Genomic DNA, 57,671 nt, shown 5'->3' on the forward strand with positions numbered 1-57,671 from the left:
CTGAGTTTTTGGACTTTGAAAGCTTCGTCAGTCGAAGTGAATTTGAATTTGCTAATCGAGACATCAGTCGTGCCAGCGACGACGATGTTTTCTTTCGCGGTGTCAGCATCGACAGCGATGGTGAGTGAGCCGCCAGTCGAGACAGTGATGAGAGGATTCTGAGTGGCTGCGCCGTTGATTTCAGCCGTGCCAGCCGCAGTGACGGTGTTGCCGTCTTTGTCCTCTGCAGTGATGTCATCGTTAGGATCGATACTCGCTCCGATGTAAGTCGTAGCCGAGACATTCGTCGAGAGGTCACCCTTCACGACGACTTGGACAGTCGAGCCAGCCGGGATGGTGTAGCTCATGTTGTCGAAGGTCGCTTTGTAGTAACCAGTCGCCTGTACGCCGACCAAGGTCAGACCTTCTGGTCCGGCGACTTTCGTGCCACCGATCCAGAGTTCGAGATTATTGACATAGTCACTCGCAGCGAGTTGACCAGCCAAGAAGGTCGTATTGTCATCCGCGCGAACGCGTACCACCAATTCAGTGATCTTCGCTTCGGAAGCAGCACCTGCCGCCATCGTGAGACCGATGAGCGAAACATCTTGTGTGCCTTTCACCGCCGTGTCAGAGACCGGAGTGGAAGACTTGGTGACAGTGAGCGAAGCCGATTTGACCGTCATCGTCTTACCATTGATGTCGGAAGTCGGGACGACGGAAGCACTATTTGTGATGGTCTTGTTGTTGACATCTTTGATTTCGACCGTACCGTCAGAAATATCGATGGTCGCATAAACTGTGTCATCAACGAAGTCTGTGTCTGTGTTGTTCGCGAGATCAGCCGTGATCGCGAGATCGAGGCTCTCACCCGCAGACATCGTAAATTCATCTTGGAATGTGTAGAAACCAGCACCATCAGTGGTCGCACCGATAGCTGTCGAGCCACCCGAAGCTGTGTTCAATACATTGGAGTCAATCGGTCCGAGGACGACTGCACCCGTAGTTTTGTTGATGATCTTGATGTCGGTATAGTTGGAAGTTGTTCCAGCTGTACCTCCGAGGAGACCACCCTGGTCAGCTGCGCTGTCGGCATCATTCGTCGTCAAGGCGATACCAAGTTTCTTGACAGTGATTTCCGAGACAGAAGTGATATTGAAATCCAAAAGGTGGACATCTTTCGCGTTGACCGCGATATCAGCTGCCGTCGGACCACTCGAGGAGAGAGTGACATCACCACCCTGAAGTGTGGATTCTGAATCGTCAGTTCCGCCAGCAGTGACGCCATCATAATCACCCGAAGTGACAGTCATACCGAAACCGTAAGTGCCGCCGGTTGCAGAGAGATCTGTATTTTCGTCGAGATAGATGTGCACTGTGTCGCCACCACGACCCGTGTTGAAGTCAGCTTTGACTTCGAAATTGCGGCTATCGCCTTTGACAATTTCAAACGGAGTCGCGAGTGTGAAGACGAGCAAGTCTTTGCTATTTGTCCCTGTGGTCGAAGCGAGCAAAGTGGTTCCCTGGTAAAGTTTCGCATTTTGAACATCGGTCGGCGATACTGTGCCGTCGACGAGCAAAGCGATTTGTTTGACTGAAGCTGCTTCACCAGCAGTTGTGAGTTTGAATTTCGCGATGGTCGCGTTGTCCTCACCAACTTTCGGATTCGTGATTGAACCATTTTTGGCAATCGTGATCGAACCAGCCGTCACCGAAGTGTCAACTTTTTGTAAGTTGGAAACGATTGGGAAGCTACCCGAGACGCTTTTCGCGTTCGTGGTGATTTTCGCTGCTGCCTCAATCGCGAAGTAACTCTCGCCAGCTGCTGTAGATGCTGTGTCAGCTCTGAGCGTGAGAGTTTTGGTCGTACCAGCCGGCACTGTCACATTGACGCCATTGAAGGTCGCTTCGTGTGAAGTGGAGTTGACTGTTTTGCCTGAAGTCAAGCGATTGTCGCCATCGTACAGGTAAAGTGTCCAACCAGTGTCGAGACCGACACCAGTGCGTTTGATGATGACATTTTGGACGACGATCGCGTCACCAGTGGCTGTGAAGTTGTAAGCCGCGACTGGAGTCGAAGCTGCTCCGACTGGGAAAGTCTGAGCTACTGGGGAGCTTGGCGATTTGACGACAGTCAAAGTGCCATCCGAAGTCGGGACAGTGGTCGAGCCACCATCTTCAGCTGTGACGGAAGAAGCCGCACCAGCGGTGTAAGTCGCACGGCGTTTGCTGCCGTCAGCGGCCTCGATACGCGAAGCTTGCGCGATGACCGCGACTTGCTCACGAGTGATCGGATCGGCTGGGCCGAATTTGCCGTTGTCATAACCATTGAGGATGCCGTGTGCGTAGGCTGTCTCGACATAGTCATAGTACCAAGCCGAAGAAGCTACATCTGGGAAATTAGGCGGAGTGCCAGCGTAAGCTGTTTCGAGTTCGAAAGCATCCACGAGGATTTTCGAACCTTCAGCGCGGTTGAGCACGCCACTCGGGTTGTAGGTCGCGAGACCATTGGAGTCGAGCGCACCACCATTGATGCCGCCGACGACGCCATTGTTGTAAAGAGTTTCAACGAAAGAGTAGTACCAGTCAGCTGGAGCTACATCGTTGAAATGAGGGGCACCAGTGGTGTCCTGGGTCAAACCAGCTGCAAGCATAGCAACTTTTGCCATTTCAGCGCGGTTGAGGTTGCCTTTCGGATCGAAGGATCCGTCTGGACGACCAGCGAGGACTCCGTCATCAGCCAAAGAGGTGATGGAATTGAGAGCCCAATCCGAGATCGCGCTTGCATCGGTGAAAGTTGTTGCCGCTACCGCGACACTGAAAGTGAAGACCGAAGTCGACACGACAGCGAGTGCGGAGATCGCAGCGGTGAATCTTCTAAAATAACTCATTATATTGAGGTTAAAGGGTTGGAAGCAGTCTTGGTCAATCTCGCCTTGCGGTTTAATCGACGCGGAACGCGTTCTCAACGGGGAATTTGGAAACAGGTTGCCCTGTGAATTAAGTCAATTCCGACTCCCAGTAGCGAGAGTGAATCCCGAAATGATAATCGAGAAGCGAGGGTTGAGCCTCCAGAATCTAAATTTAATTGAAAGTTTAGAAATATCTTTAATTTTGTTCGAGTTGTTCGAAATGTTCTAAATGTTGGATGAACAGTTAGAACGAGTTCCGCGTAGCGGAACGATAGAACAATTAGAACTTTATGCATTTCCCACCGAATTTCTCTCTTTGAGAATCAGTTTCGTGGGGCGAGATTTCAAGGGACGAAGTCCCCCCTTTGGGGGGGCGAAGACGCAGTCCGCCGGAGCTTCAGCGAAGGCTGGGCAAGGGCGAATAGGTAATTTTCAGTTGTTTTGTGAGCGTCATGAGACGCAAGTTTAGCTCCGCCATTTACCATTTTTTTGGAGGAGCCTCAGAGCTTTTTTCACTGGAATTTACGGATTTTCGTGGAGTTTATTGGTGCACGCAAGCAGTGTCAAATCTTTGGTTTCGGGATTGCCCACGCACACGACCGATTTTAATCAAATTTTTCACCCTTTTCGCCGACACAAACCTGGTCGCTTTTGCCACTTTTTGGCTTCTAAAAGCGATTGATTGTTTGAGCTGAGCTTTTCCTGGTTCGCTTATTAGAACTCTTTTTCTAATTTTTCGTTTCAAATTTTGACTTGCGAGAATTTAGCTTTTATTTCCTGGCTTCAGCCAAATTTTGTTGCGGCGAAAATTTTAGTTCAGAAAAACCAAAAGTCAAATCCCCCGCCTTGTCCAATCTCGCTTGAATTGCACGAATTATCCTGCATCTGTACAAATTCTTTTTTCACGAATTTTTCTTTGTCTTTCCCGCCACGAAGTGGCCCCTTCGGGGCGAAAGCGGGAATCCAAAACAAACCCCTTGTCATTCCCGGCTTGACCGGGAATCCAGAAAAATCCTCACCTGTTGGAATTCGAGCTGTAGGGAACGGACATGTCCGTTCCTTTTTCTCCTAAACAGCTTAAAATAAGACAAAAATTAGCCAATGTCTTCCTCCTCTTCCTCTAATCGGGGCATAAATGCCGTGGTTAAAAAAATTCTGGTTTTATTCTAATTCTCGAATTCAGAAACGAAGTCGAACATCTCACCTGCTTTATGCTCCGTGCTCCATGTTTTATGCTCCATGCTTCATGAAGTCCCTTTTAAATTCAGCGAATTCCCCTGCTCGAATCGCCGCGCGAATCGCATTCATGAAGTCGTGAATCCAGGTCAAATTGTGCAGCGTGAAAAGTCGCATCCCGAGAATTTCGTTCGAAAGGAAAAGGTGGCGTAAGTATCCGCGGCTGAAGTTTTGGCAAGCTTCGCAACGACAGCCTTGGATTAAAGGCTTTTTATCTGTTTTGAATTTAGCGTTGCGGATATTTCCTCGCCCACCGAAGCGATCGAAAAATGCGCCGTGCCGCGCGAGCCGCGTCGGAATCACGCAATCGAACATGTCGATTCCCCGCTCGACCGCCTCGAGAATATCGCGCGGATCGCCGACGCCCATCAGATAACGCGGCTTATTCGTAGGCAAAAGCGGCGCAACTAGGTCAATGGTTTTGAGGAAATCCGCCTTCGACTCCCCGACCGCGAGCCCACCAATCGCGATTCCCGGCAAAGGCAAATCAGCGCAAAATTCCGCTGATTGCTTACGCAAATCCGGAAAATTGACGCCCTGCACAATTGGAAAAAGTGCTTGCTTGCACGCAGACCCTAAGGGTCGCCCCCGACCCTGAGGGTCGACCGTGTGGAATTTTAATGTTTCCTCCGCCCACTTCATCGTACGCAGCAGCGCGACTTCAGCGACCTGGCGCGAAGCATCACCGGGTGCACATTCGTCGAGTTGCATCGCGATGTCCGAACCCAATTTTTGCTGAATTTGTAGGGCTTTTTTGGGTGTGAGGTAAATTTTGGAACCATCCAGCGGCGAGCGAAATTCGACTCCCCGATCGGAAATCTGGCGCATTTTCGCCAAAGAAAAAACTTGGAATCCGCCCGAGTCGGTCAGGATCGGACCGTCCCAGTGCATGAATTTATGTAGTCCGCCGAATTTTTGGATTAAGTCCTCCCCTGGTCGCAAGTGCAAATGAAAAGTGTTCGCGAGAATTATTTCGCTTCCACAAGCCCGCACGTCCTCCGGAGTCAGGGTTTTAACTGCGCCATAAGTCCCGACCGGCATGAAGACCGGCGTGCGAATCGCCCCGTGCGGCGTGTAAAATGTCGCTGTTCGCGCCGCTGTTTTGCGATCTTTCCGCGAAATTTTAAACTCAAACACCACTGAATTTTATATTGAAAATTGAATATTTAAAATTTTCTTCTTAAAGCTCAGACCAGCACAAATCATAAAACCACTATTTTAAAAGGATAAATTGACCCAATAACCCCCGAACCTAGCAGCCAATAACCCAGTGACCAATGACCCCCGAACCCACTGACCAATAACTCCGAACCTAACGACTCAGCGACTTAACAACTTAAAGACTTAATGACTAAACTCCTCCTCCACTCCTGCTGCGCACCCTGCCTCACTCACCCACTCACAGAGCTGCAGAAAGATTTTGAGGTCGTTTTATTTTTTTACAATCCGAATATTCAACCCCGCGCAGAATACGACATGCGGCTTGCAGAAGCGAAAAAGTATTGCCAGGGTAAGTGCGAAATTTTGGAGGGCGATTACGATCCCGAAGTTTGGTTTGAGAAAATTAAAGGATTCGAAAACGAGCCCGAGCGTGGCGCGCGTTGCCGCATTTGCTACGAAATGCGACTTGCCAAAACAGCCGAGCTTGCGGCAAAATCGGGTTTCCAGTTTTTCGCGACGACGCTCTCGATCTCCCCACACAAAAATGCAGACTGGTTAAATGAGATTGGTCGAGAATTGTCAAGCAAATACGGCGTCGAATTCCTCGAATCCAACTGGAAAAAGTGTGACGGCTTCAAAAAGTCACTCGAACTCTCTGCCGCCGCTGAGCTGAAAAGACAAAATTATTGTGGCTGCGTCTTCAGCCGGAAGATGATCAATGAAAAACCTGGCGAGTAGACAAAAAAATTTGTCCAGTGGACAACTAGTAGACAACCAGTAGACAAATGAGTAGACAAAATCACTCCCCTATCTCGTCGAAAATGTTGGGTGGACAAAAGTTTTTTTGGGCGCGTCCGACTAGACCAGTAGTCGACATTTTTCGTAAGCCTGTGGATAACTTCGAGCGACTTTCTGAAGCTGCCAAAACCCGTAATCGCCAAACCCAAACCACTCTCGCTGGTCCGGCTTTCCAGGTCCTAGGACAAGAGAATACTTGGAGCCTGATTCAGCTTGCCGACGGCGCGTTCGGCTGGCTGCCAAATTCAAGCCTCAAACGCGTAAGAAACTTAAATTATTGGGCAAAAATAAAACCAGCGCCACGCGAAAAGCTAGTCGAAATCAAAGCCTCCGGCAAAGCAAAAGTTCGCAAAATTTTGGCTGAATTCGCAGACATCCCTTACCTCTGGGGCGGCACGACGCGAAGCGGCGTGGATTGCTCAGCTTTTAGTCAAAGATTGTGCTGGCAGCTTGGAAAAATTCTGCTCCCGCGCAACTCCCGCGAACAAAAAAAATGTGGGCGATCTGTCCAGTCGACAAAAATCAAAGATCTCGACCTGCTCTTTTTTGTCCACTCGAAGACTGATCGTCATCATGTCGCTGTCTACTGGGATGGCGAAGTTTGGCACTTCTGTCTAGACAAGCAAGGCCTGACCTCTGAATCACTGGAGTCAATTAAAAAAAGATATAATCATGTCGCCACGCGTCGAATTTTTAAATTCAAACATGCTTGAGCAAATCAAGGCTGCGAGGAACATTCATGTCGTCGGCGTGAGCGGCACCGAGGGCGCTGCGATCGCCGCCTTTTTGCTAAGTCTCAGCGTCAGTTTTGTCGCGCACGACTTCAGCGAAGAAAAATTTTTTTTGCGTAACTTTAATACCAATCATTTTGGCTATTTGGCTTCTAGGAGAGCCAAATTACTTAAGAAAGTCTTGGCAAACCAGCAAGTTTGCTTCCAAAAAAACTACCTCGACGGTATTGAAAAAGCCGATTTGATTTTCGTCTCCCAGAATTGGGAAGCCTACTCCCCCAACCAAAAACTAAAAGCTATTTTCGAAAAAAATCCAAGTATTTTTGCGACCATCACCCAGCTTTATTTTCAACTTTTTCCTGGCAAAATTCTCGCCGTGACCGGTACGAATGGCAAGTCGACAACCACCAAGCTGATTGCTGAAATTATGTTGTCTGGTAGACAATCAAGCAAACGAGTAGACACCAGTAGACAAACAGTAGACAAAAAGTCTGGCAAAATTTACTTCACGGGAAACGATCGGCGCAATATCCAAATTCTGGATCAACTAAGAAATTGGCGCAAAACTGACTGGCTCGTGGTCGAAGTTTCGAACCGCCAACTTAAATTCCCGCTTGGTCGCGCACCGGAAATTGGCGTAATCACGAATGTCAGTCCGAACCATTTGAATGAATATATAGGCGGATTTTCAGCTTACAAAAGCGGTAAGCTCCAATTAATCGCCGAACAGAAAAAAGGGGATATTGCCGTCTTAAATTATGACAATATAGTCACGAAAAGCTTTATTAAGAAAGCGCGAGCACTGGCAAAACCATTCTCGACAAAAACCAAACTGTCTACTGGTGTCTACATCGACGATGCTTGGATTGTCGAAAAGCGCTCTGCTGTCCACCTGCCTACCGGCAGGCAGGCTCGACAAACTAAAATTTGTCCACTCGACAAAATCAAAGTTCTCGGCGAGCACAATTTAGCGAATATCTTGGCAGCGGTCGCTGCGACGCGCTCTGCCGGGGTTAGCGCGAAAGTAATTTGTGCGGCGATTGCCAAATTTCGCGGAATTCCTCAGCGACTTGAAGTCGTACTTAAGAGAAATGGTGTGAAGTTTATCAATGATTCCGCCTCGACCACGCCCGAATCGACCATTGCCGCGCTAGAAAGCTTCCCGAAAGCTAGTGTCCGGCTGATCGCAGGCGGGGAGTCAAAAGGCATGGACTACGCGACATTGGCGCGCGAAATCAAACGCCAAAAAACGCGTGTTGTTTTGCTCGAAAGTCCACTCGCCGAAATTTTAGGACCGAGACTACGCAAGGAGAAAATTTCTTTCACGCTGGTCAAAACCTTGCAGGAAGCCGTCAAGATTTCAGCTCAAAATGCGGTAAAAGGCGACGCTGTGCTGCTTTCTCCCGCCGCGGCTTGGTTTTGCTATTTCACTGGCAAAATCCCACTCGGCGGACGCGGATTCGAGCAATTCGTGAAAACCCTCGCGTAATTATTTTTCTTCATCGACCGGCTCGTACTTGAGCGGATCGAGCGATGTAATCAGTATTTCGCAGCCACAATTTTCGCACTCGACAACCTCGCCAGCTTCGAGAGGTTCGTGCTCAATTTCAGACTCGCAATCGGGACAAATAATCGTTATCATTTGGGAGGATTTTATGAATTTAATTTTGAATGTCAACCAAAATTTTGACGATTTTTGCGACCGCGAGCGACACGATCTTTGGCGCTACGCGAAACTGCTCGGCAAACTGAAAAATACGAGCCAAATTGGCTCGGGACAAACTGAATTCACGCCACTTAAAAAAGTCGGGGAATGGCTTGTTAAACGCGAAGATTGCAGCATAACAGGCTCGCATAAGTTTCGCGCGCTCGCTTTTCAATTGAGCTGTCTGCTCGCTGAAAAAATCGACCGCGCTGTTCTCTCAAGTTCGGGAAATGCCGCGATTGCGGCAGCCAAAATCTTGCCACACTGCGCTAATTTAAAACTTTTTACATTTCTGTCGAGACGAACACCGCCGGAAAAATTAGCTGCGCTCGAATTTTCTGAAAATTTCGTGCCAATTCTCTCCGACCGCCCCCTACGCATGGCTAAATATGCGACAAAACACTTTAAATTAAAAGATTTGCGTCCGTCGCAAGATCGGAATGCCGTCGTCGGCTTCCGCTCGCTTGGCTTCGAAATTTTTGAGCAAAACCCCAAAATCGAGAACATTTTCAGTTTCGCGACCAGCTTCGCAAGTGTGCACGGCATGGCTGAAGCGTTCGATACCTTGGTGAAGCTTGGCGCACTCGCGAAAGCACCGCGAATTTTCGCAGTCGTCTCGAGTGGACAGCTGGCCGGCGAATTGAGTGGACGCATAGTGGACAAGAGTCTTTGTCGAGTCGACAAAAAAATTGTCGAGTGGACACGAGTAGACAACAGTAGACAGCTAGTAGACACCCAAATTTTGACGGGCCTGTCTGCCGGTAGGCAGGTGGACATCTCGGATGAAGAGATTTCGGCAGCTCAGGCAAAATTCAATTCGGTCGAAACATCGAATGAGGGCTTCGCGAGTCTCGCTGCCGCGGAGAAAATAAAACCTGGCGGGCAAACGCTCGTAATTTTGACCGGACGGAAATGGAAAGATGGAAAGGTTGATTTGACGCGTTTTGAAAAAGCTGACAATTTTGCGGAAGTTGATAGAATACTTACTCCACATGGATAACTTTCCCCGCAAAACGATTCTCTTGGTCTCGCCTGATCCTCGCAAAATCGAGGGGCTCGAGCTCGCGTGGCCACACTTCAAAATTTTCGTTTCGAAGATGAGTCCCTCCCTGCGCAAAGCCGAAAGACGGGGAGCCGAAATCGTAAATTTGAAGCTACCAAAAATTAAAAAAACGAGTGATTTGCTGGCAGAAATGGTCGGACGAAACTTGGTCAAGAAGGGGAGTCGTGTCTTGGTTTTCAAAAATTTGGCGAAAATCGAAAAGCTCGCCGCGAAACGCAAATTCGAAATTCTGATGCCAGAGTCGAAATTTCTAATCTTGCTCGAAGATAAAATTAATTTCGTGCAGTTCTGCCACGAATTCGCGCTACCGATTTTGCCGACCAAAGTTCGCGAATTAAATCTCGTGCGTTTCACCGAACCAGTCGTGATTCAGACGCGGCGCGGACACGCCGGTGAATCGACCTATTTTGTCCGATCTCCACGCGAGCTGGAAAACCTGAAACGCAAAATGGGGGACTTCACAGTCAAAGTGACGCCGCTCAAAAAACTGCCGACTTTCTCGCTGGATTTCTGCGTGACACGCAATGGGATCTATTCGACTCAACCCTTTTTCCAAATCACGGGCGACCCGAGACTAAATCCGCTGCCGGGCGGAACTGGCGGAATCGACTTCGACCTCGCTGCGCAACTGTCAGTCGCGACCAAGGAAAGAATCGGCGCGTTGGTCGAAATGGTCGGAGCAGCTTTGAAAAAAATCGGCTATCGCGGCATCGCTGGAATTGATTTTCTCGTCGATGATGTGAACTCGCGGATTTATTTGCTCGAGCTGAATCCCCGGCTGCTCTCAAATCTCGGTTTCGTCACACAGAGACAAGTCGAGGCAGGGGAGCTGCCGCTCGCGACGATTCATTTGCTCGAATTCTTAGGAGAAGATTTCAATAAATTTAAAGCCGAAAGGTTGAGTCAGGTAAATTCTGGTCGCTTCGAAAATCCGCATCCCGACGCAAAAATGGCAATCGAAATCTAGCGCTCGTTAATCGTCTCCTTCACTTTCACGCCGAAGTGGCGACCAGCGTCTTCGACGAAAGCGAGTACCTCATCGCCTTTTTTCAGTTTCGTGATGGAGATCGGTTTGCCGTTCGGCTTGGTCAGACGAATCGTCTCGGCATTTTGCATCACGAGCGAAATCGACTTGGCACCAATCTTGCCGCGCACATGCAGCATCGGGCGTTTTTCGATCTTGGCACGACCGACTGCGAGCGGGAAGGTGTTGCCTTTTTCATCCACGATTAAAACCTGCTTGCCGGCGATGACCTCATTCAAATAACCGGTTTTGTTGTCAGGCAGGCGCACATAGGCATGCACTGCGCCGACATTGACGCGAAATGGTCGCGGATCGCAATAAGGACTTTCGACATTTTCATTGAAGACGAGAAACATCGCCGAGCTAGAATCGCCCGCGAGGATCCCCTGCCCAGGCGCGAGAATCGCCGTCGTGTCGACGCAGACGCGGTCAGCCACGCCGACAGCCTCAGTCGACTCAATCGTCGCGCGCACGAGCTGCAAACGCTCGTTATTCGCTTCACGCACGACTTTGCCCGTCGCGACAATCTCAGGCGCTTTGGTGGTTTCGAGAAGAATGCCGTCCGCACCGACTTCCATCGTCGTCAAAGCCAGCAAGGCTTTTTTCGAATCACCCACGGTTTGAATAATGTTCGAGGTTTTGGAGATTAAATTTTCGAGCGGAATAATCGACCAGTCTTTGTTGCGAATAATTTTGAAAACTTTGGCACCGGCTGCGACGACATCATTCTCGACTGCCTTGGAAGTGATGGTGAATTCTTGGACATCCTTGCCCAATTTCAAATCGCCATCCGTCGCGACCGTCTGAATCAGTCCGAGCTCTTTGGCTTTTTTCGAAAAACCCGTCGGCAAAACGAGCGCGTCCGCACCAGATTCGATCGCTGTCGCGACGAGTTCTTTGTTCCATTTCGGAATCGAAACCCAGAAAAGTTTTTTCATTGGGGAATTTTTAGACCCGTAAATTTTAGCATTTCTTGAAATAAGTGAGGAAGACGCGTAAAATAGCGCGGATGCAAATTTCTTATTTTGGAAATCTCGGATTCGTGCTGAAAGGCAACGACGCCTCGATCGCGCTCGCTCTGCCCGCAGACAAGATCGGCGATGCCGAAATCGTGATTACCGCGACAGCCGACGAGCAGGTCAAAGCTGCGAAAGGTCAAAATGTTTTCGATTGGCCGGGAGAGTATGAATCGCGCGGCGTTAGCGTGGCGCTCATCCCCGTCGGCAAAGAAAAACCTTCGCGTATCGCGAAAATTATCGTCGATGAAATTTCCGTCGTGCATCTCGATGGCGTGACTGAACCGCTCAGCGAAAAAGAGGAAGAGAAAGTCGGTAATGTCGATGTGCTTTTGATCTCGGTCGGGAAAAATGCCGCCCTCGACGCGAAGCAAATTAAAAATACAATTGAGGCGCTGGAGCCGAAGATTGTGATTCCGATGAATTTCGCGGCAGGCGAGGAGCTCGAATTCGCGAAAAGTCTCGGCTTCGCCGATCTCGAACCCGAGAATGAATTGAAAATCAAAGCCGCAAGCCTCCCGGTCGAACGCCTGGAATTGAAAATTCTGAGGCCACGAAAATAGTTTGAGGCAGTTTTGTTGTTTGGAATCTGCCTCGCTCGAGGTGGAAAATTTTCAGTATCTGGTTTTTAAATCTAAAATTAAGTCGGCCCCGTAGTTCAATGGATAGAACAATTCCGTCCTAAGGAAGAAATGCCGGTTCGATTCCTGCCGGGGCCACCAAATCTAATTTGATTACCAAATATCGCTATTTGACATAAAAAAATAAAAATGTAAAATCACTTCTTATGGGTTATTCTCCTGAATCAACAGAACGGATTTTGGGCTGCCTGGGGTATCGATTCGACCCAGCCCAAAAACAAGCCCTAACGAAAATTGCAGCTGAAGCGTGGGACAAACACACTCAAGAAATGAGCGTAGGTGCTTTGGCAATTAGGAGCAAATTTTTAGGATTTTTTAATCAAGTTTCTCCGGACTCGCGTTTGCGCACTAAGTTTTCTTTCAGCCCGAATCAACCACCTACGGCAGCGGCAATCGATCATAAATATTTTAAATCCAAAAGTAAGTTGTGCTCCGTAATTTTTAATACCGCACAGGATGGTGTTTGGTATGAATATGTAGATAGATTTAATAAATTCTTTTTAGCAATGATAAATCGAGCACTTGGTGGCAGCGTCGATGTTCAGTTAGTTAGTGGTGCTAAAAAAAATCCAGCAACAATCGATAGAGAAATCAGAGCCCGCTACGAAAACGCCATTGAGTCCGGAGACAATGATGGCGCAGAAAAAATATATGGAGAAGACATCAAATGGGTAAGGGACACGATTAGGGCACAAGCAATTTGCAGCACGCTTCAAGATGTTGAAAAAGTCATTGAGATTCTATTGAGAAACAATCGAATGGATAAACTACTGGTCGCCGCTATGAACGCATACTCAGAGCTATTTACAAAAAAATCTGCTCCCGAAAATAATCCAAATTATATTAAGCCCTTTATGGCCTGCATGCTTTATTTTGAAGCTACAGCGAATCTTACTTTCGAGCTGCAGGTGATGACCACGCGTTCCAAGATCGTCAATCGACTGACTCATCCCGGCATTGAGAGAAGTCACTCTCTGCAAGAAGATATGAAAGAGTTGATTGAAACATTGGTCTGGGCTGCTAACTGTCTAGACTACCAAGAATATCTAACTAAGAACTAGAATAATATACATTCTATGAGAATCGCGATTATTTCAGATTCGCACGGCGCGCTTGATCGCTTGAACGAAGTTTTGACGAATCTACAAAATGGGGGAATCGCGGAAATCATCCACGCCGGCGACTTCGCGCTCGGAACAATCGCCGAACTTTTGAAAAAATTTCCTGATTTAAATTTCCACATCGCGGTCGGGAATTGCGATGTCAATGCTGAAATACTTGAGCAAATTCGCACCTTGCCCAATGTCGCACTCGCCGAACTTTTGACATTCGAGCTCGGCAGTCGGCAATTCGCAGTCGCGCACCGAATCGAAGATTTGCGAAATAGCACCGCGGAAATTTTGGTCAGCGGTCACACGCACATTCCTTTTGCCAAAAAAATCGAAGGGAAACTTTTTCTAAATCCCGGATCACTCCAAGATGACGGCGGCTATTTTTTATTGAATCCAGAAAATTTAGAAGTTGAGCGCAAACTTTTCACAGAAAAAATTTGAGCTTAAGTCAAAATTAGTGCTCCACAAATTTATTTTTCTGTTCCTTTGTGTAAAGCGATACCAAAAGACACGAAGACCATACCCCATAAAAAAGCTAAAACTGGTCGAATTTCACCACCCGGATTAATGCCAGAAGTGTTGTTGTAAATGATGTTCGCGAAGTTGTAGATAAAATAAACCACACCTATGGCAATCAACCCAAAGGCGACAGTATTGTTTTTTTTAATCGGCAAATCCTGCCCTCTCAATAATTTTAGCGATAGATAGAACGAAAAGGACAGAACCAACAACTGAAAGGTCGATAAAATCCAAAAAGGCAAAAGCACAAGCATGTCCGCGCCCGAACCAATTCCAAACAAGGTACCACCAATGGAAAAAACTATTATCCATAGCAGCAACAATATCGTCGAGACAGCCAACAGTGTTCCTATCAATTTAGGTTTTTTCATAAATTAAGAATTAAGCTGTGTGAAGTTATTCTACTGAATTTTTAAACATCATGTAGATTTTACAAATCTGGAGTTTGCACACCAACCTAATGGAATATGTTTTTGTCCTTTATCAAATCATGTTGAATTTTGGGAATTATAATTGCGCCTTCTTCAAATCTGCTTAGTGCCCAACTACTAAAATTCTAAAAGCTAATTTCTAACAACTAATCTGTTGTGGCGGAGGGAGAGGGATTCGAACCCTCGAGGCGGTTACCCGCCTATCCGCTTTCCAAGCGAACGCACTCGGCCACTATGCGATCCCTCCGTTCAGGCCATTGATAATTTTTAATTTCTCTAGATAACCCTTTGGGTGTTTCAAATAAAATTCTCTCTTATGGGCTTCGCTTTTGGACTCAAAGTTCTCGACATAAATGAGTTCCCAAGGTCGATACGGTTTAGTCGATTTTGTGTTTCCCTTGTTGTGTTCTGCCAATCTTTTCTTAATGTCACTACTCGCACCGATATAAAATCTTTTATGCGCACCGCTTTTTAAAATGTAAACATAATACATCGAATCCATTTTAACCCTCGGCCATCCCAAGGGGACCCCTTCGGGGCTATGCGATCCCTCCGTTCAGATTTTTAGACTTTCAATAATTTTAGCTTTTTTGAACTTCAGTTTTGGACCCAAAAATTTTCTTACCAACGACCAACGACTTAATCCTTAATTCTTACTTCTTGGTCCTTTCCTTAATCCTTGCTTGTGAAATAGGCGAGCAGACTCTCACCTCGTTGCGCGAAGTGAAAGTCGCATTACTTTGCGGCGGAAGCGAGCGCCTCGACTGCTACCTCAACCTTTTTCGTTTTCAAGGGCTTTTGCAGCGTGCGCAGACAGCTCGTGCAAATCAAAATTTTCACACCGGAGAATTTTTTGGAAACGAGATTCGGCTCGAAACGACGACGCGTGCGGCGTTTCGAATGCGAGACATTATTGCCGGCAACCGGTCTTTTGCCACAAAGGCTACAAACTTTACTCATTGGGGAATGTTAAAATGAATCGAGCCGGGGGATTTTACGCGAAAAAATGTTTTTACTCAACTTGTCATCTCTTGAAATTCTGAGCTGGGCTATCGGCTTCTTGGTCGCGCTCACAGCCCACGAAGCCGCTCACGCCGCGACGGCGAATTATCTCGGTGATCCGACAGCGAAGTGGGCAGGGCGCATCTCGCTCAATCCGCTGCGCCATCTCGATCCAATCGGAACGCTGATGCTGATTTTCGCCGGCTTCGGCTGGGGCAAACCCGTACCAATCAATCCGCGCAATTTCGCGAATCCCCGTGCCGGGGAAATCCTCACCTCGCTCGCTGGTCCGCTCGCGAATTTCGTCGTCGCGCTCGCACTCGCCGTCCCGCACAATTTACTCGACCCGGGTTCAAATGCCTTTATTTTCGTGCAAAACATGATGTTCGTGAACATCGTGCTGATGGTTTTCAATCTGCTGCCCGTCCCGCCGCTCGATGGTGGCGGTGTCGCGGTGAATTTTTTGCCGCCGGAACTGGGCGAGAAATACCGTCGCAACGGTCCAATTTTGCTTTTGGGGCTCATCGCCTTCGATTGGGCCTTTAAAACCAATCTTTTGTGGGGAATTCTCGGCGGACTCGTCAACATCGTGTTTGCCGCAATCAATCTGAGCACAACATTTGGGGGCTGAGCGGGAGAGAATTGAGGTGCGGAAATAATTTTGAATGTCGCGCAACTGTATTTGATTGCGCACAAAAGTTGTTCAGGTAAATTAAAGGCAATTCTTTCACATTCCCCAATGGGGAACCCATTATGGGTTCGCGAACTCAGCGTGAGGCCAAATCGCTCACAAAAAATAAGGGGCTTCGTACATTCCACTCAGTCGTAAAAGATCGAGGGAAGAATCCCCACCTTGATTACAGGATTGCTGCTTTCCGGAGAGACGGTGTGAAAGAACCCATCAGAAACCCTACCTAAGCGGTGGGGTTTTTGTCTAATAAGGATTAAGGGCTAAGTAAAAAGAACTAAGCTAGGTTGATTTTTATGGTGAAGGTGAGGTTTGTGGACGAAAAAGACGCTTCACGGAATTTTTTGTAGTGGTGAATGAGCCATAAAAAGACAAAATACTAGGTTGAATGACCCATGCGAGACATTTCTGTATACTTCTTAATCCTGTTTTCTTACTTCTTATTTCTTACTTCACATACTCATCCCACGCTTTGATTGGCAGTTCCTCATCTTTGTATTTTTCGAGCGAATCGACGACGAGCTTCGCGACCTGCGGATTCACGAAAAGCGGAATGCCAAAGTCCGTCGCACGCCGGCGAATGAGGTAGCCGTTGGTCAGTTCTTCGGCTTGGTAATTTTTCGGAATGTTGATAACCATGCCGACTTTTTTCGCGGTGAAAAGATCGAGTACGCTCGGTTTCTTTTTGTCGAGCGGAAAGTGGACGAGTGAATTTGCCACGCCGTTTTCCGTGAGAAATTTCGAGGTACCCGGCGTCGCGAAAAGCGTGAAACCCATTTGAATTAATTTTTTGGCTGAGGGGAGAAAGGTCAATTTGGATTCCAGCGAGCCGGTCGAGATCAAAACATTTTTCTTGGGCAGGCGGAAACCGACCGCGATCTGCGCCTTGAGAAAAGCCTCGTGCAGATTTTCACCGAAGCAGGCGACTTCGCCCGTCGACGCCATCTCGACCCCGAGCGTCGGATCCGCGCCCTTGAGCCGCGAGAAAGAAAATTGCGCCGCTTTCACGCCGACATGATTGAGGTCGAGCGTTTGGTAATTTTGTTTGCGCCAGGCCTTGGGCTGGACTTTGCCGAGCATCGCCTCGATCGCAATCGCAATGAAATTGTGACCCGAAACTTTGGAGACGAAAGGGAAGGAGCGACTCGCGCGCAAATTCATCTCGATGACGGCGATGCGATTTTCTTTCGCGAGGAATTGGATATTGAACGGTCCGGTGATCTGGAGCTCCGCGACCAATTTCTTGGCAATGTCTTTGATGCGGCGAATCGTCTCGAGGTAGGTTTTTTGCGGTGGCAGAACCAGCGTCGCGTCGCCGGAATGAACGCCGGCATTTTCGACATGTTCGGAAACCGCGAAGATCACGAGCTTGCCCTCGGCCGCGACACCGTCGAAATCAATTTCGCGCGCGCCGGTTTCGAATTTGGAAATCACGACTGGTGCCTCGGTCGAAACCTTGGTCGCCTTGGCGAGATAATTTTGAAGCTGCTCAGCAGTGAAAGCGACTGACATCGCCGCGCCGGAAAGAACATAGCTCGGACGCACGAGCGCGGGGTAGCCAACTTTTTTGGCGAATTTGAGCGCTTCGGAATTTTGGGTGAATTCCGCCCAGAGCGGCTGGTCGATACCGAGCGTGTCGCAGAGTTTGGAAAATTTCTCGCGTGACTCGGCGCGATCAATCGAGGCTGGCGAGGTGCCGAAAATCGGAATTTTTTCCGCGGCGAGTTTGCCGACGAGGTTATTCGGAATCTGTCCGCCCGTCGAGACGACCACGCCACGCGGTTTGGTGAAGTCGAGAATATCGAGCACGCGCTCGACCGAGAGCTCGTCGAAGTAAAGCTGGTCGCAAGTGTCGTAATCCGTCGAGACTGTCTCCGGATTGTAATTGATCATGATGGTCTCGAAGCCGTTTTTCGCCAGCGTCTGCACCGCCGAGACACAGCACCAGTCGAATTCGACTGAAGAACCGATGCAGTAAGCGCCGCTGCCCAAAACAACCGCGCGCGGCTTCTGCGTAAATTTGATTTCGTCCGACTGGTCGCCGTGATAGGTGAGATAAAGATAATTCGTCCGAGCAGGAAATTCGGCGGCGAAAGTATCAATCTTTTTGACGACGGGGAGAATACCAAAATCTTTGCGAATTTTGCGAATCGCCATTTCGTGACTACCTGCGCGCCACGCGATTTGCGAATCAGAAAAGCCGAGTCGTTTGGCACGCAGCATAATTCTTTTCGCTTCACTAGCGTTAACCCCCGAGATATCTCGGGGGTTAACTTCAAAGAGTTTTTTGGCTTTCTGTTTCAAAATATCTTTTTCGAAATCAGCGATGTTTTTGCATTTTTCCAAAAACCACTCGTCGATGCCAGAGAGTTTGTGAATTTTTGCGACTGACCAACCGTCGCGCAGCGCGCGCGCAATCGCAAAAATGCGCTCGGGTGTGGGCGCGGCAATTTCTTTTTCGAGTGAAGCGAAATTGAAATTGGCGTGGCTAAAACCATAAGCCCCGACCTGCAACATGCGCAGCGCCTTTTGCAAAACTTCTTCGAAGGAGCGACCAATCGCCATGACTTCACCGACAGATTTCATCTCGCTGCCAATCTCCGCAGAAACTTTGCGAAATTTTTGGAGATCCCAGCGCGGAATTTTGAGCACCACATAGTCGAGCGCCGGCTCGAAGCAGGCGGTCGTATTGCCCGTCACTGCGTTCGGCACTTCGTCGAGACGATAACCGAGCGCGAGCTTCGCCGCGACATGCGCGAGCGGATAACCAGTCGCTTTCGACGCGAGCGCCGAGGAACGCGAGAGCCGCGCATTCACCTCGATCACGCGGTAATCGATCTCGTGCGGATTGGCAGGATCAGGACGCAACGCGTACTGGATATTGCATTCACCGACGATGCCGAGATGGCGAATCACACGAATGCCAATCTCACGCAGCTTGTGATATTCGAAATTGTTTAAAGTTTGGGATGGCGCGACGACAATCGACTCGCCCGTGTGAATCCCGAGCGGATCGAAATTTTCCATGTTGCAGACTGTCAGACAAGTGTCCGCGCAGTCGCGCACGACTTCGTACTCGATCTCTTTCCAGCCGCGCAAATCTTCTTCGATCAAAACTTGCGGCGAAGCCGCGAAAGCGATTTCGAGTAATTTTTTGAGTTCGTCGGCGTTTTTGGCGAAGCCCGAACCTTTGCCGCCGAGCGCGTACGCCGCGCGCACGATTACAGGGAAACCGATTTTTTTAGCAGCGGCGAGACCCTTCGAAATGTCGTCAATCGCAATCGCCCGCGCCGTCGTGACGCCAATCTCGCTTAATTTTTTGACGAAAAGCTGACGATCCTCCGTCGCCTCGATCGCAGCGATTTGCGTGCCGAGCACGCGCACGCCGTGCTTCCGGAAAACGCCGCGCTTTTCTAATTCGACACCGCAATTGAGCGCGGTCTGTCCACCGAAGGCGAGCAAAATCCCATCCGGTTTTTCTTTTTCGATAATGCGCTCGACGAACCGGGGAGTGACCGGCAGGAAATAAACACGGTCCGCGACGCCCGCCGAAGTTTGGTTGGTCGCGATATTCGGATTGACGAGGACGGTGGAAATTTTTTCCTCCTTCAGCGCTTTGATCGCCTGGCTGCCCGAATAATCGAACTCGCCCGCCTCGCCGATTTTGAGCGCGCCGGATCCGAGCACGAGCACCCTTCGAAATTTCTCGGGGCAGGCTTTTTTGAGCTTCATCCGGTGGATTTTAGCGAATTTCTGAGATAATTCCACCGCTTGACAAAATTACCAGTAAGTTTTACGAAACAGCTATTTTCATTGAAAAAAAAGTCGATTCTTGCTAAAATACTCGGATTTAAAAACAAAAAATGGATTCTCAAAACAAAATCGCGTCCGCGCCAAAAACTCACTCCGTGCACCACGGTGAACTTCGGCACACCTTCTATTCGCCTGAATTTTTGGAGTATCAGCGTGGTCCGATGTGGTATCTCATCGCCGGATTCGTCGGTCTCGGCATCATCGCGCTCGGTGTACTCACGCACGCGATTACGCTCACGCTGGCGTTTTTAATTTTCGTCGGTGTCTACTGGCTGCTCCACGCGCGCGAACCGAAAATTTTGGAAATCGCCATCACGCAGCACGGCATTCATGTCGAAGGCGAAGCTTTTTTGCCCTTCGGCGAAATTACCGAATTTTGGATTGTGCACAATCCGCCTTTCGTCGCCGAGCTGAAATTGAAGGTGCACCACAAATGGAATTCTGTTCACACGATTTATATTTTTGGACAAGACCCTGATGAGCTGCGCCGACTGCTCGCGCCACAGGTCAAGGAAACTCCGCGCGCAGAAGCACTCAGCGATCTCATCGTCCGCGCCCTACGAATTTAAAATGGCTACCACTGAAATATTTCGAACCAATGAACTACCAGGCGCGAACCTGAAAGGCTGTCCGCGTGTGCTCGACGAAGCGAAAGCTTCGCGACCAGAAGCGATTACTGGCTCAAAAGAAAAACCTCGCGCGCTTGAGGCTAAAACTTCGACGCAAGAAGCGATTGCCAATCTGAAAAATGACACCGAGGCAGCGCGTAAGGCGCGCGAATTTTTGAATCGCCAAGGCTTCGCTCTCGAAATCGAGACGCGTATCGACGCCATGAAGCTACTGCCAGACTTACCGCACCGCAAAGCAATCTACGAACAAATGTTTTTCAGCCAGAAAAATGGCACGAAAATCATCGTCGCGGGCGAGCTAAAAAATTTTTTCGCCAAGAACCCGAATGCCAAAGATGACGAAGTCGGCAAGCTCGCGAACGAGGCAATCAATGGCTGGCTCGCGACACTCGCGACACTCGATCACAATCACGATGGCAAATTGAACTACGAGGAAATCATGCCGGACAATGCCGCAGAGGCCGAATTCATCGAGCGAGTTTTCGGGGCGCTACCGTTTTGCACGAAGCTGAAACACAATCCTGATTTTCAAAATGCGACTACGGAAGTCGATGCCGAAACAAAAAAACGGCGACTCGATTTTGTCGCGAACTATCTGGCGGAATACGCGGCGACTTTGATTGATCCACAAACGAATGAGGCAGCGGTCGGGTCAGGTCGTGAACTCAGCCGAGTCTTACAGTCAATCAGCCTGAGCACGGTCGGCGGAGTTTTTTTGAAAAATGAAGATTTCAAAACGAGATGGGACGAACTAGTCGCGAAAGATGCTGTCGTCGCCAAAGTTTTCGCGGAAGGCAATGACCGCGAGCAAACAAAGTTTGAGAACTTGCTGGAAAAAGATGACTTGAAAATTCGCCGCATGCGCATGGATGCCGACGAAGCCATGCTGGCTGCGGTGAATCTGGAGAAAAGTAATCCCTACGGTTTCGCGCTGCGCAAATATGGCGATGGCACGAGCCTGCTGCTGTATAACGGCTCGAATTTATTACTCACGACCATCGGTCTGAATGTCGCACTCTCTGGTTTCGATCCGGAAAAAATCGTGAAGAACCCAATCATGTGGGTGATGGTCGCCGGACTCTACGCTGGCACGAAACATTTCAATCCGAATTTCATGAGCGGTGCTTCGCCAGCGGTGAAAGCGGAGCGCGACGATTTGAAAGAAAAATTTCGCGACGCGCCACAGCCCGTCCAGGACTGGATCACGCTTTTTTCGAAAAAAGATCTCGACCCGAAAGAGCCGCTCGGCAAATTGCTCATCGAGAAAAATCGCAGCGCAATCACCTCAGAAGAACTCGCTGTGATTTTGGACAAGTCTAATCGCAAGGACAAAAAACCCAGCGAGGACATCAAGATTCTCGCGAATTCGGATGATGCGCACAAAGCCTTTTTATTTTTACGCGCTTGTCAGCAGCGCGAGCTCAATCCTAAAACCCTACTCGATGCTTAAGAAATTGAACCAACTGCTTGCGAAACTCCCACGCTGGCTACTGCCCGCACTCTGTTTCATTTTGCTTTTCGTCGTGCTGAGCGAACCGACACTCGCGGCAGACGCAGCCGTCCCGAAAACATTTCTCGAAAGTTTTGGGGGCTTTGCGAAAATTTATTCCAGCGTGATTCTCGTCATCGTGATGCTGACCTATGTCTTCGCGCTGATGGTGGGCGATCTCATCGACAGCACTTTCATCCTCGACACCGGCATGGGCGACACACTCCACGCGGTCTGGTCAGTCGTACGCAATTTCGTGAATATCGGCTTCATCCTAATCCTGCTCGTCATCGCCGCGATGGTGGTCCTAGGCGGCGCAGGCGACAAGGGGCTCGGCATGCTGAAGAAAGTTTTACCGAAATTTATTCTGGCGCTCGTCTTTGTGAATTTCACTTTTTTCGCGGGGCGTTTCATTCTCACGACCAATGATGTTTTGGCGACAGCAATTTTCGCCTTGCCAAAAACAGTCGCGGGCGCCAACTCGATCAAGCTGCCCTGTCCGACCGGCAGCAGCGCGAAAGACTGCCGCGACATAATCATGGCGACAGTCACCGGCCCTTACTCCGGCGAAGAGGAGGTCGGCAAAGACATGAAAGAAAAATTAACCGGAACAATCCAGACTCTGCAAGACACGATGGCTGAGCACAAAGTCGCAGACACCATCGATAAAAAAAATGTCGCGCTCCTGCTCGTCTCGAGCATGCTGGATTTGAAAAATCTGGTCAGCAGCAAGGGAGTGCTGGGCGGCAGCTGGGATACCGCCATCAGCGGAATCATGGCAATCATCACTGCCGGTGCCGTCGGGATCGTGATCTTCATGCTGATGCTCGCGCTCATCGTGCGCATGGTCGTACTCTGGATGTGTCTCGCGCTTTCGCCCGTCGCGGCACTCGCCGTCGTCCTCGGAGATGTGATCCCCGGAGCAAGTCTGAAAGGCGATCTCGACCTGCTGGGTATTTTCATCAAGCACGCTTTCATGCCGACGCTCGTCTCGATTCCACTCTCGATTGGCTTAATCATGATTTTCACGAACAACACGATCAAACCTAACTCGGGCGGTGTACTCGGATCCATCGGCGGCGCGGAGGGTGCGGGTAATTTCAATTCGCTGCTTTGGTGGATCGCCTCGATCATCATCATCTGGTTCGGGGTCAATACGATGATCAAGAAATCGAGCGAATACGCTTCGAAAATCACGGACAAGATTCACGGTGGTGTGAACAAAGCGGCGGGCACCGTCGCAGGCACTTTGAAATACGCGCCGATCTTGCCGTCTTGGAATGGCGGTGGAAATCGTTCGCTGGCGTCTTATACGCAAATTCCAGCTGGCATTAGTTCTTTGCTTGAAGGACAATCAAGCAACCGTGCTGCCGCGGACGCGAAAATAGGCGCTTCTCGTGTCGGCTTAGAATCACAGAAAATGGAGAGCCCGACCTTCAACGGCAACATCAGGACCAAAATTCAAAAGGCTGAAATTAAGGATTTATCTCAGCTGAGAGATGTCCTACACGAGCTAGTCAGGCAAGGGCTAACAAGCGAAAGCACCATAGACAACGCAACAGCGACCAAACTTCTTAGCATACCAGGAATGGCTAATGCTGGATTTAGAGAGGTAAAGGATCTTGAAGGTAAAAATGCTCGCACGATTTTGACCGCGCTTGATAAACACGGCATACGAGACAAGGGTGCGCTCGCGGAGCTTAAGAAAAATGATGACACATTTGGCACGGAGCCCAGCGAAACACCTGAAAATAAAGAGAAAATCGAAAAAGAAACCGGCGTCAAATCAAGCATCGCTGGCAAGGCAATGGAGCTCGACACAATTAAGAAGGGTAAAGAGGTCGAAGGATTCAAGATTGATAATCGGCAAGTTTATAACTACGACGGAACACTGTTTGTCAAAAACAATGACGAAGACGACAGTAAGGGCGGCACAAAAATACTATTAACAAGCGAAATTAAAAATAAATTGGTCGACCTCGGAGACGGCGAAAAAGCAATTGCCGGCAAAAATGCCGCCGGCATCTTAACCGACCTAAAAACACTTAGCAGCTTCTTGAGCAGCGAGGCTGGCACAACCAATAAGGAAGAAATCATCGGACGAATCAAATCAATGCTTGAGACAAAAGGAATTCATAAAGAGCAGCTTGATAGCTTACAAATCAGCTGGGCTACAATTTTTGGAGAAGACACTCCAGAAAATAAGAATAGTTTTAGTAAAAATTTCTCTGGACTCATCAAAGATGAAAAGAACCCAGAATACTTAAAACTACCAACTTCCAAAAAAGATTAATGGCAAACGATTCCTTTTTCTTGCATAATCTTCCTTAAGTATTCAGCCATTTCACAGGCTGGCGGATGCCAAGAATAACTTTCCGCCTCTTCAAGGGGTGTCCGGTCACACCAGTCTCGATGACATAAATCAGCACCTCTCTCAACTAAAAGTTTCGTGACTTTTATTGAGTCTGGCATCGCTTCGTTAAGTGGTTCCTCTGTTTGTGCGACGCTTCGTGATGTTTTAACGGTCATACCTTTTTCATCAAGAAAAAGCCTAACTTTATTTACATTATCATCCTTAATCGCCTGAACGAACTCCGCAATTAACGCTTCGTTAGCTTCACTATCGCCTGCAACCTCCTGCGGCATAAGCACGCCAAGCACAACCACAGATGCCAAAAGCCACTTCCGCAATGCGGGAGAATGCTTAGGGCTTTCTTGGGTTTTTTCAAGCATATGGAAAGATTAAGAAAGTAGCTAATTTTGACAAGTTCAATTTGGTTTTACAAATTTTCGCGAACACAAAAATGGAACTCTGCCGAGAAGGCTGGACTATTTTAATTTGACAAATATACAACAAATCATTACAATCGAATCTATTGTTTTGCTCCTTGATTTCTCGGATTTAGTTGGGAGAACGTAGTTGCTTCATGCGGGAAGCGGATCATAAACCGAGGTCTCGTATGACTACTACGAGGCTCTCAACTAAGAAAAGGAGTGTGAATTATGGGCAATTACGTAATAGAAGAAACTGCGGATGGAAAAGGGTGCAAAGTAACATTCGAGTACGATGTTAGTGGCGATCAAGGAACCAATGAGCACCGGGTGACTGACCACGGAACATTCAGGCTCGACAACAGAGACGACATGTGTCGAATGGGTGCACTTGTCCGTGGGACTGTTTATGCCAGTCCCAACACCCACAAAAAGATGATCAGGGCGTATGAAAGTTTTAACATGAAGCCAGCAAAGTGAGAGCCTCAAAACCCGAGGAGTCCGATTTCACGACTGGACTCCTCACATCTTTTTTTGCACAAAAAAAATGCAAACGCTTTTTTGCTTTGCGTGAAATTTCAGCGCGCGTAGGGAACAAAAATTTTTGTTCCCTACAAACCACCCATGCGATTTGTTCTTGGTCGGATTACGAATCTGAATCTGTGCGGAACCGTAGGGAATAGGCATGCCTATTCCCTACGAACCACCCATGCAATTTTATTTATACCGACAATCAAGCGTGCGACTGTCAAAGATGACATTTCCCGCCGCGCAAATTAAAATACTCTGCGATGTCCGCCCAAAAAGATTTTTATTCCGTCACGCGCGAAGAAGCTGCCGAAGAATTGGGCGTCTCGACTCGCACGCTCGACCGCTATTTGAAGCGCGGGAAGTTACGCATGAAGCTTTCGCCGAGCCGTCAGGTTTTGATTCACGAAAAAGATTTGGAGAAATTCGGCGCGCATTTGCAACCAGTTAAGAAAAGCAATCCGACACATTCTGGAAAAAATAAAATGCGCGAGGATCTGCCGCCCGAGGCGATTGAGATTTCGAGCGAGGCGATCGAGGAGAAAATTTTTCGCGAGCTTTACGATGAGGCTGCCAAGGATTTGCGCGCGAAGCAGGAAAAATTGGAAGCGGCGAGCTTCCGTGTCGGACAGCTCGAAGCCCAGCTCAAGAGCTCCGTCCCGCTACTCGAATTCAAACAAAAAGAGCAGACGATGCTCGGCGAGCAGTCGCGCCTGAAAGAAAAACTCGTCGCCGCAATTTTGAAAAGCTGGGTCTTCCTCGGACTCGCCGTCGCCGCGACGATCATCGCGGTCATTCTCGCGCTGGTGAATTATCTTTGAGCTTGAGTCTCGAAACTATTTTGAAATTGGGTGGCTCAAAGTTTTCGAATTCTCAAGTCTCGTAATTGTCGTTAACCTACCGCTTTCTTTTCTTCGCCCCCACCTAAGTCCCCCAAGGGGAGGGATTTAGCCGTTAACCAACTGACCAATAACCCTCCGAACCAAATGACTCAAAGACTTAACGACTCAATAACCAATGACCCTCCGAACCAAATAACCAACGACTCAACGACCATCCAGGTTCCAAATCATTCTTCCTCTTCTTTCTGAAGCAGTTCACGGAAGCGCACATATTCGGTGATCCGCAGTCCGGTGAATTTGGCGAGCAGGACATCGCCCGCGATGAAGAGAAAAATAATTTCGGGATGCGCGAGCATCAAAGTCTGAAAGCCGCTCCACTGTCCGACGACGAGATAGCAGGCGAGCGAGACGAGCAGCAATTCACTGAGCATGCGAATAGCGGAGCGCGAACCTTTCTCGGATTGAATCGAGACGAATTTTTCGGCGAGCGTGGACATGATGAGCATCGGGAAAATCGAAGCGGCGATGAGATCGGCGACGCGGTAATAGGAGCCGAGCGGCGCGAGCCAGGTCATGAGCACGATGGCAGCGAAAATCGCGAGCGCGACGAAAGAGAGGACGATGGCGAGCCGCGGCGTATACGCCAGACGATAACGCCGCAAAATTTTGCGAATTAAAACCGACGCGAAAACAACGACGCAGAGCACGATGATTCCGAGCTTCCAGCCGATGGCGAGGAAAGCGAGCGTCAGCACGGACGGCGTATAGACACCGAGCGTCGTCACACCGACGACTTGTTTGAGAAAAGCGACCAGCGTCGCAATCACCGGCAACATCAAAACGAGCAGAATGACGGAAGCGGGAATTCCCGAGGCGACGAGATAATTGACGAGGAAAGAAAGTGGCGCGGTGATTTTGAATGCTTCCAGCCCGGAGTCGATGACCTGGAGTGGAATCGCCTGCAGCTCAAGCTTCTGCGCGAGTGTCGCGATGTCGTCCGTGAGTAAAATTTCGCGGAGCGCGTCGGAGCGCGTGAGCAAAATTTCGCGCGGCGCGAGTGCGGCGAAATTGCCGCGGGCGATGCGCGCAAGCGAATCGAGATTGCCGTCTGAGATTACGACGATTTCTTTCGCGGAAAAATCGAGTGGCGGATTGAGTTTCTGCGCGAAGCTCGCAAGTGAATTCAACCCTTCGCTGCCACGCGTCCAGAGAATGATTAAATTGGTCGAACGCAACGCTTCGAATCTCGCCTGCAGTGCGGCAGTCAGCGCATTCTCACCGGCGAAAAATCCGACCTGATCTTCGACGCCCCAGGCGGTGTCGAGGAAAATATTTTGCTCGCGTGCCGCTCCGGACAAAGCCGCAATCTTGTCTTCGTAAGTGCGTGAGTCGGTGAGCAAGAGTGCCGAGCGCGCGAAAACGAAAAACTCAAAACTGGTTTCGGCTGTCTCTTTGCCGACACGCATCGCGAGCGTAATTTTGAAAATTCCGGGCTTAGTGAAAGCGTGGGTGACCGTCTCACCACTGCCGGTCGTGCCGTCGCCAAAATTCCAGGTAAATACTGCCGGTCGTTCGGGAAAAAGATTGAGTGAGTGCGCCGCGGAAAATTCGGCATTCGCGCCGAGTGCCGCCGTCTCGTCCGCGGAAATCACTGCCTGCAAAGTTTCAGTTGGTGCCACTGGCGCATCAGCTGCCACGGCGAAAGCCGTCGAACCGACGAGCAAAAACGCGCAAAGACCGAGCGAAACCTTTGAGAAAAATCTGCGGAAATTCATGCGGCTATTTTACAAAAGTGAGCCACCTTTTGTATTTTGGAATTTCGCCGGCCACTGCTGCAAGGAAAGTCGCGCGCAGCTTCGTGGTAAATGGACCGATCTTGCCGTCGCCAATTTTCTTATCATCGAGCGAGCCGATGGGCTGAACTTCCGCAGCCGTGCCTGTAAAGAAAACCTCATCGGCAGTATGGAAATCCTTTAATTTGAAATTACCCTCTTCGGTCTTCACTCCTAAATCTTTGGCAATGCTGAAAACCGCGTCACGCGTAATTCCCGCGAGAATCGAGCCGAGCCGCGGCGTATGCAGCACGCCTTTTTTCAGGAAGAAAATATTTTCGCCCGGACCTTCCGCGACGAAGCCGCGATAGTCGAGGAAGAGCGCCTCATCGTATTTCGCCTTTTTGATCTCGAGCGAAGCGAGAATGGAATTGACATAGTGTCCGCAAACTTTCGCATCGCCGACGACTGAGTCTGGATGCAGGCGAATGAATTTCGAAGTCTTGACCCGAATCGGTTTGCCGCCGAGATAAGAATCCCACGGCCAACAGGCGACCGCGAGCGAGACTGGTGCGCCGACGGGATTCAAGCCCATCTTGCCGTAGTCGAAGAAAGCGAGCGGACGAATGTAGCCCGCCGAAATTTTGTTCGCGCGCACAGTCGCGACGATTGCCGCTGCCACCTCTTTTTGCGAATAGGGGATTTTCATTTCCAGCGCTTTGGCAGAATAAAACAGACGCGCGACATGTTCTTTGAGCCGGAAAATCGCCGGACCATTTTTCGTCGCGTAAAAACGAATGCCCTCGAAAACGCCCGAGCCATAATGCAGCGCGTGCGCGAGCACATGAATCTGCGCGTTTTGCCAGGCGACCATTTGACCATTCAGCCAAATTTTTTCCGTCGTTTGAAACGAAGCTTTGGGAAGTTTTTGCATGCGGAGATTTTAACTTTTTGCAGACAAAAACTAAAATGCACCGCTCGAAAAAATGGACTGCGCTTTGTTGGAAAAATTAGCTACTGCAACAGCGGAACCAGTTTCGCGCGATTGGCTTCGCGCACGAGCGCGCGCGCCAGCGCGAGCATCGGGTCAACCAGGGGCATGCCGTCAAAGTTTTTTTCTGGCAGCGCGAGCGGAATTTCCGTGCAGCCCAAGATCACCACTTCTGCGCCAACTCCTTTCAAAATCCCAAGATATTTTTCAAAATTGGCACGCGCCTGAGGCGTGACTGGACTACTTTTGGCTTTGATCCCAAACTGCGGATTGTAAATCGTGTCGTGCAGCTCACCCTGAAATTCGCTCGGAACTTCGACGATTTCGAAACCGAGCGGCTCGAAAATTTCGCGGTAAACCCCAACTTGGCGCGTACCCGTGGTGCTCATCAAGCCAATTTTTTTGGCGTTCGGAAAATTTGCTTTCACGAAGTCGGCGGTCTCGCGCAACATGTGCACAAGCTCAACATTTAATTTTTCGTCTTGAGCTAATTCGACGAAGCGATCCCAAACTTTCGGCGCGTGAAAAGTGTTGCAAGGCACACCAGCAACGAGCTCTCTCTCTCTGAACCTTCGGCTGCGTCTACCGCTGCCCGAATCGCCCGAAGCGTCTTAATCATTTCATCGGCGGGATTGCGCGGCTCCTCTCCCAGCAAGTATTTGGTGCGATCGGGAACCGCACGCGCCACATGGAAAAGAGGGATTTGACCAGCATCCGAACCGCCATTGTCGCAATTTGGCGTGATGTACTTCGCGCAAAGCTCATTGCTCGCAGCCTGACCCACTCCACCACACACACCAATCGCTTTCTCTTTACTCATTTTAGAAAAATTAATTAACTAATTTTTAATACTTTTAAAAAAGTATGTCAAGGCGCAACACCAATCAATCTCGAAACTTCTTTCACGGCTGAACTACAAACTAACCAATTGACCCTCCGAACCCAATGACCAACGACTTGAGCTTTAGGCTTACTTCTTCTGCCCTTTCCAATAAAGAATGTTGTAGCCTTTTTCAAAAGCGGCGATGGCGGCGGTCAGAATGTCGGGTGAATTCGCGCGCGAGACGACAGAATTTTGCGCTGAATCTTCCAGCTTCATGCGCACCTCGGTCGTCGCGTCCGTACCATTCGCATCGACGAAGACGGCGAAGTCGGTGAGGCGCGGCTCGAAACTTTTGCCGATCAAAGCCGCACGAATCGCAGAAATAATCGCGTCGACCGGACCGACACCTTGGCTTTCAGCTTTTAATTTTTTGCCGAAAAATTCCACAAGCACTTTCGCGCGTGGCGGATTTTTCTTGTGAATTTCGAGCTCGTAATCGAGCACGCGCATCACGCGCGCGTCGGAAGTGAGATCGGCGAGCGCTTCTTCGATCAAGCTTTGGAGGTCGGACTTCGCGACTGATTTGCCTTTCGCGAGGAAGGTTTCGATGGCGAAAAGCACTTCCTGCAAGTGTGAGTCTTTCAGGTTCGCTGAGAATTCTTTTTGTAAAACTTTTTTCAATTCGACGAGCGTCGGCGTTTTGGCAAAGAGAATTTTTTTGCGCTCAGCGAAACCCGCCGAACGAATCGCGTAAAGTTTGAATTCGAGGAAGCGGTCGACTTCGGCGAGCTTCGGCTCGACTGCCGGCGGAATCGGATGCGAGTCGAGCGCCGAGCGCGGATCTTTGAGTCCGGTGCCTGTCGCGATCAAGACGACCGTGGCAGATTTTTTGAGAAGACCTTTCTTTTGTAATTTTGCAATCGCAGCCAGCGGGAGCGCACCCGACGGCTCAGTGAAAATCGCCTCGCGCTCACCCAGTTTTTTTTGCGCTGCGACGACTTCAGCTTCGCTGACGGTAAGCGCCGTCCCGCCCGAATCGCGCACCGCCGCCAGCGCTTTCAGGTCGTCGAGCGGGCGACCGATGCCGACCGCGGAACAAATCGTCGCCGGATGGGCGACGAAGGGCGCCTTTTTTAATTTCCGAGCAAAAGCCGCGACGACGGTCGAGCAACCGCTCGGCTGAACCGCAACCATCTTCGGTAATTTTTTGGTGAAGCCGAGTTTTTTGAATTCGACGAAACCTTTCCAGATCGCGGAGAGATTCGTCCCGCAACCGACCGGCACGATGACGAAGTCGGGAATTTTCTCCCAAGGGGACCCCTTCGGGGCATTTAATTGTTCGATGATTTCGAAGGCAATGGTTTTCTGACCCTCGCTGCGGAAGACATAATCACCCGCAAGGTAGAAGTGATATTTCGCCGCCATTTGCGAAGCGAGCTCGCAGCAGTCAGCGTATGTCCCGCGAATGGAAAGTACGCGCGCACCGTAACTCATCGCCTGCGCCAATTTACCAAGCGGCGTATTTTCTGGAATCAAGACATAGCAGGGCAGTCCTGCGACGGCTGAATACGCCGCGACCGACGCTGCCATATTGCCGGTCGAGGCGACGACGATGGCTTTGGCTTTGAGCTCGAGCGCTTTGGAAATTTCAACCAATGAGCCGCGATCCTTGAAAACACCCGTCGGATTCATGCCTTCGTTTTTGACGAATAAATTTGGCTGTTTGAGTTCAGCGGCAATCTGGCGAATCGGAATGAGCGGCGTGCCGCCTTCACCGAGTGAGATGATTTTGGAATGCGCTCCGAGCGGAAAAAACGGCAGGTATTTTTTAGCAGAAAGTGGCCCTTTTTTTTGGAATTCTGTCGCCACGCGTTTTTTTAATTGCGCGAAATCGAACTCGACATTGAGCGCCTCGCCACAGCGCGGACAAACTGAAACCGAGTCTTTTTCGGCGACGAGCGCAGTGCAGCCGACGCAGCGTAATTTGTAAGTTGAATTTTTCAAATGCCAAAAAGATAACGCCGCCATTTTTGGGAGGGCGTGAGTAGGGTGAGACTTTTGTCCTCTGCAGTCTTGCTGGGTAAAAAATCCGCAATCGTCTGCGTCTCGTCTGTGAGGATGATGACCTCTTCGCCCGGTTGTTTTTGTCCCAGCAATTCTTTGGCGACTTTCTCACGGTAACGCGCCGACTCCGCGTAAGCCAATTCGCCAGATCTACCCGCGAGCTCAGCGCGCTGCGCCTCGATCGAAGTCGAGGAAGTCGAGATGTATGTCCCGACCTGGAAAAGGTCGCGGTAGGTCGAGCGCGCCAGCGCAAACAACATGAAGACAATCACGATAAAGCTCGCACTAAGTACGATTTTGAAATAAAGCGGCTGGGAATTTTTGTTCGAGCTGTTCAAGTTGTTCTAATTGTTAGAAGTGTTATTTGCGTAAATATTTTTCGAGCGCAATCAATTTAAAATATAATTCTTGGCTCCGCGAATCAAATTCGGTCTGCTGATTCTCATCGAGTTTATAACCCTGAGCAAGCGCAATCCGCTCGGCAGCCACGACCTCAGGCAAAGAACCTAAACCCATTCTCACGAAATTTGCGAAGTCTTTTTTGGTTTTGCGTCCACTACCTTCCGCCAGATTTAGCGCGACGGAAAGTGCGGCGCGATTGATTTGGCTTGTTAGATTAAATTTTTCCTCGACAGGGAAGCTCCCGGTGATTGTTCTGACTAATTTGGTAAATTCGAGTGCCAGATTCCAAACCTCGAGATTCTCAAATTTGAACTTCATTTCGAACAACTAGAACAATCCCGCGCAGCGGGAGATTGAACAATTCGAACTAAATCTTAAGCGGCATAATCAGGTGCAAATAATCCGCCGACTTCGCCGGACGAATCACCGCGGGCACCATTTTTTCGCCGAGTTCGAGCTCGATGTCTTTCGCACCAATCGCGGCGAGCGCTTCGAGTAAATAGTTGGCATTCAACGCGACGGCATTCTGCGCGCCCGCAATCGTCGCCGTGACTTCCGCTTCTTCTTCGCCGATTTGGGTCGCATCCGACAGGACGCGCAGTTTTTTGTCGGCGGAAACTTCGAGCTTGACCGAGTGGGAATCGTGCGCGAAAAGATTGACGCGCTTCACCGCCGTCGCGATTTCTTCCGTCTTGAGGGAAATCGTAGTCGCGTGTTTTTTTGGAATGATTTGCTCGTAGTCCGGATAGCTGCCTTCGATCAAGCGGCTGGCCAACTCAACATTTTTGTAGAGAAATAAAACCTGATTCGCCGAAACATCGAGCGTCACGGTTTCTTTGCCTTTTTCGAGAATGCGCGCGAGCTCATTTACTGTCCGCGTCGGAATGATGATCGAAATTTCTTTTTCGGGTGGCGTCAGCGGTTTGAGAATTTTTTCGGACAAGCGGTAAGAGTCCGTCGCCGCCAGGCGAATTTCTTTTTTCGTCGCGCGCAAATGCACACCGGCCAAGACCGGACGCACCATGTCGCGCGCTGCCGCGAAAGCGACTTGATTGATCGCATCGAGTAAATCACCCGCCGCGAGTGTCAGCGAAACTTCTTTCTTGACTTGCGGAATGAGCGGGAACTCGTCCGAGGAAATGCCTTTGATTCTAGTCTTGGAACGCGCCGCGGAAATTTGCAGATCCAGACCTTCAGTATTTTTGAGCTCGACTTTGCCGTCAGACAGCAGCCCGACATAATTCGTGAAAAGCCGCGCGGGAATCGTGAGCGAGCCTTCGTTCTTGATCTCCGCTTTGATCGCCGTCGTGATGGCGATTTCCAAATTGGTCGCGGCGAAAGTCAATTTCTTGTTTTCCGCTTTGAGTAAAATGTTATTCAAAACTGGCAGCGTCGAATTGAGGTTGACGGCTTTCGAGACGGTCGTGAGGGCGGCGAGCAAATCTTTTTGTTCGCAATCTAAAAGCATTTTGGAGTTTTAATTCACTTTGATTTTAAAGTTTTTGCGAGGCGACGACAACTCACCTAAAATCAAGGCATGCTGAAGAAACTATTTACGCTTTTGCTGGCTGTCGGAATCTTGACCGGCTGTGAAAATGCCAGCTCCGTCACTGAGAATGCTGCCGCGCTGAAGGCGAGCGTCGCCACGACCATCGCCGAAGTCCAGACTGGCGTTAGTAATGTCGTCGGCAAAGCGCAGGGCGCTTATGAAACTTTGCTCGAGAAAAAAGCGGAACTCGAAACCACGGTCGGCGAAATCAACGAAGCTGTCGCGGCTGCGAATAAATTACTCGGTAAAGAAGATGCTGAGACGGCTCAGGTCGAGAAATTGCACGCGACGATTGCAGAACTGCAGTCCACCCTGGCTGCCGCTGAGGTGGCGCTGAAAGAAGTTGATGCGACTGAAAAAAATCTACAAAACAAGACGGTCGCTACGCAAAATTAATTCTCAAAAATGACTGATTTAAAAGGCAGTTTCGTCGCCCTCATCACGCCGTTTGAAAAAAAATCACTCGAGATTGACGAGGAGAAATTACGCGAGCTGGTGAATTGGCAGATTGAAGCCGGCACGGACGGTATCGTCGCCGTCGGCACTACGGGCGAATCCGCGACCCTGTCGAAGACCGAACATCGCCGCGTGCTCGAAATCGTGATTCACGAGACGAAAAAAAGAGTGCCAATCATCGCGGGTACCGGCTCGAATGCGACGCGCGAATCCGTCAGCCTGACTGAATTCGCGAAGGAGCACGGCGCGGATTTCGGTCTGGCGATTTCACCGTATTACAACAAGCCAACCCAAGACGGCATCGTCGCGCATTATTCGAAAATCGCGGAGGTCGGTCTGCCGACCATTCTTTACAATGTGCCGAGCCGCACCGGACGCAATGTCGAAGCCGCGACCACTTTGGAATTGGCGAGCAATCCCAATCTCGTCGGGATCAAAGAGGCGAGCGGCGATCTCGCACAAGTTCGCAAAATTTGTGAGAAAAAACCAGAGAATTTCGTGGTGCTCTCGGGCGAAGACGCGCAGACTTTGGAAATTATCAAAATGGGCGGTGTCGGAGCGATTGGCGTGATTCAAAATGAAATTCCCGCAGAAATGAAGAAAATGATTGATCTCGCACTCGCCGGCAAATTTGAGAAAGCTGAGAAAATTAACGCACAATTCGCAAACCTGATGGACTTGAATTTTGCCGACAATAATCCGATCGATGTGAAGTGGGCGCTCGCCGCGATGGGCAAAATCGACTACGCCGTCCGCCTCCCACTGACTCAACCGAGCGCGACGAACAAAATCAAAATCCGCGAAGAACTCGTGAAATTAGGCTTGGCGTAGAACTTGACGATCGAAGCTAGCTCTTGGTAAAGTTGGATACTTTAAGTTTTTCAAATGCCGCCGTCTCCATCTTTCAAAGAATCTGGTGCAATTCTCGAGACTGGAAACGCACTCTTGGATGTTCTTAAGGCTTCCGAGTGCACAAAAAAATGTCCAGGCCGCCAAAACCTGTCTCGAGAGTTGTCGTGGCTAGACTATGCAGCTAAAGAATTCAGGGAAGATGCTTTGACAAGATGGGCTGACGACGCTCGCACGGCAACAGAAGCATTACTTAAAAAATGTGACTGCTGTGTCCGTATTCCCGAGATTGCAAAAGAATTAATTGCCGAATACAGGCAAAGCCTCGGGCTAGTTGTCGAACAAGAAAACCCCGGTCAAGACCCAGAACCTGCTTTGGCGTAGAATTTGACGATCGAAGCTAGCTCTTGGTAAAGTTGGGTACTTTAAGTTTTTCAAATGGACTCAATTTTCAAAGAATCTAACGCGCTCAGCGAAGCGGGAAAAGAACTCTTGGCGGCTCTTAGTTCTCGCAATTGCAGGTCGTGCCAAAGCCTTAGAGAGTTCAGAAGAGAAATCACAGAATTAGCTTTCGTAACGCGAAACTTCAAAAATATACCTCTTGTTTATGATTGCGGTATTTATCCTCCTGTCTTATCTAAATCAAGAACGACCTTAACAAGATGGATTAAAGATGCTGACATGGCACAAAAAGCCTTGCTTGAAAACTGTGACGGTTGCGAATCTCTCCCGGCTGGAGCAGAGAAACTAACTGCCGAGCGAAGACAACTGGTCGGCTCACTTCTCGGAGGAAGAACATTAATTAATGACGCGATTTAGGTTTGGTTTAATTTTGCGGGAACGCTAAAATCACCAAGTTCTTAACTTTTTGAAATGCAGTTTTTCCGCAAAGCGTTCGTCGGTTTTTTAATTTTCACAATCGTGGCGAGTCCGAGTCTCGCTGCATTCGAAGATGTGAAAGATGCGCTCTCGCCGGATGTGGTTCAGTTTTTGCAGGCGTACGGCGTCGGCAATTCGACTGCGAATTTTTTTCCGAAGCGACCGGTTTCACTCGTGGAATTTTTGGCGATGGGACTCACGCTCGCCGGGGTCCAAGATCTAGGCGGGAATGCGACGACGCGTTTCACAGATGTACCGGCGGATGCTTGGTTCGCACCGGTCATCGCGAAAGCCGACGAGCTTGATCTGCTCGGAGATTTCCGCGGTGAAAACTTATTGCCGAGCCGAACGCTCAGTCGTGGTGAAGTCGCCGAGCTCGGTTTGAAAATTTTTGGCATCGGCGTCCCGATGGTCTCGAACAATGAGGAATTTGGATTCAAGGATGTCGGCAAAAATTACCGGTTTGCGCGTTTTATTTTTCGCGCGGTAAAGATGGGCGTGCTCGAACCGCTTTCCGACACTGAGTTCGGCACGGCACGGCGCGTGAGTCGCGGTGAAGCAGCACAATTTTTTTACAACCTCGCGAATTTCGTGGAAGGACCGAGCATCGTAATTCAGACGGGGACGACCAATATTCCGGAGTTCATGCTTTTCCAGCATGTCTGGAATGAGGCGAAAAATCGCTTCCTGTATCCCGAAAAAGCTGGAGATTCCGACATGCTGTATTCGGCGATTCAGGGCATGGTGAAATCGCTCGACGATCCCTATTCGGAATTTTACACACCGGAAGAGACGAAATCTGAGACCGCCAATCTCTCTGGCGAAGTCGAAGGAATCGGCGTCTACATCGAGGCGGATCCGCAGAATCGCGGGCTCATCATCGTCGCGCCGATCTACAGCTCTCCAGCTGAACGCGCAGGACTGCGCGCCGGCGACATCATCACAGCAGTCGACGGCAAACCGCTCGCGGGCTTGCCGCTCGCTGACGCGGCGAATCTCACGCGCGGTCCGACGGGAACCACTGCGAAATACACGATTTTGCGCGACGAACAAGAATTCACGGTGGAAATCATTCGCCAAAAAATAAAGCTCGACATCGCGACAGTGGAATTTCAAAACGACATCGCCATCATCGACATCAATCAATTCACGACGGCGCTGCCGAAAGACTTCGCGCAAATCGCGACGCAAATCGCCGAACACCGCGTGCGTGGAATTATTTTGGATTTGCGCAACAATGGCGGCGGACTAGTGAATGCTGCGGTGGATTTGCTCGGCTACTTCCTGCCGAAAGGTACGCTCGTCGCTTCGCAAGAATTTCGACCCGAACTGGCAGCGGAAAATCTCGACTACAAAACGGAACGCGACCCGACACTAAATGGAATTCGCACCTTGATTTTGGTGAATCGGGGAACCGCGAGCGCGAGCGAAATCGTCGCGGCAGCGCTGCAAGACTACGGCGCAGCGAGCGTTCTCGGCGAGCAGACTTTCGGCAAAGGGGTCGTGCAGGAAATTAATTTTTTCAATGACGGTACCGCGCTGAAAATGACAGTCGCGCACTGGCTCTCACCGAAAAAGCAGGAAATTCAAGGTGTCGGTGTCAAACCGGACTTCGCTGCCCTCGACACTCCCGAGACGCCGACCGACGAAGCGATTGAGGCGGCTCTGGCTTATTTTTGATTATGAATGCAGACAAGGAAGGCTTCAGCTTCTATGGCTAACAAACTATAATTCAACACAATCTACATGCCTCCTAACCATGCCGTTAACGGCATGGTTAAAAATGTACATATGTTGTTTTGCAGTTGCTTAGCTATAGGTCTCAATTTTCAAAATCAAGGCAGAGGGAGGCATGTTTTCTTGGTGTTTTTTGAAGTTTGGGTTGAAGCGAACCTAAACACCATCTGACCAATGACCCTCAGAACCAACTGACCAATGACCCTCAGAACCAAAAGACTTAGTGGCTTAATGACTTAACGAACCATTGTCTTTTTTAAATAAAAATGTTAAAATAAACAAAATTAAAACTAACAACAAACATGCAATCCTACCGCATCGCCGAGCTGAATAAACTTTACAGCTCCGCCGAGCTCACGATTGATCTCACCACGGCGCGCAAATCCGAGGCGAAGCTGAAGGCAACGCGTGAAGAATACGAGCAGCTTTTACGCGAAACTTTTTTGGCGTCTTATCTTGATAATTACCGCTTCGCGATTTTCGGCAGTTCACGCGTCGAACCCGATTCAGCGACATTTAATTTTGTGAAAAATTTAGCCTGCAAAGTCGGCAGCGATATGGACATCGACATCGTGACGGGCGGCGGCGGCGGACTGATGTACGCCGCGAACCTCGGACTCAAAAAAGCCAAAGCTCGGCGGAAAAATCCCCGCGCCAAAAATTTGGGGATCTTGGTAAATCTCGAACACGAGGAGGGCCGCAACGACTGTCTCGATGTGACACGCCAATTTGAAAATTTCAGCACACGCCTCGAGAGCTTCATTCATTCTTCGAATGCGATTTACCTCGCCCCGGGCGGACTCGGCACCGACCTCGAAGGCGCGATGTTTATGCAGCTGAAACAGCTCCAGAAGCTCGAGCCGACTTTTCCGATTCTGGCGCATCCTTTTTGGAAACCGATTTTCAATTATGAAAACGGCATCATGTATCAGAAACAGCTCAAAATGGGACGCACGACCTTAATCGGCAAAGACGACCTCGTCCTCGTTCATTTCACGGACAATCTGAAAGAGATTGGGCATATTTTGAAAGCGAGCTACGACGGCTGGTTGGCGCTGCGCAAGAAAGTTAAATTCATTAATTAATTTTTTCCAATGAAAACCAAAACAAAAACTGCACCGTTCATTCTTTGGTTCGACGAAATCGGTATCGAAGATGTTCCACTCGTCGGCGGTAAGAATGCTTCTCTCGGCGAAATGTACCGCAACCTTTCGAAAAAAGGTGTGCGCGTGCCGAATGGTTTTGCCATCACCGCACAGGCTTACCACTACTTGCTCGAAAAGGGCGGCGTGAAAAACGCCATCGAAGAGGCCTTGAAAGGTCTCGACACACGCGATGTCACCGACCTCGCCCGGCGCGGCGAGAAAGTGCGCGAAATTATTTTGGCGACGCCATTTCCGCCGGAGCTCGCCGCGGAAATTAAAACTGCCTACAAAAAACTTTCCCAAAATTACAAAAAGGCGAGTGTCGATGTCGCGGTGCGCAGCTCGGCGACGGCGGAAGATTTGCCCGACGCGAGCTTCGCCGGTCAGCAGGAAACTTATCTGAACATCACGGGTCCGACTCAGCTCATCATCGCCTGCCAGAAATGTTTCGCTTCGCTTTTCACGAATCGCGCCATCAGTTATCGCGAAGATAAAAAATTCGACCACTTCTCCATCGGGCTCTCGATCGCCGTGCAGAAAATGGTGCGCTCGGATCTCGCGTGTAGCGGCGTAATGTTCTCGATCGACACCGAAAGCGGTTTCCGTGAGTCCGTCCTGATCAACGGCTCGTGGGGACTCGGTGAAAATGTCGTCCAGGGGGCGGTCACGCCGGATGAATTTTTTGTCTTCAAGCCAACACTGAAAAAAGGTAAACGCCCGATTCTACAGAAAAAAGTCGGCAGCAAAACAATCAAGATGGTCTATGCGGCTGATGGCAACAAGCCAACGGTAAACATTCCAACCCCCGAAGAAGATCGCAAAAAGCTCGTGCTGACCGACGATGAAGTGCTGCTGCTTTCGCGCTGGGCGTGCATCATCGAAGATCACTACTCGCACAAAGCTGGTCACTTCAAGCCGATGGACATGGAGTGGGCGAAGGACGGACAGACGGGCGAACTTTTCATCGTGCAGGCACGACCAGAGACAGTGCAGTCGCGACGCGATTTGTCCGTGCTCAGAACTTACAAGCTGAAGAAGACGGGTGCGGTAATCACGACGGGTGCGCCCGTCGGCGAGAAAATCGGCGCGGGTCGCGCGAAAATTATTAAAAGCGCACATGAAATCAGCCAATTCAAAAAAGGCGAAGTGCTCGTCACCGACATCACCGATCCGGACTGGGAGCCAATCATGAAAATCGCAAGTGCTATCGTGACGAATCGGGGCGGGCGCACTTGCCACGCCGCCATCGTTTCGCGCGAGCTCGGCATTCCCTGTGTCGTCGGCACGCGTGACGCAACGGCGAAAATTAAAACTGGACAAGAAATTACCGTCTCCTGCGCCGACGGTGAGATTGGTAAAGTTTACGCGGGAAAATTACCCTTCGAAGTGAAAGAGGTGAATCTCAAAAATTTGACGCGGCCGAAAACAAAAATGATGATGAACCTCGCTTCGCCGGAGCAGGCTTTCTCGGCGAGCTTTATTCCGAATGACGGTGTCGGACTCGCGCGCGAAGAGTTCGTGATTAATTCCTATATCAAAATTCACCCGCTCGCCTTGTTAAATTTCGCGCAGCTGAAAGATTCAGCTGCCAAAGCAGAAATCGCCGAATTGACTTACGGTTACAAAAATAAAGCGGATTATTTTGTCGACAAACTAGCGCAAGGCATCGCGATGATCGGCGCGGCGTTTTATCCGAAAGATGTGATCGTGCGCTTGTCGGATTTCAAATCGAATGAATACGCCAACTTGATCGGCGGACGCGAGTTCGAGCCCCTCGAGGAAAATCCGATGATTGGCTGGCGCGGCGCGAGTCGCTACTACGATCCGAAATATCGCGACGCTTTCGCGCTGGAGTGCCGGGCTTTGCGAAAAGTGCGCGAGGAAATGGGACTCACAAATGTGAAAATCATGATTCCGTTTTGCCGGACGGTCGAGGAGGGGAAAAAGGTGCAGGCGGAAATGAAGAAACACGGACTCGCGCGCGGCAAGAATGGACTCGAGATTTATGTGATGTGCGAGATTCCTTCGAATGTGATTCTGGCGGAAGATTTTTGCAAAATTTTCGACGGCTTCTCAATCGGCTCAAACGATCTCACCCAGCTCACGCTCGGCGTCGATCGCGACAGTCAGCTCGTCAGTCACATTTGCAACGAACGCAATCCGGCGGTTAAGAAATTGGTCAGCACCGTAATCAAAATCGCGAAGAAAAATAAATGCAAAATCGGGATTTGCGGACAAGCCCCGAGTGACTTTCCGGATTTCGCTCGTTTCCTCGCGAGCGAAGGGATTGATTCGATTTCGCTCACGCCCGACTCACTGCTCAAGACGACGATTGACATTGCGAAGCTGGAGAAAAGGAAAGCTAGCGGAAAATAAGCGTCACGCGCAGCTCACCGGTTGAGTCCATGGAGAGCCCAATCGCGATTTGCGATTTGCCGGTGTCGGTCAAGATTGAATCACTCAGGCTCGTGGCGATTTGCGAGAGCTGGCTGGCTGAGACTAGGAAGCTCATGAAGGCGCTCGTCTGATCGACTGCGCGAACATTGTTTTCGAGCGAGTCTGAACCGTTTTTAAAATCGATGAAATTTTCGGCAATCATTTTGTCGCTCCAGCCCTGCGCGACTGGCGTGAGCGCGGTGTCGAGCATGAATGCTGCGGAATTATTTTGGCTGCGGCGTAAATTAATTTCGGCCAAGACCTGATTTCGCGCCGCCACCAAATTGGCGGGCGTCAGCGGATCAGCAGAAAATTCCTCGACAAAAATCAAGCTATTCTCGGTCTGTGCGATTCCGAGACCGACGCGCGTCCATTCCGGGTCGAGCAAGTTTTGGCGGTGCGCCGCTGAGCGCAGCAGACCGGCGTTGGCGTTTTCGGTCGTGGCATCGCGGGCGAGATTTTCGCCGACCGGCATCTGCAGCCCAGCGAGAATCCGCCGCGCATCCGGACTCCGACCAGCTGGATCCGTGTGTCCGAAGAAGTTTTGGGTCGCCATGGCGTCGGCGTAATTTTGCGCGAAAGCGGAAATTTCTGGATCAAGCGTGACTGCCGGCAAATTTTGACTCAGACGAAATTCATTAATCAGGCGGAGCAAAATTGTTTTCTCGCGATTAATGGAAATTTTGGAATTCGGATTCGGTGCCTCCCGTAGATCGGCGAAGTCGGGCAACAGCGGGAAAACCCCCGGCGAATAAAGTGGTTGATTCAGCACCGCAATCCCGTCGGTCGAATTAATTTCGAGAAAATAAGTGCCGACGGTCGACAGGCTGAGGCTGACTGCGAAACTCTCGCCCGCCGCGATTGTCGCGGCACTGCCGAGAATTGAGGACTCGGAAACCGAGCCGTCCGGCAAAATGAGAAAAATTGAATTCTCGAGCTCGGTTCCGGCAGTCGCCGAAAAATTGATGCTGTCTGTGTAAAAAGTCGGCGGATTGGTAATGGTGATTTTGTCCTTATTGAGTGTCGCGAAATAGTGGTTGCCGAGATTCAGGTCGAGAGGCGGACCACTCGCCCAATTTGTCCGCGGCTCGTAGCTGAATCCGTGCTCCGACTTCGCGCCAAAAACTTGGACTGTCGCCACGCCGCTCGTGAAGTCGACGAAATCAGCCGGGTCGAGCGCGACCGCAGTTTGACCGGCAGAAATTAATCTTTCGACGCGATTTTGCCCTTGGCGAATCACGACACGAAAAATGTTGTTGCTGGCATCCGCCCAGGTGAGCTTCGGTCGATTGTCCTGCACCGCAGTCTGAAGCGCGGTCGGCGCGAGCTCACTTCGCGCGAGTGTCGCCGGAGCGCACTCGCGCGGCAAGACATCGAGTGTCGCCGCTGTGTTGGAATTGGTCGTCGCAGGAATGAGCGAAAAATTGTAGCGACCCGGCGTGTGGAAAAAAACCGGCACCGCGAAACTATTGGCGGAAACATCGGCGGGAAATTGGCGACGCGTCTTGTCACTGCTATTTTCCAGCACTGCCGTCAGTTCGCCGTTTTCGGTGCTTATCCCGCTGAAGGTGAAGACTTCGTTTTCGTAAAAAGTGTTGGGTGGGTTTTGCGTGAGCGTAATTTTTTGAAAATAATCCGTCGGCAGGGTCGCCGCATTTTCCAAAAAGGACGGACAAACGGTTTCGACGCGCGTCTGAAAACGGTAAACAATCTCAGCGAGTGCGCCGCGCGTGAGTGGCGTCGCCGGCTGAATCTGGTTCGCGGAATTCGGCTCGACGAGGTTGAAGGTCTTGGCGTAAAGCAGGAACGAATTGTACCAAGCGTCTTTTTCGGAGTCGGCGAAAAGCTGGCTCGCGGTCGTGTAATTTTCGAGTGGAATTGTGTTTGTGTTGAGTAAAATTTTGAGCGCCTCGACCAAATTCACAGTTTGCTCGGGACGAAAAGAGCCGTCCCGATAGCCGTCAACGATTCCGGAATTTTTGGCAGAAAAAACGAAAGGGGCGAACCAGGCGTCCGCCGGCACATCGGGAAAAACAGCACTCACCGGATTTTGGATTTGGACACCGCTCGCGAGCAAGAGAATCTTGAGCGCCTCGGCGCGATTGACCGGATTCCCGGGACGAAATGAGCCGTCGCCATAACCCGCGATTACGCCTTCTTTCGAAAGATAATCAATCGCCGCGGCATTGGGGCTGCTGACGGGCACATCGAAAAACGACGCGGCTTGCGCGACTCCGAACACCCAGCCGAAAACCACTGTCGCCAGAACTACTTTTCGAAAATTGGGGAAAAGATTCACGCTGGAATTATCGCAGTAAATCGCCAGATTTAAAACTTCCTCTGTGAAAAAATCCACGGTGGCAAGAGCAGTGCGAGCAGAAATAACCAGCCGTTGTGAAAATTGATTGCGAGAATCGTGAGCGCAAAAAAGGCAATCGACGCCAACAAACAATTGCGCTTCAGCTTTTCAAAAGCCAGCGTGAAGACTTTGAACTCAGGCGGCAACGAGTTTTTGGGTGGCGTATGTCTTTCGGGAGTCTTGCCCACGACTTCACCTTCGAGAATGCGAGATTCTTCGGAATCGAAGTCCGCCGAAGCATTTTGCGAAGGCGGATCGTTTTGGTGGTTCATTTTTCAGCCAGAATGATTAAATTGCGACCACGAAAAAAGTTGGATTTCTCAGCGTGGCGTGCGTAAAAAATTTTAATATTTTTGAATCCCGTTGTCGCGCACAGTTTCTTGAGCTCGCCTTTGCGAAAGGCGAAAACCGTCCGCACGCCTGCTCCAGCGAAAGGAATCGTGAGTGTGCGCGCGAATTTTTGCGCCAAACGAAATTTCCAGAAACGCGGCTGCCACAAATTCCAAACTGTGAGAAAAATTCGCCCATCCGGCTGTAAGCTCGCGTAAAGGTTTTCCAGGGCTTTTTTTTGCTCAGCGGAATTTGTGAGATGGTGCAGCACTGCAACACAGAAAATCGCGTCGGGTTTTCCATCCGTTAACCCCCGAGATATCTCGGGAGTTAACTCGCGTAAATCAGCGACCACGAACTCTCGAGCAGGAAAATTTTTGCGAGCGAGCGCGATTAAATTTTTGGACGAATCGAAGCCGCAATACTCGCCGTGAAAATTGTTGCCCGCGAGCCAAAAATTGAGACGCCCGTTGCCGCAGCCCGCGTCGAGAATTTTTTGAGCAGACAAAAGTTCGTGCGCGAATTCGAATTCGCCCCAGGCGCTGCGCCGTGTCGCATCCCACTTTTTCGAGATAGAATCGTAAAAATTTTGCATGAATTTCGACGAAATCATTTTACGAGCGATTGAGGAAAAATGCGCGACCGAAAAGGATCTGCGCGAATTGAAAGTTCGCGCGTCCGGACGGACAGGCAGCCTCGCGAAAAATTCCGAACTGGTCGAAGCTTATTTGCGACTGCTGAAGGCGAAGAAAATTAAGGTAAATCCAGCGCTGGAAAAGATTTTGAAAAAGTCGCGCATCCGAACTCTGTCGGGCGTCGCACCCATCGCCGTCCTCACGAAGCCGCTCGGCTGTCCAGGCAAATGTGTTTTTTGTCCGAGCGAGGCGCGCATGCCCAAAAGTTATTTGTCGAATGAGCCCGCCGTGATGCGGGCAGTGCGCGCGGAGTTCGATCCATTTCGCCAGGTCAAAGACCGAATCAAAGCCCTGGAAAGCTGCGGGCATTCAACGGAAAAAATTGAACTGATTGTAATGGGCGGAACTTTTTCGGCGCACCCGCGCAATTACCAAACTTGGTTTGTGAAACGATGCTTCGCAGCGCTAAATTCGCGGCAAGCTAAATCCGGCTCGCTCGAAGACTTGAAAACTGCGAACGAAAAATCGAAGCACCGCCTCGTCGGGCTCACGCTCGAGACGCGTCCGGATTTTTTGGACGAAAAAGAGGTAAAGCGATTTTTGAAGCTCGGGGCGACCCGCGTCGAAATCGGCGTGCAAAACTTGGACGACAAAATTTTGAAGCTGGCGAAACGCGGACATGGTGCGGCGGAGTCGGCGCGCGCCATCGCGCTCTTGAAAAAAAACGGATTGAAGGTCGGAATTCACCTGATGCCTAATTTACCTGGTGCAACTCCTAAGTCGGATTTCCAAATGTTTGAGGAAGTTTTTGGTAATGAAAAATGGCGACCGGATCAGATTAAAATTTACCCAACGGTCTTGATCAAGGGTACCGAGCTGGAAAAACTCTGGCGCACGAAAAAATGGCAGCCTTATTCCGACAAAGTTTTGACGGAGCTACTCGCGAAAATGAAAAGCCTCGTCCCGCCCTGGGTGCGGCTGACGCGCGTGATTCGCGACATTCCGGCGGAGTCGATTTTGGCAGGCTCGAAACTCACGAACCTGCGACAAATTTTGCAGCAACAAAAAGTCGTGTGCCACTGCATCCGCTGCCGTGAAATTCGTGGCGACAATTTCGATGCGGCGCAGGCGGAATTAATCCGCCGCGAATATCAGGCGAGCGTCGGCCTAGAAATTTTATTAAGCTTTGAAATTGGCGAGAAGCTGATTTCGCTTTTGCGCCTGCGCCTCGATGAAAATGCAACCATCCGCGAATTGCACACCTTCGGCGAAGAAATCGGACTCTCGCAATCGGGTAATTCGCAGCACCGGGGCTTCGGAAAAAAATTAATTTCCGAGGCGGAAAAAATCGCCCGCGTCGCAGGCTTCGAAAAATTAAGAATTATTTCGGGTGTCGGCGTGCGAGAATATTATCGGAAGCTTGGCTACCGACTCGACCGTGAGAAAATTTTTGTCGAGAAAGGCTTGTCCCCACGAAAGCGGTGATCCAAAAATTTAAAATGAGGTTATTCGAAAAGCAAATCACGCAACTTAATTTACGCAATCACGCGTACCGCAATTTTGTTGAGCAACTGCTCGAATTTTTGCTGCAAGCCGATTTGGGCAGTGGCGACCTGACGACGCAGTTATTGCAAAATCCGCAGCGCAAAATCGAGGCAAAAGTAATCGCAAAGTCGAGTGGCATTTTGGCTGGCGCAGAAGAGGTCGCATTTTTCTGGCGCAAACATGGAGTGAAAATTTTGACGGCGAAAAAAGACGGCGCGAAAGTGAAAGTCGGCGACACGATTTTCGCGCTCAGCGGTCCGGCAGCGAAAATTCTCACGACGGAACGAGTCGGACTAAATTTACTCTCGCGCTTGTCGGGCATCGCGACAGCGGCGGAAAAATTGGCGCGCAAAATTGGTAAACGGAAATTCGCCGCGACGCGTAAAACGCCACTCGGACTGCTCGACTCGCGCGCGGTCGTCATCGGCGGCGGACTGCCGCACAGGCTCAATCTCGCCGATCAAATTTTGGTCAAAGAAAATCACCGCGCGGTCGAACCAGAGATTTGGCGCAGCGTTGCAACGAAAAATTTCTTTGAGGTCGAAGCCGACTCACCAAAATTGGCGCTCGCCATCGCCACCCATTTCGCGAAGAATAAAAACTTAATTTTGATGCTCGATAATTTTTCAGTCGGGGAGTTTCGCCAAACCGCCGTGCTGATTCGCAAAATCAATCCGCGCATAATTCTCGAGGCGAGCGGCGGGATCGACGAAAAAACGGCGGGCAAATTTCTCACCGCAGGCGCCGACTTCGTCTCGCTCGGGAAACTGACGAATTCGTCAGGAGTAGTGGACTTTAGCCTGCGAATTATTTAGCTTTAAATGAAACCTTAACAGGAGGAAGATTCTCCCGCGCATCTTTCAGTGCATCAACCATTGATTCAAAAGATTTGATTGCCTGCTCTGCGTCAGGACGACCCATTTGCTTAAAAATATCAATTGTCGATGTAGTTGCGTTGATTTGTTCTCTGATTGTCTGGGTCAATCTAACGATCTCTCCGTTTTTGGTTTTCGCCGAAACGGCTTTTCGCACATCTTCCATCAGCCTTTTTGTCTGCGCCGCAAAACTGTCGACAACCTCTGAGAAGTCACAGCCACGACCACGCCCTTTTGCCTTGTCGGCACCACCCATTTTTCAAATTTAATAAGTTTTGATTCTATCTGCTAAAATCACTTTTGTCAACCTCTCGAAATGAAAACTGACTTCCTCGTCGTCGGCTCGGGCATCGCCGGACTCACCGCTGCGATTTTTTTGGCGGAAAAAGGCACAGTCACAATCGCGACGAAAAAAAATTTGCTCGAGAGTTCTTCGCGCTTCGCACAGGCCGGTGTCGCCGCAGTGCGCAATCTCGCGTGGGACAGCTTCGCGGAACATTTCGCCGACACACTCATGGCGGGAAATAACGCGAACGATCCCAAAGCTGTACGATTTTTGGTCGAGAATTCGCCGAAGCTGGTCGATTGGCTGGAGTATGAGGTCGGCGTGAAATTTCAAAAAGAACCGACTCGTGAGGCGGCGCATTCACACTCACGCGTCTGGAATACGAAGGACTCGACGGGCGAGACGATCGAGAAGGCGCTCGCGAAAATCGTCCGCCGTAATCCGAAAATTAAGTTGCTGGAAAAAACGACGCTGCTCGATTTGATTTTGGAAAAAGGCCTTTGCCGCGGCGCGTGGCTCAAGTTCGGGAAAAAAGTTGAGCCGATTTTCGCCGGCAAGGTTGTGCTCGCGACGGGTGGCTTCGGTCAGCTTTTCGCGAAGTCGACCAATCCAGAAGTTTCGGCTGGCGACGGCATCGCCGCAGCCGCCCGCGCTGGCGCGAAGTTGCGAGATCTCGAATTCATCCAATTTCACCCGACTGCGCTCGTCGGTGAAAAAACTCGCCTGACTTTGCTTTCGGAAAGTTTGCGCGGGGAGGGTGCGATTTTGCGCAATGCCCGCGGGGAAAGATTTTTGCCGAGCTACCATCCGGCAGCCGAGCTCGCGCCACGCGACATCGTCGCCCGCGCGATTTTTGAAGAACTGAAAAAGGGCAAGGTCTTCCTCGACTTCACCCGCGCCGATGCGAAGTTTTTGGAAAATCGTTTTCCGTTGATTTGGGGTGAGGTGCGCAAAACCGGACTGAATCTGGCGAAAGATTTGATTCCGATTTTCCCGGTCGCGCACTATTCCTGCGGCGGTGTCGCGGTGAATCTGAAGGGCGAAACCTCGGTAAAAAATTTACTTGCGGTGGGTGAGGTCGCGCGCACCGGTCTGCACGGCGCGAATCGTCTGGCTTCGAATTCACTCGCTGAGGCGCTCGTCTTTGGGAAATTTCTCGGTGAAAGTATCAAACCAGAAAAAGTTATCGAGCTGAAAATTCGCCCACCACAATATCTTTTCGACGAACGCGAAGATCGCCGCATTCGGAAAATTGTGCGCGACACGATGTGGACGCGCGTCGGTATCGTGCGCACGAGAGAAGGTTTGCGTGAAGCCCTCGCGACTTTAGGAAAATTGAAACCGCGTAGCTTCACCGCACAAAACGCTGTTCTCACTGCAACGCTGGTCGCAAAATCCGCCCTCGCGCGTCGAAAAAGTCTCGGCACGCATTTTCTGGAAAGCTGATTCCGAATTTTAGGTTTTGGAATTTATTTAGGTTTTGGAAATTGAGATTTGGATTTTGGAAAATTGGTGCGCCAGGAGGGAGTCGAACCCACGACACCCGGTTCCGAAGACCGGTGCTCTAATCCACTGAGCTACTGGCGCGCGCCGCGATTTTAACATTTTTACGAAAAAACAATCTTGGTTTTTGGCAAGTCTTCCTGATTGTCGAAACAAGCAGAAAGTGCTAAAATGGTTGGATTTAAAAATAAAAATGCCCACAAAAATCTTCGCAACCTTGCTCGGGATTGTAAGTCTCGCTTGCTCGGGGAGCTTCGCACTCGCGGAAATTCCGAGCGGCTATGTCCTCGTTCCTGCCAATGTTTTTTTTGGCGAGAGCACACCGAGTCCGAGCTCGGCGACAAATACTGGAGCCACAGTTTCCACGACAAAATCGGCTGTGCGCGTGAATGATGAGATTGGCTATGTCGGCGAACGCTCTACGAACGCGACTGTCAGCTTGCGCGACAACACCGGACGACCAGTCGCTGGAGTCAGTGTAAATTTGATTTCCTCACGAGGGACCGATGCAGTCGAGAGTTCCCGAACAATCACGAACTCGAATGGCGAAGCTGTTTTTCAAATTATTGCGAGCGCGGAGGGTGTGAGTTCGCTCACTGCCCTCGCCGGTAATCAAACCCTGCTTGAACGCCCACGCGTTGTCTTCCTCCAAAAAGCTGGTGGTGTTGGCGGCAACCTGTTGCACGCAGATCTTTTGGATGGCAGCACAGATGCGACCATCGCGGCAACAAGCGACACACCAATCGCCACAAACCAAATCGTCGTGGATTTCGCCAGCCTGACATCCGTCAACACGCCAACCGACCTCACGGTTTCCATTAAGGACGCCAACGGCAATCTAGTCGAAGACTTCGTCGGCACAGTCAAAATCTCAAGCTCGGATGCGCTCGCAATTTTGCCGCAAGAATACACTTTCGTTACGCTCGACCGCGGTACGCATGTTTTTGCTAACGCGGTCACTTTCACAACAGTTGGGCAGCAAACAATTTCTGTCTCGGGCGACAACAATGTCAGCGCACAAGAGATCACAACAATCGTTGAGTCTGAAGACGGCCCGGCTGAGCTAAGCTTGGCACCCGTAATTAAAAGCCCTGTCAGTGGTGATCTTTTAAATGACACCATCGTGGTTTCGGGCTCCGCTCCAACAAATACAAACCTTGCGGTTTTTGTTGACGGACAATTTTTCCAAGACACCGACTCTGACACTACTGGAAATTTCTCCAGCAATGTTGTCTTGGCAGACGGCGGCCACGAAATCACGGTCGGCGTCTTAAACAGTGATGGCTCGGTTAACTCTATTTCAGAGGCCGTCACGATCACACTAGATCAAACCAAGCCGGTCATCGAGAACATTTCGCTTCAGCCGAGTAACAAAGTTACGAGTGGCGAGACCGTGACTGTAGAAATCAAAAGTGAGCCGGGACTTATGAATGTTCAGTTCAGCATCAGTGATCAATTAATTTATCTTGATGAGTCGGCAACCCTGGGTGTTTACACTGGGGAATTCGCTGTAGCCACAGCCGGGGCCTACTTCGCAAAAGTCGAGCTCGAGGATTCCGCTGGCAATATTGGTAATTACCCTGACGCCACAAGCTTGCTCGTTGAGGCGGCAATCACAATCGACAATGTTGAGCTCACGCCGCAGGACGGTCGCATTGACCTTCGCTGGAACGCCCCGGCCAATGCCGACGAGGTCACTAATTACCAAATTTTTTACGGCGAAAACGAAGCTGAGCTCACAAAAAAATTCACCACATCGGATAATTCAACTGCGTGGTACATCGATGGACTCACCAATGAAACTCCGTATTTTTTCCGCATCGTCTCGTTCAACGCGACGGGCGGAGAAAACGGCGGCAGCGCGATTGTAGCGGCAGCTCCGACCGCACCCATAATCGAAACGCAGCCGGTCGCAACCCAGGTCTGCAATGGAAGAATTATTTTGAAGTGGGACACTGGCAATCCAGAAGTTACAAATTACCGACTCGACTACGGTACAGCAAGCGGAGAATATATCGAGAGCCGACTTTTGCCTGGTGGCGCGACAAGAAGCGAGTGGGAAGTGCGTGACCTGATCAATGGAGCTGAATATTTTTTCACCCTGAGCGGAGTCGACGATTTCGGCAATATCGTTGTGGGTTTTGACGAAGCCAGCGCGACACCAAACGCCTCGGCGGTTTGTTCGTCCAATGACCCCGTTCAGCTTTTCCAGCGCGTGGACGCGGACGGCAACGCGATTCTGACCTGGAACGCCGTACCGGGCGCGACCAGCTACCTAGTTCACGCCGGCACGCAGCCAAACATATATGACCTGGCGACAGTCGAAGTGGAGTCAACTGCTTTTCGCCCAGCCGGGCTCTTGGCAAATACGAACTACTACTTCGCCGTGAGTGCCGTCTTCTCGGGCGTGCACCAATCCGCGACACTTTCCAATGTCATCAAGGTCGAGGTCGGACCAGCGGAAATCCTTTTGATTTCGCTCGTCCTCGCGCTCGGTGGGGCCTTCTGGATTCGCCGAACTAGAAAGGCAGGTCATCAATCTTGACCTCCTCTTCGTTCGAATTTTGAATCGGCGGAGTCGGCTGAGCTGGAGCCTGAGCTGGCGCGGAGCTTTGTGCCGTCGCACCACTGCCACCACGCGAATCAAGCATAATCATATTTTCAGCGATGATTTCCGTGCGGTAGTTTTTCTTGCCATCCGGATCTTCCCAGGTGCGCGTCTTGAGGCGTCCATCGAAATAAGTTTTCGAGCCTTTTTTCAAATACTGTTGGCAAATCTCAGCCAGCTTGCCCCAGCAAACGACATTGTGAAATTCGACCTCTTCTTGAAACTCTCCAGCCGCATTTTTCCATTTACGGTTCGTCGCCACGCCAATTGTCGCAACCATTTGTCCGTTCGGCGTTTGTCGAACCTCGGGATCGCGCGTGATGTTCCCGATTATTTGCGCTCTGTTGAGTGAGGCGGCCATTGTTTGGGGGGTTAAGGATTCTTATTGTAGCAATTCACAAGAAGATTTTGCAAAGTCAGCTTGGTAAATTTAATCTAATTTTCAGCAAGCGCTGCGTCTCCCGAAAATCTGCTAAAATTTAGCTCTAGAAATGCAAGCTCTCCTGCTCGCTGCCGGTCGTTCGCGCCGATTTCAGCCGCTCGGCGATAAGAATTTTTTTCGAATTGGCGCGGAATTTTTGATCGAAAAGTCCGTCGCGAATTTACGAAAGGCGGGCATCAAAAAAATTATCTTCGTCGCAAACGCGGAGAATGCGCAAGGCCTGCGCGCGCTTTTCCCCCAAGCGACCATCGTCGTTCAGGAAAATTTAGCTGACGGCATGGCGGGCGCCGTACTCGCGGCGCGGCAGTTTTTGACCGCACCAACTCTGATTGCCTCGACGAATGATTTGGTCGAGCCAGCGGCAATTCGCGCAGTCTTGGCAGCGAAAAATTGTGACGGCGCAATCTTGGCTGAGCGCGTTGAGAATTATTTTCCCGGCGGCTATCTCGAAATTCAAAATGGTCGCATCGTAAATATCGTCGAAAAACCTGCGCCTGCGAAAGCACCGAGCGACCTCATAAATTTGGTTTTTCACTTTTTCCGCGAACCGCGTAAGTTGGTTGCGCTGCTTGAGAAAGTTTCGAACCGAAAAGATGACGGCTACGAACGCGCGCTGGCGCAACTCTTTCAGGTTGGGAAATTCGTCGCGGTCGCGAATCCGGGGAAGTGGCGCGCGGTGAAATTCCCGTGGCACGCGCTCGACCTCGTCGCCGACTTCACGAGCAGCTTAAAAAAGAAAGCTTCACCAAAAGCGGTGATCGCGAAAACCGCACTGGTGGAAAATTCCGTAATTTCCGCGGGCGCGAAAATTCTCGACTTCGCCATCGTCCGCAATTCTTTCATCGGTCGAAATGCGGTCGTCGGCTCACACTCACTCGTGCGCGATTCACAAATTCTGGAAAATGCCGTCGTCGGCAGCAGCTCGGAAATCGCGCGCAGCTCGCTCGGCGCGAATTCGTGGCTACACCGCAACTATGTCGGTGACTCAATCCTCGCGGAAAATGTCTCGCTCGGCAGCGGAGCCGTCTGCGCCAATTTGCGGCTCGACGAAGGTGAGATTTTTGTGAAAATTGAGAAACAAAAAGTTAGCACCGGACGAAATAAGTTTGGCACAGCGCTCGGCGCGAATTCCCGCGTCGGCGTGAATTCCAGCATCATGCCGGGAATTTTGGTTGGTGAAAATTGTTTCGTCGGCAGCGGGCTCGTCCTCGCGCAAAATTTGAAAAGTCAAAGCTTCCTGGACGCCGTGTGGAAAACTAAAATCCGCGTGAACCGGAAGTCCGTCGCAGTGCGTGTAAAACTCCTAAAATAGTTTTACCTGAGTTTTTACTAGCAGCTTTTCTTTTGAAAATAAGCTCTACCTCAGCCACCATAAATCATTAAAAATTAAACCGGTTTTTCCAATCACGCTCCGAAACTTTTCCACAAATTCCTAACTTTATCCACAAATAAACACTATTAAACCAATTTTCTAAAACACACCGCAAGCCACTCTTATCTACTAATTAAAAGAATGAATAAACCTATTTATATCTACGACACGACACTACGCGATGGATCTCAAATGGAGGGAGTTAATTTTTCAGTCAACGACAAAATTAAAATTGCGGAAAAATTAAATGACTTCGGAGTGGATTTTATTGAAGGCGGCTGGCCGGGAAGTAATCCAAAAGATGAAGAATTTTTTCAGGAAATTAGAAAAAGAAAGTTGAAAAGTGAAGTGGTCGCTTTTTCCGCGACAATTTTGAAAGGTAAAAAACCAGCGCAAGATTTTCTCATCCAAAAAGTGCTCGCAGCGAAAACAAACTGGGTGACGATTTTCGGCAAAACTTGGGATCTCCACACACAGCAAATTTTGAAAATTAGCGACGCGGAAGCTTTAAAATTAATTCAAACAACGATTCAATTTTTAGTCGCGCGAAAACGCAAGGTAATTTTCGATGCGGAACACTTCTTCGATGGGTTTAAAACCAATCCAAAATTCGCACTCGACTGCTTAAAAATCGCGGTAAAAAGTGGCGCAGCGAACTTAAGCTTGTGCGACACGAACGGCGGCACACTGCCGGATGAAATCAGTGAAATTTTTCGCGCGGTGCAAAAAGAAATTAAAACACCGCTTGGCATCCACGCACACAACGATTCCGGGGTTGCAGTGGCTAACTCACTCGCGGCAGTTGCCGAGGGTGCCACGGTCGTCCAGGGCACATTTGGAGGACTTGGTGAGCGCGCCGGCAATGCCGACCTCGGAGTGCTGATCGCGGATCTGCAAATCAAAAAGAATTTCAAAATTATTTCACCCGCGCAGCTCGCGAAACTCACCCAATTAACCAGCTTCATTTTCGAGACCGCGAATCTTCCCGCGCCGAAGAATTTACCCTTCACAGGGCTGAATGCTTTCACACACAAAGGTGGAATTCATGCGTCCGCCGTGCAAAAAGTTGCGTGCAGCTACGAACACATCGATCCGCAGCTCGTCGGGAATACTTCCAAAATAACGATTTCCGAACTTTCGGGTAAATCGAATGTCGTCGCCGTCGCGCGCCGACTCGGTTTCGCGCTCGAGTCAACTTCGCCGCAGACGCGTGCCATCCTCGCGCAGGTGAAATCACTCGAGAGCGCCGGATTTTACTTCGAGACGGCGGAGGCGAGCTTCGCGCTGCTAATCCTGCGCGCACAAAAAAATTACCGCGCGCCTTTCGAAGTGCTCGACTACTTCGTCATGAATCTGAAAAACGGACAGGCGAATGCGACCGTGAGACTCCAGGTCGGCAAAGAAATTCGTGAATACGCGGCGAGCGGCAATGGTCCGGTGAATGCGCTCGATCTCGCGACCCGCCGTGCCGTCGCGAAATTCTTCCCGCAGATCGAGAATGTCGAACTGAAAGACTACAAAGTGCGCATCCTCGATTCCGATGCGGCGACCGCAGCGAAGACGCGCGTCCTCGTCGAGTCGTCGAATGGCAAAGAAAATTGGTCCACCGTCGGTTGCTCGGAAAACATCATCGAGGCGAGCTGGCAGGCGCTCGTTGACTCGTTGGAGTATGCGATTTGGAGGGCGGAAGAATAGAAAAACTTATTGAGCAACAGAGTTAGCATTGGTTTTGATTTGGACAACAAAGCACCTCACTCTTTTTTGATTCTGTCGATTATTTTATTGAGAGTTGAAAGTGATTTTTTAAGGTCATGCTCCCAGACGCGAATTACCTGCCAGCTCTCTTTTTTGTAATGCCGATTCACCTCTTTGTCTCTTTCTTTGTTCCGTGCGATTTTCTTTTTCCAAAATTCGGTTCTTGTTGAGGGCACTGAGCTGTGTTTTTTGCAACCGTGCCAAAAACAGGAATCCATAAAAACCACGGTTTTATATTTCGGCAAAACGATATCTGGTTTCCCGAAATACTTTGTTGAATTTTTTCTGTACCGAAAGCCTTTTTCCCACAACGCTTTGCGTAGTGTGACTTCGATTTTGCTGTCTTTGTTCCGCACCTTCGACATGATGTCGCTCCGTTTCGTTTTGGAAAAAATATCGACCACGGCTATCCGATAAATCGTATTTGTAGGTTGAGCTTGATAAATAGTTCACCACTTTCTTCGTAAATAGTGCCGTATCTGTGTCGTGTAGCACTCGGAGACTCCATGCGTGTATTGTTGAACAGGTAATTTCGGAACGCTTCGGCATTGTAAAGGTGATAACAAACGATTTCACCGTCTTCGCGCACGACAATCACGCCACCGTGTGCACGCAAAGTACCGTCCCACGCACTTGCGGGAACCATTCCAAGGGCCGCATTGTTGAGCAAGGCCTTGATTTTGTATGCGTAATCTTCGGTGGAAAGTTTGAAACTCAATACGTGCACGCCCGTGTCCTCCATGTGTTGCAACAGCTCAGGGAAGGTTGAGCCTTTATCTGAGTAGTATGCCAACAAAACTTCCGAGATGATTTCTGGCATGATTGTGTCTATTTTTCGTAAGTTTTTCTCGAACACCCCTGAATCAATGCCATGAAACTCAAATGAGCCGCCCGCTTTACGAATTGCAAAAAGGCGGTCTCGAATTTTTGCTTTTGTTTCAACCGCATTTATTTTTTTGATTGCGCTTTTTGGCAGTCCGTTAATTTTATATGTAAAATTAGTTGCTCCAGAAGCGTTAAGCAATGTTGCGGGCGAACCCAGCTTTGACTTGATGCTGAATCCGATTTCATGATCTCGTCCGATTGTGTGATCGTGAACCCTTAAGATCAAATCTTCTTTCCTCGCGTTGCCCGCGTTGATTGAATGTATGCCGAAACGGTCAAACAATTCTTCCGCGACCGGAACCTCAAAGGTTTTTGAGCAGTCTTTGATTTTTTGAAAAATTTCAACAACTTTTGTTTTCAAATCCGAACTATTGACGACTGACGTTTTTCCGTCCGAATGTACGATTTTTATCGTATCGTCGGTTTGCAATTCATATTCTGATTTTCCTTCGGTTTCTTCGCGGATTATTTTCAAAATCGGAAAAAAGACAGACTCGATTTTTTCGAGATCTTCATCGGCTCCGATAATTTTTTTGTCGACGAGTAGTTTTATGAACGCATAAAACTCGCTCCATTCTCCTTTATTTCCTGTGATCATAAGTATTGAGTGATTGTATAATTTGCTTGGCGACAGCGTGAATTGCGTTGACGGCGACCGCATTGCCTAGTTGTTTCATCGCTTTCATGTCGGAAACAGGAAATTCGAAATCATCAGGGAAACCCATCATCCTCTTTCCTTCAATCGGTGACAGTCGTTTCACTTTACCTTTTACTCGGTATGAGTCCCAATTATGGCGATCATCGATTTTTGATCCGCGACCACCGACACGAAGAGTGAAGCCGATTTTTTTTTCGCACGGTGCACACCAAATATCAGACATCGTTTTTTCGAGCCTTATTGGCTTGGGAAATTCAAATTTCACATTAGGATCCCTAAAGCCAACCATGAACAAGCGTGGGCGATGTTGAGGAAGCCCAAAGTCGGAGGCCTTTACGATTTTGTAATGAAACGAATAGCCGAGATCTTCAGTTATTGTTTTTTTTATAACGTCAAAAGTTTTTCCGTTATCATGGTTCAACAAGTGGCGGACATTTTCCAAAAAGAAAGCGGCGGGCTTTTTCTCTTTAATGATTCTCACGATGTCGTGGAACAGTGTTCCGCGAGCGTCGGCAAAACCTTTTCCGAAGCCCGCTTGTGAGAACGGTTGACAAGGAAAGCCTCCAGCCAAGATGTCGAAGTCTGGCACGTCCTTTTCGTTTACTTTGGTGATATCACCCGCAAAAAGATTTTTACCTTTTGCGAACAGGCCGACCTCAAAAAGTTCAGGCTGAATTTTTCTGAAATTATGTTCGTATGTTTGGCGTGCATGCTTGTCCCACTCGCTTACAAAAACGCATTTCGCCCCCGCATTATGAAATGCCAAATGAAAACCGCCGATTCCCGCGAACAGGTCAACGAAGGTGATGCTCCGTTTTTTATTTTGAGTTTTTGCTCCCATAGGCTATTCAATTAAGTCATTAGTGTCGACCTTCAGGCCTTGTGTCACTTTTTTTCCAATGCTTAGTTTTATTTACTAGCAAAACGTAACACTTATGCCAGCCGCATTGTATCGCGTTTGAATTATCGGTTCAATTTTTCTCTCCCAGAAAAGAAAAAGAAGCGCTAAACATTTTTTCCACAACAATTTTTGTACTTTTTCGGTGTGCCGTCCAGCTTTGTCGCTCCGCACGGACAAGCATCATTTCTACCAATTTCTTTTTGTCCGCCAGCATTTTCATTTCCCGAGACGCGAATCACGGTGGGGGTTGCGGATTTGTCAGAGTCCGAGGAGCGCAGATCTGCGCTCCCTACTTGGATTTTGACGATGCCATCTTTGCCAAG

General features: G+C 49.8%; 52 protein-coding genes and 3 tRNA genes (2 of these 55 running past the window's edge). 27 read left to right on the forward strand and 28 right to left on the reverse strand.

From position 1 onward, the window contains the following. Both WCV72_03365 and tgt read right to left on the reverse strand, forming a co-directional pair. Positions 1-2,870, reverse strand: the 5' portion of a protein-coding gene (locus WCV72_03365; protein MFA6458400.1) for an S-layer homology domain-containing protein. 1,669 nt of this gene lie to the left of the window's left edge; only the first 2,870 of its 4,539 coding nucleotides appear in the window; the start codon lies at positions 2,868-2,870; its stop codon lies off the left edge, out of view. A gap of 1,251 nt (positions 2,871-4,121) precedes the next feature. After that, positions 4,122-5,264 carry a tRNA guanosine(34) transglycosylase Tgt gene (gene tgt, locus WCV72_03370; protein ID MFA6458401.1) on the reverse strand — a complete coding sequence of 381 codons (1,143 nt, stop codon included), beginning with the start codon at positions 5,262-5,264 and terminating at the stop codon, positions 4,122-4,124. Between the two features lie 210 nt (positions 5,265-5,474). On the opposite strand from tgt, the gene WCV72_03375 reads away from it, so the two are divergent. From WCV72_03375 to WCV72_03385, 3 genes are read left to right on the forward strand one after another with little or no spacing between them, the layout of a single operon-like run. Then, complete coding sequence (locus WCV72_03375; GenBank protein ID MFA6458402.1) at positions 5,475-6,026, forward strand: epoxyqueuosine reductase QueH; 552 nt, start codon at positions 5,475-5,477, stop codon at positions 6,024-6,026. Between the two features lie 47 nt (positions 6,027-6,073). Further along, complete coding sequence (locus WCV72_03380; GenBank protein MFA6458403.1) at positions 6,074-6,799, forward strand: NlpC/P60 family protein; 726 nt, start codon at positions 6,074-6,076, stop codon at positions 6,797-6,799. Beyond that, positions 6,792-8,306, forward strand: a complete 1,515-nt coding sequence (locus tag WCV72_03385) for a Mur ligase family protein (GenBank protein ID MFA6458404.1) — start codon at positions 6,792-6,794, stop codon at positions 8,304-8,306. Before WCV72_03380 ends, WCV72_03385 begins: the two co-directional genes overlap by 8 nt. Here WCV72_03385 and WCV72_03390 read toward each other — a convergent pair whose 3' ends face one another. Continuing rightward, positions 8,307-8,459: a lysine biosynthesis protein LysW gene (locus WCV72_03390; protein ID MFA6458405.1), complete on the reverse strand. Its 153-nt coding sequence runs from the start codon at positions 8,457-8,459 to the stop codon at positions 8,307-8,309. A gap of 13 nt (positions 8,460-8,472) precedes the next feature. On the opposite strand from WCV72_03390, the gene WCV72_03395 reads away from it, so the two are divergent. Beyond that, positions 8,473-9,522: a PLP-dependent lyase/thiolase gene (locus WCV72_03395; protein MFA6458406.1), complete on the forward strand. Its 1,050-nt coding sequence runs from the start codon at positions 8,473-8,475 to the stop codon at positions 9,520-9,522. Beyond that, entirely contained in the window at positions 9,515-10,552 is a 1,038-nt protein-coding gene (locus tag WCV72_03400; GenBank protein MFA6458407.1) for an ATP-grasp domain-containing protein, read from the forward strand. Before WCV72_03395 ends, WCV72_03400 begins: the two co-directional genes overlap by 8 nt. Here the strand turns inward: WCV72_03400 and WCV72_03405 are convergent. Continuing rightward, complete coding sequence (locus WCV72_03405) at positions 10,549-11,547, reverse strand: 3-dehydroquinate synthase II (protein MFA6458408.1); 999 nt, start codon at positions 11,545-11,547, stop codon at positions 10,549-10,551. The genes WCV72_03400 and WCV72_03405 overlap by 4 nt on opposite strands. A 71-nt stretch (positions 11,548-11,618) precedes the next feature. On the opposite strand from WCV72_03405, the gene WCV72_03410 reads away from it, so the two are divergent. From WCV72_03410 to WCV72_03425, 4 genes are all read left to right on the forward strand, one after another. Continuing rightward, on the forward strand, positions 11,619-12,188 hold the full coding sequence (locus tag WCV72_03410) for an MBL fold metallo-hydrolase (protein MFA6458409.1): 570 nt from the start codon (positions 11,619-11,621) through the stop codon (positions 12,186-12,188). A gap of 84 nt (positions 12,189-12,272) precedes the next feature. Continuing rightward, positions 12,273-12,347 (forward strand) — tRNA-Arg (locus WCV72_03415). 65 nt (positions 12,348-12,412) lie between these two features. Next, positions 12,413-13,327 carry a hypothetical protein gene (locus WCV72_03420; protein MFA6458410.1) on the forward strand — a complete coding sequence of 305 codons (915 nt, stop codon included), beginning with the start codon at positions 12,413-12,415 and terminating at the stop codon, positions 13,325-13,327. Between the two features lie 15 nt (positions 13,328-13,342). Continuing rightward, positions 13,343-13,819 carry a metallophosphoesterase family protein gene (locus tag WCV72_03425; protein MFA6458411.1) on the forward strand — a complete coding sequence of 159 codons (477 nt, stop codon included), beginning with the start codon at positions 13,343-13,345 and terminating at the stop codon, positions 13,817-13,819. Positions 13,820-13,848: 29 nt separating this feature from the next. Here the strand turns inward: WCV72_03425 and WCV72_03430 are convergent, their stop codons facing one another. The 4 genes from WCV72_03430 to rpmB all read right to left on the reverse strand — a co-directional run bounded on the left by WCV72_03430 (position 13,849) and on the right by rpmB (position 15,288). Further along, entirely contained in the window at positions 13,849-14,268 is a 420-nt protein-coding gene (locus WCV72_03430; protein MFA6458412.1) for a hypothetical protein, read from the reverse strand. Between the two features lie 217 nt (positions 14,269-14,485). Beyond that, a tRNA-Ser gene (locus WCV72_03435) sits at positions 14,486-14,575 on the reverse strand. Further along, positions 14,561-14,830, reverse strand: coding sequence for a GIY-YIG nuclease family protein (locus WCV72_03440; GenBank protein ID MFA6458413.1), 270 nt, complete (start codon positions 14,828-14,830; stop codon positions 14,561-14,563). Before WCV72_03440 ends, WCV72_03435 begins: the two co-directional genes overlap by 15 nt. Before the next feature lie 233 nt (positions 14,831-15,063). Next, on the reverse strand, positions 15,064-15,288 hold the full coding sequence (gene rpmB / locus WCV72_03445; protein MFA6458414.1) for a 50S ribosomal protein L28: 225 nt from the start codon (positions 15,286-15,288) through the stop codon (positions 15,064-15,066). A 46-nt stretch (positions 15,289-15,334) separates the two neighbouring features. Between rpmB and WCV72_03450 the strand changes: the two genes are divergently transcribed. Further along, on the forward strand, positions 15,335-15,961 hold the full coding sequence (locus WCV72_03450) for a site-2 protease family protein (protein ID MFA6458415.1): 627 nt from the start codon (positions 15,335-15,337) through the stop codon (positions 15,959-15,961). Positions 15,962-16,465: 504 nt separating this feature from the next. Here WCV72_03450 and carB read toward each other — a convergent pair. Then, entirely contained in the window at positions 16,466-19,750 is a 3,285-nt protein-coding gene (gene carB / locus WCV72_03455; protein MFA6458416.1) for a carbamoyl-phosphate synthase (glutamine-hydrolyzing) large subunit, read from the reverse strand. Between the two features lie 131 nt (positions 19,751-19,881). Here carB and WCV72_03460 point away from each other — a divergent pair, with 131 nt between their 5' ends. Genes WCV72_03460 through WCV72_03470 form a run of 3 tightly spaced genes read left to right on the forward strand, consistent with a single transcriptional unit; the run spans position 19,882 to position 24,242 of the window. Continuing rightward, entirely contained in the window at positions 19,882-20,400 is a 519-nt protein-coding gene (locus tag WCV72_03460; protein ID MFA6458417.1) for a hypothetical protein, read from the forward strand. Position 20,401: 1 nt separating this feature from the next. After that, positions 20,402-21,910, forward strand: coding sequence for a hypothetical protein (locus WCV72_03465; protein MFA6458418.1), 1,509 nt, complete (start codon positions 20,402-20,404; stop codon positions 21,908-21,910). Beyond that, positions 21,903-24,242: a hypothetical protein gene (locus WCV72_03470; GenBank protein ID MFA6458419.1), complete on the forward strand. Its 2,340-nt coding sequence runs from the start codon at positions 21,903-21,905 to the stop codon at positions 24,240-24,242. The genes WCV72_03465 and WCV72_03470 overlap by 8 nt, the downstream gene beginning before the upstream one ends. Here the strand turns inward: WCV72_03470 and WCV72_03475 are convergent. Beyond that, positions 24,239-24,682 (reverse strand): hypothetical protein, encoded by a 444-nt coding sequence (locus WCV72_03475; protein MFA6458420.1) that lies wholly within the window; start codon positions 24,680-24,682, stop codon positions 24,239-24,241. The genes WCV72_03470 and WCV72_03475 overlap by 4 nt on opposite strands. 830 nt (positions 24,683-25,512) lie before the next feature. On the opposite strand from WCV72_03475, the gene WCV72_03480 reads away from it, so the two are divergent. After that, complete coding sequence (locus WCV72_03480; GenBank protein ID MFA6458421.1) at positions 25,513-26,070, forward strand: helix-turn-helix domain-containing protein; 558 nt, start codon at positions 25,513-25,515, stop codon at positions 26,068-26,070. A 248-nt stretch (positions 26,071-26,318) separates the two neighbouring features. Here the strand turns inward: WCV72_03480 and WCV72_03485 are convergent, their stop codons facing one another. From WCV72_03485 to dnaN, 8 genes are all read right to left on the reverse strand, one after another. Further along, entirely contained in the window at positions 26,319-27,866 is a 1,548-nt protein-coding gene (locus tag WCV72_03485) for a 7TM domain-containing protein (GenBank protein ID MFA6458422.1), read from the reverse strand. Positions 27,867-27,870: 4 nt separating this feature from the next. Further along, positions 27,871-28,797 carry a branched-chain amino acid transaminase gene (locus WCV72_03490; protein MFA6458423.1) on the reverse strand — a complete coding sequence of 309 codons (927 nt, stop codon included), beginning with the start codon at positions 28,795-28,797 and terminating at the stop codon, positions 27,871-27,873. An 80-nt stretch (positions 28,798-28,877) separates the two neighbouring features. Continuing rightward, on the reverse strand, positions 28,878-29,396 hold the full coding sequence (locus WCV72_03495; protein MFA6458424.1) for an aspartate/glutamate racemase family protein: 519 nt from the start codon (positions 29,394-29,396) through the stop codon (positions 28,878-28,880). Then, on the reverse strand, positions 29,342-29,674 hold the full coding sequence (locus WCV72_03500; GenBank protein ID MFA6458425.1) for a hypothetical protein: 333 nt from the start codon (positions 29,672-29,674) through the stop codon (positions 29,342-29,344). Before WCV72_03500 ends, WCV72_03495 begins: the two co-directional genes overlap by 55 nt. Positions 29,675-29,824: 150 nt before the next feature. Continuing rightward, positions 29,825-31,681: a threonine synthase gene (locus WCV72_03505; GenBank protein MFA6458426.1), complete on the reverse strand. Its 1,857-nt coding sequence runs from the start codon at positions 31,679-31,681 to the stop codon at positions 29,825-29,827. Then, positions 31,678-32,079: a hypothetical protein gene (locus tag WCV72_03510; GenBank protein ID MFA6458427.1), complete on the reverse strand. Its 402-nt coding sequence runs from the start codon at positions 32,077-32,079 to the stop codon at positions 31,678-31,680. The genes WCV72_03505 and WCV72_03510 overlap by 4 nt, the downstream gene beginning before the upstream one ends. Positions 32,080-32,101: 22 nt before the next feature. Beyond that, positions 32,102-32,461 carry a four helix bundle protein gene (locus WCV72_03515; GenBank protein MFA6458428.1) on the reverse strand — a complete coding sequence of 120 codons (360 nt, stop codon included), beginning with the start codon at positions 32,459-32,461 and terminating at the stop codon, positions 32,102-32,104. 49 nt (positions 32,462-32,510) lie between these two features. Continuing rightward, entirely contained in the window at positions 32,511-33,611 is a 1,101-nt protein-coding gene (gene dnaN / locus WCV72_03520) for a DNA polymerase III subunit beta (GenBank protein ID MFA6458429.1), read from the reverse strand. A 69-nt stretch (positions 33,612-33,680) separates the two neighbouring features. On the opposite strand from dnaN, the gene WCV72_03525 reads away from it, so the two are divergent. The 7 genes from WCV72_03525 (at position 33,681) to ppsA (ending at position 41,134) form a co-directional block, all read left to right on the forward strand. Beyond that, positions 33,681-34,088, forward strand: a complete 408-nt coding sequence (locus WCV72_03525; GenBank protein MFA6458430.1) for a hypothetical protein — start codon at positions 33,681-33,683, stop codon at positions 34,086-34,088. 9 nt (positions 34,089-34,097) lie between these two features. Beyond that, positions 34,098-34,979 (forward strand): 4-hydroxy-tetrahydrodipicolinate synthase, encoded by an 882-nt coding sequence (gene dapA / locus WCV72_03530; GenBank protein ID MFA6458431.1) that lies wholly within the window; start codon positions 34,098-34,100, stop codon positions 34,977-34,979. Between the two features lie 54 nt (positions 34,980-35,033). Next, positions 35,034-35,381 (forward strand): hypothetical protein, encoded by a 348-nt coding sequence (locus WCV72_03535; GenBank protein ID MFA6458432.1) that lies wholly within the window; start codon positions 35,034-35,036, stop codon positions 35,379-35,381. Between the two features lie 54 nt (positions 35,382-35,435). Next, positions 35,436-35,816 carry a hypothetical protein gene (locus WCV72_03540; GenBank protein ID MFA6458433.1) on the forward strand — a complete coding sequence of 127 codons (381 nt, stop codon included), beginning with the start codon at positions 35,436-35,438 and terminating at the stop codon, positions 35,814-35,816. Between the two features lie 54 nt (positions 35,817-35,870). Further along, the gene (locus WCV72_03545) at positions 35,871-37,556 is read left to right on the forward strand and encodes a S41 family peptidase (GenBank protein MFA6458434.1); all 1,686 of its coding nucleotides are present in this window, start codon (positions 35,871-35,873) and stop codon (positions 37,554-37,556) included. Positions 37,557-37,915: 359 nt separating this feature from the next. Continuing rightward, positions 37,916-38,698, forward strand: a complete 783-nt coding sequence (locus tag WCV72_03550; GenBank protein MFA6458435.1) for an LOG family protein — start codon at positions 37,916-37,918, stop codon at positions 38,696-38,698. Positions 38,699-38,707: 9 nt separating this feature from the next. Then, the gene (ppsA, locus tag WCV72_03555) at positions 38,708-41,134 is read left to right on the forward strand and encodes a phosphoenolpyruvate synthase (protein MFA6458436.1); all 2,427 of its coding nucleotides are present in this window, start codon (positions 38,708-38,710) and stop codon (positions 41,132-41,134) included. Here the strand turns inward: ppsA and WCV72_03560 are convergent. Genes WCV72_03560 through WCV72_03570 form a run of 3 tightly spaced genes read right to left on the reverse strand, consistent with a single transcriptional unit; the run spans position 41,121 to position 44,496 of the window. Next, complete coding sequence (locus WCV72_03560) at positions 41,121-43,550, reverse strand: S-layer homology domain-containing protein (GenBank protein MFA6458437.1); 2,430 nt, start codon at positions 43,548-43,550, stop codon at positions 41,121-41,123. The two genes, ppsA and WCV72_03560, sit on opposite strands and share 14 nt — an antisense overlap. Continuing rightward, positions 43,523-43,825, reverse strand: coding sequence for a hypothetical protein (locus WCV72_03565; protein MFA6458438.1), 303 nt, complete (start codon positions 43,823-43,825; stop codon positions 43,523-43,525). Before WCV72_03565 ends, WCV72_03560 begins: the two co-directional genes overlap by 28 nt. Then, positions 43,822-44,496 (reverse strand): methyltransferase, encoded by a 675-nt coding sequence (locus WCV72_03570; GenBank protein MFA6458439.1) that lies wholly within the window; start codon positions 44,494-44,496, stop codon positions 43,822-43,824. The genes WCV72_03565 and WCV72_03570 overlap by 4 nt, the downstream gene beginning before the upstream one ends. On the opposite strand from WCV72_03570, the gene WCV72_03575 reads away from it, so the two are divergent. Both WCV72_03575 and nadC read left to right on the forward strand, forming a co-directional pair. After that, positions 44,477-46,003, forward strand: a complete 1,527-nt coding sequence (locus WCV72_03575; protein ID MFA6458440.1) for a tRNA uridine(34) 5-carboxymethylaminomethyl modification radical SAM/GNAT enzyme Elp3 — start codon at positions 44,477-44,479, stop codon at positions 46,001-46,003. The two genes, WCV72_03570 and WCV72_03575, sit on opposite strands and share 20 nt — an antisense overlap. Before the next feature lie 14 nt (positions 46,004-46,017). Further along, entirely contained in the window at positions 46,018-46,878 is an 861-nt protein-coding gene (gene nadC / locus WCV72_03580) for a carboxylating nicotinate-nucleotide diphosphorylase (protein ID MFA6458441.1), read from the forward strand. Here the strand turns inward: nadC and WCV72_03585 are convergent. Next, a complete protein-coding gene (locus WCV72_03585) occupies positions 46,871-47,194 on the reverse strand; it encodes a hypothetical protein (protein ID MFA6458442.1) in 324 nt (107 codons plus the stop codon). The genes nadC and WCV72_03585 overlap by 8 nt on opposite strands. Before the next feature lie 60 nt (positions 47,195-47,254). Between WCV72_03585 and nadB the strand changes: the two genes are divergently transcribed. Then, positions 47,255-48,670: an L-aspartate oxidase gene (nadB, locus tag WCV72_03590; GenBank protein MFA6458443.1), complete on the forward strand. Its 1,416-nt coding sequence runs from the start codon at positions 47,255-47,257 to the stop codon at positions 48,668-48,670. A 64-nt stretch (positions 48,671-48,734) separates the two neighbouring features. Here nadB and WCV72_03595 read toward each other — a convergent pair. Then, positions 48,735-48,811, reverse strand: a tRNA-Arg gene (locus WCV72_03595). A gap of 109 nt (positions 48,812-48,920) precedes the next feature. On the opposite strand from WCV72_03595, the gene WCV72_03600 reads away from it, so the two are divergent. Next, entirely contained in the window at positions 48,921-51,272 is a 2,352-nt protein-coding gene (locus WCV72_03600) for a fibronectin type III domain-containing protein (GenBank protein MFA6458444.1), read from the forward strand. On the opposite strand, the gene WCV72_03605 is transcribed toward WCV72_03600, so the two are convergent. After that, positions 51,247-51,696: a single-stranded DNA-binding protein gene (locus WCV72_03605; protein ID MFA6458445.1), complete on the reverse strand. Its 450-nt coding sequence runs from the start codon at positions 51,694-51,696 to the stop codon at positions 51,247-51,249. The genes WCV72_03600 and WCV72_03605 overlap by 26 nt on opposite strands. Positions 51,697-51,826: 130 nt before the next feature. Between WCV72_03605 and WCV72_03610 the strand changes: the two genes are divergently transcribed. After that, complete coding sequence (locus WCV72_03610) at positions 51,827-53,089, forward strand: NTP transferase domain-containing protein (protein ID MFA6458446.1); 1,263 nt, start codon at positions 51,827-51,829, stop codon at positions 53,087-53,089. 201 nt (positions 53,090-53,290) lie between these two features. After that, on the forward strand, positions 53,291-54,844 hold the full coding sequence (cimA, locus tag WCV72_03615) for a citramalate synthase (protein ID MFA6458447.1): 1,554 nt from the start codon (positions 53,291-53,293) through the stop codon (positions 54,842-54,844). A 56-nt stretch (positions 54,845-54,900) separates the two neighbouring features. Here cimA and WCV72_03620 read toward each other — a convergent pair whose 3' ends face one another. The 4 genes from WCV72_03620 to secA form a co-directional block, all read right to left on the reverse strand. Further along, positions 54,901-55,308 (reverse strand): very short patch repair endonuclease, encoded by a 408-nt coding sequence (locus WCV72_03620; GenBank protein ID MFA6458448.1) that lies wholly within the window; start codon positions 55,306-55,308, stop codon positions 54,901-54,903. Between the two features lie 2 nt (positions 55,309-55,310). Next, positions 55,311-56,387: an HpaII family restriction endonuclease gene (locus WCV72_03625; GenBank protein ID MFA6458449.1), complete on the reverse strand. Its 1,077-nt coding sequence runs from the start codon at positions 56,385-56,387 to the stop codon at positions 55,311-55,313. Then, positions 56,371-57,288: a DNA cytosine methyltransferase gene (locus WCV72_03630; GenBank protein ID MFA6458450.1), complete on the reverse strand. Its 918-nt coding sequence runs from the start codon at positions 57,286-57,288 to the stop codon at positions 56,371-56,373. The genes WCV72_03625 and WCV72_03630 overlap by 17 nt, the downstream gene beginning before the upstream one ends. Before the next feature lie 164 nt (positions 57,289-57,452). Then, positions 57,453-57,671, reverse strand: partial view of a preprotein translocase subunit SecA gene (gene secA, locus WCV72_03635; GenBank protein MFA6458451.1) — the end only. It continues 2,562 nt past the right edge of the window; only the last 219 of its 2,781 coding nucleotides appear in the window; the start codon falls outside the window, past its right edge; it ends in the stop codon at positions 57,453-57,455.

Source organism: Patescibacteria group bacterium (assembly GCA_041665585.1).
In the GTDB taxonomy this organism is placed as follows: Bacteria; Patescibacteriota; Gracilibacteria; order JAHISY01; family JAHISY01; genus JAHISY01.

Bases quoted from the DNA above. Each gene is read 5' to 3' on its own strand.
- WCV72_03550 (MFA6458435.1), top strand. From the start codon at position 37,916: ATGCAATCCTACCGCATCGCCGAGCTGAATAAACTTTACAGCTCCGCC.
- WCV72_03625 (MFA6458449.1), bottom strand. From the start codon at position 56,387: ATGATCACAGGAAATAAAGGAGAATGGAGCGAGTTTTATGCGTTCATA.
- WCV72_03585 (MFA6458442.1), bottom strand. From the start codon at position 47,194: ATGGGTGGTGCCGACAAGGCAAAAGGGCGTGGTCGTGGCTGTGACTTC.
- nadC (MFA6458441.1), top strand. From the start codon at position 46,018: ATGAGGTTATTCGAAAAGCAAATCACGCAACTTAATTTACGCAATCAC.
- WCV72_03535 (MFA6458432.1), top strand. From the start codon at position 35,034: ATGCCGCCGTCTCCATCTTTCAAAGAATCTGGTGCAATTCTCGAGACT.
- WCV72_03490 (MFA6458423.1), bottom strand. From the start codon at position 28,797: ATGCAAAAACTTCCCAAAGCTTCGTTTCAAACGACGGAAAAAATTTGG.
- WCV72_03610 (MFA6458446.1), top strand. From the start codon at position 51,827: ATGCAAGCTCTCCTGCTCGCTGCCGGTCGTTCGCGCCGATTTCAGCCG.
- WCV72_03390 (MFA6458405.1), bottom strand. From the start codon at position 8,459: ATGATAACGATTATTTGTCCCGATTGCGAGTCTGAAATTGAGCACGAA.
- WCV72_03380 (MFA6458403.1), top strand. From the start codon at position 6,074: ATGAGTAGACAAAATCACTCCCCTATCTCGTCGAAAATGTTGGGTGGA.
- WCV72_03605 (MFA6458445.1), bottom strand. From the start codon at position 51,696: ATGGCCGCCTCACTCAACAGAGCGCAAATAATCGGGAACATCACGCGC.
- WCV72_03485 (MFA6458422.1), bottom strand. From the start codon at position 27,866: ATGAATTTCCGCAGATTTTTCTCAAAGGTTTCGCTCGGTCTTTGCGCG.
- WCV72_03480 (MFA6458421.1), top strand. From the start codon at position 25,513: ATGTCCGCCCAAAAAGATTTTTATTCCGTCACGCGCGAAGAAGCTGCC.
- WCV72_03515 (MFA6458428.1), bottom strand. From the start codon at position 32,461: ATGAAGTTCAAATTTGAGAATCTCGAGGTTTGGAATCTGGCACTCGAA.
- WCV72_03475 (MFA6458420.1), bottom strand. From the start codon at position 24,682: ATGCTTGAAAAAACCCAAGAAAGCCCTAAGCATTCTCCCGCATTGCGG.
- WCV72_03630 (MFA6458450.1), bottom strand. From the start codon at position 57,288: ATGGGAGCAAAAACTCAAAATAAAAAACGGAGCATCACCTTCGTTGAC.
- WCV72_03500 (MFA6458425.1), bottom strand. From the start codon at position 29,674: ATGAGTAAAGAGAAAGCGATTGGTGTGTGTGGTGGAGTGGGTCAGGCT.
- WCV72_03375 (MFA6458402.1), top strand. From the start codon at position 5,475: ATGACTAAACTCCTCCTCCACTCCTGCTGCGCACCCTGCCTCACTCAC.
- WCV72_03465 (MFA6458418.1), top strand. From the start codon at position 20,402: ATGGCTACCACTGAAATATTTCGAACCAATGAACTACCAGGCGCGAAC.
- WCV72_03420 (MFA6458410.1), top strand. From the start codon at position 12,413: ATGGGTTATTCTCCTGAATCAACAGAACGGATTTTGGGCTGCCTGGGG.
- WCV72_03575 (MFA6458440.1), top strand. From the start codon at position 44,477: ATGAATTTCGACGAAATCATTTTACGAGCGATTGAGGAAAAATGCGCG.
- WCV72_03385 (MFA6458404.1), top strand. From the start codon at position 6,792: ATGCTTGAGCAAATCAAGGCTGCGAGGAACATTCATGTCGTCGGCGTG.
- WCV72_03425 (MFA6458411.1), top strand. From the start codon at position 13,343: ATGAGAATCGCGATTATTTCAGATTCGCACGGCGCGCTTGATCGCTTG.
- ppsA (MFA6458436.1), top strand. From the start codon at position 38,708: ATGAAAACCAAAACAAAAACTGCACCGTTCATTCTTTGGTTCGACGAA.
- WCV72_03395 (MFA6458406.1), top strand. From the start codon at position 8,473: ATGAATTTAATTTTGAATGTCAACCAAAATTTTGACGATTTTTGCGAC.
- WCV72_03430 (MFA6458412.1), bottom strand. From the start codon at position 14,268: ATGAAAAAACCTAAATTGATAGGAACACTGTTGGCTGTCTCGACGATA.
- carB (MFA6458416.1), bottom strand. From the start codon at position 19,750: ATGAAGCTCAAAAAAGCCTGCCCCGAGAAATTTCGAAGGGTGCTCGTG.
- WCV72_03460 (MFA6458417.1), top strand. From the start codon at position 19,882: ATGGATTCTCAAAACAAAATCGCGTCCGCGCCAAAAACTCACTCCGTG.
- WCV72_03470 (MFA6458419.1), top strand. From the start codon at position 21,903: ATGCTTAAGAAATTGAACCAACTGCTTGCGAAACTCCCACGCTGGCTA.
- WCV72_03400 (MFA6458407.1), top strand. From the start codon at position 9,515: ATGGATAACTTTCCCCGCAAAACGATTCTCTTGGTCTCGCCTGATCCT.
- WCV72_03565 (MFA6458438.1), bottom strand. From the start codon at position 43,825: ATGAACCACCAAAACGATCCGCCTTCGCAAAATGCTTCGGCGGACTTC.
- rpmB (MFA6458414.1), bottom strand. From the start codon at position 15,288: ATGAGTAAAGTTTGTAGCCTTTGTGGCAAAAGACCGGTTGCCGGCAAT.
- WCV72_03545 (MFA6458434.1), top strand. From the start codon at position 35,871: ATGCAGTTTTTCCGCAAAGCGTTCGTCGGTTTTTTAATTTTCACAATC.
- WCV72_03540 (MFA6458433.1), top strand. From the start codon at position 35,436: ATGGACTCAATTTTCAAAGAATCTAACGCGCTCAGCGAAGCGGGAAAA.
- WCV72_03405 (MFA6458408.1), bottom strand. From the start codon at position 11,547: ATGAAAAAACTTTTCTGGGTTTCGATTCCGAAATGGAACAAAGAACTC.
- cimA (MFA6458447.1), top strand. From the start codon at position 53,291: ATGAATAAACCTATTTATATCTACGACACGACACTACGCGATGGATCT.
- WCV72_03440 (MFA6458413.1), bottom strand. From the start codon at position 14,830: ATGGATTCGATGTATTATGTTTACATTTTAAAAAGCGGTGCGCATAAA.
- WCV72_03450 (MFA6458415.1), top strand. From the start codon at position 15,335: ATGTTTTTACTCAACTTGTCATCTCTTGAAATTCTGAGCTGGGCTATC.
- WCV72_03410 (MFA6458409.1), top strand. From the start codon at position 11,619: ATGCAAATTTCTTATTTTGGAAATCTCGGATTCGTGCTGAAAGGCAAC.
- nadB (MFA6458443.1), top strand. From the start codon at position 47,255: ATGAAAACTGACTTCCTCGTCGTCGGCTCGGGCATCGCCGGACTCACC.
- WCV72_03525 (MFA6458430.1), top strand. From the start codon at position 33,681: ATGCTGAAGAAACTATTTACGCTTTTGCTGGCTGTCGGAATCTTGACC.
- WCV72_03600 (MFA6458444.1), top strand. From the start codon at position 48,921: ATGCCCACAAAAATCTTCGCAACCTTGCTCGGGATTGTAAGTCTCGCT.
- dnaN (MFA6458429.1), bottom strand. From the start codon at position 33,611: ATGCTTTTAGATTGCGAACAAAAAGATTTGCTCGCCGCCCTCACGACC.
- dapA (MFA6458431.1), top strand. From the start codon at position 34,098: ATGACTGATTTAAAAGGCAGTTTCGTCGCCCTCATCACGCCGTTTGAA.
- WCV72_03570 (MFA6458439.1), bottom strand. From the start codon at position 44,496: ATGATTTCGTCGAAATTCATGCAAAATTTTTACGATTCTATCTCGAAA.